Annotated in this window: 64 protein-coding genes (1 of these 64 running past the window's edge); 30 read left to right on the forward strand and 34 right to left on the reverse strand. The window is 65.7% G+C overall.

Annotation, left to right across the window (positions count from 1 at the left end; translation table 11 throughout):
- Window positions 1-1,847: catalase/peroxidase HPI (gene katG / locus ACLP4W_RS08045; protein WP_442385611.1), on the forward strand; the 1,847-nt coding region annotated here is incomplete at its 5' end.
- A 59-nt stretch (window positions 1,848-1,906) separates the two neighbouring features.
- Here the strand turns inward: katG and ACLP4W_RS08050 are convergent.
- Window positions 1,907-2,707, reverse strand: a complete 801-nt coding sequence (locus tag ACLP4W_RS08050) for a DUF1906 domain-containing protein (RefSeq protein WP_442385612.1) — start codon at window positions 2,705-2,707, stop codon at window positions 1,907-1,909.
- 231 nt (window positions 2,708-2,938) lie between these two features.
- On the opposite strand from ACLP4W_RS08050, the gene ACLP4W_RS08055 reads away from it, so the two are divergent.
- The 3 genes from ACLP4W_RS08055 to ACLP4W_RS08065 are packed head-to-tail and all read left to right on the forward strand — an operon-like array spanning window position 2,939 to window position 6,022.
- Window positions 2,939-4,195, forward strand: coding sequence for a glycosyltransferase family 4 protein (locus ACLP4W_RS08055; RefSeq protein ID WP_442385683.1), 1,257 nt, complete (start codon window positions 2,939-2,941; stop codon window positions 4,193-4,195).
- Window positions 4,189-4,959, forward strand: coding sequence for a class I SAM-dependent methyltransferase (locus ACLP4W_RS08060; RefSeq protein ID WP_442385613.1), 771 nt, complete (start codon window positions 4,189-4,191; stop codon window positions 4,957-4,959). Before ACLP4W_RS08055 ends, ACLP4W_RS08060 begins: the two co-directional genes overlap by 7 nt.
- Window positions 4,946-6,022, forward strand: a complete 1,077-nt coding sequence (locus tag ACLP4W_RS08065; protein ID WP_442385614.1) for a prenyltransferase — start codon at window positions 4,946-4,948, stop codon at window positions 6,020-6,022. The genes ACLP4W_RS08060 and ACLP4W_RS08065 overlap by 14 nt, the downstream gene beginning before the upstream one ends.
- Window position 6,023: 1 nt before the next feature.
- Here the strand turns inward: ACLP4W_RS08065 and ACLP4W_RS08070 are convergent, their stop codons facing one another.
- A complete protein-coding gene (locus ACLP4W_RS08070) occupies window positions 6,024-6,695 on the reverse strand; it encodes a class I SAM-dependent methyltransferase (protein WP_442385615.1) in 672 nt (223 codons plus the stop codon).
- A gap of 108 nt (window positions 6,696-6,803) precedes the next feature.
- Here ACLP4W_RS08070 and ACLP4W_RS08075 point away from each other — a divergent pair, with 108 nt between their 5' ends.
- Window positions 6,804-7,499: a cutinase family protein gene (locus ACLP4W_RS08075; RefSeq protein WP_442385616.1), complete on the forward strand. Its 696-nt coding sequence runs from the start codon at window positions 6,804-6,806 to the stop codon at window positions 7,497-7,499.
- A gap of 31 nt (window positions 7,500-7,530) precedes the next feature.
- Here the strand turns inward: ACLP4W_RS08075 and ACLP4W_RS08080 are convergent, their stop codons facing one another.
- Window positions 7,531-8,091 (reverse strand): carboxymuconolactone decarboxylase family protein, encoded by a 561-nt coding sequence (locus tag ACLP4W_RS08080; RefSeq protein WP_442385617.1) that lies wholly within the window; start codon window positions 8,089-8,091, stop codon window positions 7,531-7,533.
- A 38-nt stretch (window positions 8,092-8,129) separates the two neighbouring features.
- Here ACLP4W_RS08080 and ACLP4W_RS08085 point away from each other — a divergent pair, with 38 nt between their 5' ends.
- Window positions 8,130-8,453 (forward strand): winged helix-turn-helix transcriptional regulator, encoded by a 324-nt coding sequence (locus ACLP4W_RS08085; RefSeq protein WP_442385618.1) that lies wholly within the window; start codon window positions 8,130-8,132, stop codon window positions 8,451-8,453.
- A 27-nt stretch (window positions 8,454-8,480) separates the two neighbouring features.
- Here ACLP4W_RS08085 and ACLP4W_RS08090 read toward each other — a convergent pair whose 3' ends face one another.
- The 3 genes from ACLP4W_RS08090 to ACLP4W_RS08100 form a co-directional block, all read right to left on the reverse strand.
- A complete protein-coding gene (locus tag ACLP4W_RS08090) occupies window positions 8,481-8,681 on the reverse strand; it encodes a hypothetical protein (RefSeq protein WP_442385619.1) in 201 nt (66 codons plus the stop codon).
- Window positions 8,682-8,772: 91 nt separating this feature from the next.
- On the reverse strand, window positions 8,773-9,246 hold the full coding sequence (locus tag ACLP4W_RS08095) for a hypothetical protein (protein WP_442385620.1): 474 nt from the start codon (window positions 9,244-9,246) through the stop codon (window positions 8,773-8,775).
- 113 nt (window positions 9,247-9,359) lie between these two features.
- On the reverse strand, window positions 9,360-9,566 hold the full coding sequence (locus ACLP4W_RS08100; RefSeq protein WP_442385621.1) for a hypothetical protein: 207 nt from the start codon (window positions 9,564-9,566) through the stop codon (window positions 9,360-9,362).
- 517 nt (window positions 9,567-10,083) lie between these two features.
- Between ACLP4W_RS08100 and ACLP4W_RS08105 the strand changes: the two genes are divergently transcribed.
- The 3 genes from ACLP4W_RS08105 to ACLP4W_RS08115 all read left to right on the forward strand — a co-directional run bounded on the left by ACLP4W_RS08105 (window position 10,084) and on the right by ACLP4W_RS08115 (window position 12,431).
- Entirely contained in the window at window positions 10,084-10,374 is a 291-nt protein-coding gene (locus tag ACLP4W_RS08105; protein WP_442385622.1) for a hypothetical protein, read from the forward strand.
- Entirely contained in the window at window positions 10,371-11,432 is a 1,062-nt protein-coding gene (locus ACLP4W_RS08110) for a cytochrome P450 (protein ID WP_442385623.1), read from the forward strand. The genes ACLP4W_RS08105 and ACLP4W_RS08110 overlap by 4 nt, the downstream gene beginning before the upstream one ends.
- Before the next feature lie 171 nt (window positions 11,433-11,603).
- Window positions 11,604-12,431 (forward strand): glycoside hydrolase family 16 protein, encoded by an 828-nt coding sequence (locus ACLP4W_RS08115; protein WP_442385624.1) that lies wholly within the window; start codon window positions 11,604-11,606, stop codon window positions 12,429-12,431.
- Between the two features lie 11 nt (window positions 12,432-12,442).
- Here the strand turns inward: ACLP4W_RS08115 and ACLP4W_RS08120 are convergent, their stop codons facing one another.
- Both ACLP4W_RS08120 and ACLP4W_RS08125 read right to left on the reverse strand, forming a co-directional pair.
- Window positions 12,443-13,282, reverse strand: coding sequence for a class I SAM-dependent methyltransferase (locus ACLP4W_RS08120; protein ID WP_442385625.1), 840 nt, complete (start codon window positions 13,280-13,282; stop codon window positions 12,443-12,445).
- A 76-nt stretch (window positions 13,283-13,358) separates the two neighbouring features.
- Window positions 13,359-14,021 (reverse strand): hypothetical protein, encoded by a 663-nt coding sequence (locus tag ACLP4W_RS08125; protein ID WP_442385626.1) that lies wholly within the window; start codon window positions 14,019-14,021, stop codon window positions 13,359-13,361.
- 105 nt (window positions 14,022-14,126) lie between these two features.
- On the opposite strand from ACLP4W_RS08125, the gene ACLP4W_RS08130 reads away from it, so the two are divergent.
- Window positions 14,127-15,137, forward strand: coding sequence for an NADP-dependent oxidoreductase (locus ACLP4W_RS08130; RefSeq protein WP_442385627.1), 1,011 nt, complete (start codon window positions 14,127-14,129; stop codon window positions 15,135-15,137).
- Between the two features lie 20 nt (window positions 15,138-15,157).
- Here ACLP4W_RS08130 and ACLP4W_RS08135 read toward each other — a convergent pair whose 3' ends face one another.
- From ACLP4W_RS08135 to ACLP4W_RS08145, 3 genes are read right to left on the reverse strand one after another with little or no spacing between them, the layout of a single operon-like run.
- Complete coding sequence (locus ACLP4W_RS08135) at window positions 15,158-15,994, reverse strand: class I SAM-dependent methyltransferase (protein WP_442385628.1); 837 nt, start codon at window positions 15,992-15,994, stop codon at window positions 15,158-15,160.
- Window positions 15,995-16,048: 54 nt separating this feature from the next.
- Window positions 16,049-16,273, reverse strand: a complete 225-nt coding sequence (locus tag ACLP4W_RS08140) for a DUF2905 domain-containing protein (protein WP_442385629.1) — start codon at window positions 16,271-16,273, stop codon at window positions 16,049-16,051.
- A 9-nt stretch (window positions 16,274-16,282) separates the two neighbouring features.
- The gene (locus ACLP4W_RS08145) at window positions 16,283-16,927 is read right to left on the reverse strand and encodes an SOUL family heme-binding protein (RefSeq protein WP_442385630.1); all 645 of its coding nucleotides are present in this window, start codon (window positions 16,925-16,927) and stop codon (window positions 16,283-16,285) included.
- Between the two features lie 332 nt (window positions 16,928-17,259).
- On the opposite strand from ACLP4W_RS08145, the gene ACLP4W_RS08150 reads away from it, so the two are divergent.
- Both ACLP4W_RS08150 and ACLP4W_RS08155 read left to right on the forward strand, forming a co-directional pair.
- Window positions 17,260-17,514 carry a hypothetical protein gene (locus tag ACLP4W_RS08150; protein ID WP_442385631.1) on the forward strand — a complete coding sequence of 85 codons (255 nt, stop codon included), beginning with the start codon at window positions 17,260-17,262 and terminating at the stop codon, window positions 17,512-17,514.
- 184 nt (window positions 17,515-17,698) lie between these two features.
- Complete coding sequence (locus tag ACLP4W_RS08155) at window positions 17,699-18,445, forward strand: alpha/beta fold hydrolase (protein WP_442385632.1); 747 nt, start codon at window positions 17,699-17,701, stop codon at window positions 18,443-18,445.
- Between the two features lie 12 nt (window positions 18,446-18,457).
- On the opposite strand, the gene ACLP4W_RS08160 is transcribed toward ACLP4W_RS08155, so the two are convergent.
- Complete coding sequence (locus ACLP4W_RS08160) at window positions 18,458-19,360, reverse strand: NAD-dependent epimerase/dehydratase family protein (protein ID WP_442385633.1); 903 nt, start codon at window positions 19,358-19,360, stop codon at window positions 18,458-18,460.
- Window positions 19,361-19,400: 40 nt separating this feature from the next.
- Between ACLP4W_RS08160 and ACLP4W_RS08165 the strand changes: the two genes are divergently transcribed.
- Entirely contained in the window at window positions 19,401-20,186 is a 786-nt protein-coding gene (locus tag ACLP4W_RS08165; protein ID WP_442385634.1) for a class I SAM-dependent methyltransferase, read from the forward strand.
- A gap of 16 nt (window positions 20,187-20,202) precedes the next feature.
- On the opposite strand, the gene ACLP4W_RS08170 is transcribed toward ACLP4W_RS08165, so the two are convergent.
- Complete coding sequence (locus ACLP4W_RS08170) at window positions 20,203-21,387, reverse strand: acyl-CoA dehydrogenase family protein (RefSeq protein WP_442385635.1); 1,185 nt, start codon at window positions 21,385-21,387, stop codon at window positions 20,203-20,205.
- 93 nt (window positions 21,388-21,480) lie between these two features.
- Here ACLP4W_RS08170 and ACLP4W_RS08175 point away from each other — a divergent pair, with 93 nt between their 5' ends.
- Complete coding sequence (locus ACLP4W_RS08175) at window positions 21,481-21,912, forward strand: hypothetical protein (protein ID WP_442385636.1); 432 nt, start codon at window positions 21,481-21,483, stop codon at window positions 21,910-21,912.
- Window positions 21,913-21,947: 35 nt separating this feature from the next.
- Entirely contained in the window at window positions 21,948-22,328 is a 381-nt protein-coding gene (locus ACLP4W_RS08180) for an NYN domain-containing protein (protein WP_442385637.1), read from the forward strand.
- A gap of 99 nt (window positions 22,329-22,427) precedes the next feature.
- Here the strand turns inward: ACLP4W_RS08180 and tpx are convergent, their stop codons facing one another.
- The gene (gene tpx / locus ACLP4W_RS08185; protein WP_442385638.1) at window positions 22,428-22,922 is read right to left on the reverse strand and encodes a thiol peroxidase; all 495 of its coding nucleotides are present in this window, start codon (window positions 22,920-22,922) and stop codon (window positions 22,428-22,430) included.
- A gap of 110 nt (window positions 22,923-23,032) precedes the next feature.
- Here tpx and ACLP4W_RS08190 point away from each other — a divergent pair, with 110 nt between their 5' ends.
- Together ACLP4W_RS08190 and ACLP4W_RS08195 are read left to right on the forward strand one after the other, a co-directional pair.
- Window positions 23,033-23,992: a GlxA family transcriptional regulator gene (locus ACLP4W_RS08190; RefSeq protein WP_442385639.1), complete on the forward strand. Its 960-nt coding sequence runs from the start codon at window positions 23,033-23,035 to the stop codon at window positions 23,990-23,992.
- A gap of 17 nt (window positions 23,993-24,009) precedes the next feature.
- Complete coding sequence (locus tag ACLP4W_RS08195) at window positions 24,010-24,777, forward strand: DJ-1/PfpI family protein (protein WP_442385640.1); 768 nt, start codon at window positions 24,010-24,012, stop codon at window positions 24,775-24,777.
- Window positions 24,778-24,798: 21 nt separating this feature from the next.
- Here the strand turns inward: ACLP4W_RS08195 and ACLP4W_RS08200 are convergent, their stop codons facing one another.
- Window positions 24,799-25,275 carry a nuclear transport factor 2 family protein gene (locus ACLP4W_RS08200; protein ID WP_442385641.1) on the reverse strand — a complete coding sequence of 159 codons (477 nt, stop codon included), beginning with the start codon at window positions 25,273-25,275 and terminating at the stop codon, window positions 24,799-24,801.
- A gap of 59 nt (window positions 25,276-25,334) precedes the next feature.
- Between ACLP4W_RS08200 and ACLP4W_RS08205 the strand changes: the two genes are divergently transcribed.
- Complete coding sequence (locus tag ACLP4W_RS08205; protein WP_442385642.1) at window positions 25,335-26,102, forward strand: SDR family oxidoreductase; 768 nt, start codon at window positions 25,335-25,337, stop codon at window positions 26,100-26,102.
- Between the two features lie 237 nt (window positions 26,103-26,339).
- Window positions 26,340-26,819: an MPT63 family protein gene (locus tag ACLP4W_RS08210; RefSeq protein WP_442385643.1), complete on the forward strand. Its 480-nt coding sequence runs from the start codon at window positions 26,340-26,342 to the stop codon at window positions 26,817-26,819.
- Between the two features lie 55 nt (window positions 26,820-26,874).
- Here ACLP4W_RS08210 and ACLP4W_RS08215 read toward each other — a convergent pair whose 3' ends face one another.
- The 9 genes from ACLP4W_RS08215 to ACLP4W_RS08255 form a co-directional block, all read right to left on the reverse strand.
- Complete coding sequence (locus ACLP4W_RS08215; protein WP_442385644.1) at window positions 26,875-27,243, reverse strand: STAS/SEC14 domain-containing protein; 369 nt, start codon at window positions 27,241-27,243, stop codon at window positions 26,875-26,877.
- A gap of 117 nt (window positions 27,244-27,360) precedes the next feature.
- Window positions 27,361-28,035 (reverse strand): hypothetical protein, encoded by a 675-nt coding sequence (locus ACLP4W_RS08220; protein ID WP_442385645.1) that lies wholly within the window; start codon window positions 28,033-28,035, stop codon window positions 27,361-27,363.
- Complete coding sequence (locus ACLP4W_RS08225) at window positions 28,002-29,303, reverse strand: serine hydrolase domain-containing protein (protein WP_442385684.1); 1,302 nt, start codon at window positions 29,301-29,303, stop codon at window positions 28,002-28,004. The genes ACLP4W_RS08220 and ACLP4W_RS08225 overlap by 34 nt, the downstream gene beginning before the upstream one ends.
- Before the next feature lie 74 nt (window positions 29,304-29,377).
- Window positions 29,378-31,243 (reverse strand): fatty acyl-AMP ligase, encoded by a 1,866-nt coding sequence (locus ACLP4W_RS08230; RefSeq protein ID WP_442385646.1) that lies wholly within the window; start codon window positions 31,241-31,243, stop codon window positions 29,378-29,380.
- 9 nt (window positions 31,244-31,252) lie between these two features.
- Window positions 31,253-31,837 (reverse strand): TIGR03086 family metal-binding protein, encoded by a 585-nt coding sequence (locus ACLP4W_RS08235; protein WP_442385647.1) that lies wholly within the window; start codon window positions 31,835-31,837, stop codon window positions 31,253-31,255.
- A 10-nt stretch (window positions 31,838-31,847) separates the two neighbouring features.
- A complete protein-coding gene (locus ACLP4W_RS08240) occupies window positions 31,848-32,864 on the reverse strand; it encodes a sigma-70 family RNA polymerase sigma factor (RefSeq protein ID WP_442385648.1) in 1,017 nt (338 codons plus the stop codon).
- Window positions 32,865-32,872: 8 nt separating this feature from the next.
- Window positions 32,873-33,622 carry a DUF899 domain-containing protein gene (locus tag ACLP4W_RS08245; protein ID WP_442385685.1) on the reverse strand — a complete coding sequence of 250 codons (750 nt, stop codon included), beginning with the start codon at window positions 33,620-33,622 and terminating at the stop codon, window positions 32,873-32,875.
- A gap of 37 nt (window positions 33,623-33,659) precedes the next feature.
- Window positions 33,660-34,400 carry an SDR family NAD(P)-dependent oxidoreductase gene (locus tag ACLP4W_RS08250; RefSeq protein ID WP_442385649.1) on the reverse strand — a complete coding sequence of 247 codons (741 nt, stop codon included), beginning with the start codon at window positions 34,398-34,400 and terminating at the stop codon, window positions 33,660-33,662.
- Window positions 34,401-34,426: 26 nt separating this feature from the next.
- On the reverse strand, window positions 34,427-35,164 hold the full coding sequence (locus ACLP4W_RS08255; protein WP_442385650.1) for an SDR family NAD(P)-dependent oxidoreductase: 738 nt from the start codon (window positions 35,162-35,164) through the stop codon (window positions 34,427-34,429).
- 268 nt (window positions 35,165-35,432) lie between these two features.
- On the opposite strand from ACLP4W_RS08255, the gene ACLP4W_RS08260 reads away from it, so the two are divergent.
- Window positions 35,433-35,900, forward strand: coding sequence for an SRPBCC family protein (locus ACLP4W_RS08260; RefSeq protein WP_442385651.1), 468 nt, complete (start codon window positions 35,433-35,435; stop codon window positions 35,898-35,900).
- Between the two features lie 70 nt (window positions 35,901-35,970).
- On the opposite strand, the gene ACLP4W_RS08265 is transcribed toward ACLP4W_RS08260, so the two are convergent.
- Window positions 35,971-36,423 (reverse strand): hypothetical protein, encoded by a 453-nt coding sequence (locus ACLP4W_RS08265; protein WP_442385652.1) that lies wholly within the window; start codon window positions 36,421-36,423, stop codon window positions 35,971-35,973.
- 117 nt (window positions 36,424-36,540) lie between these two features.
- Between ACLP4W_RS08265 and ACLP4W_RS08270 the strand changes: the two genes are divergently transcribed.
- Window positions 36,541-38,106, forward strand: coding sequence for an FAD-dependent monooxygenase (locus ACLP4W_RS08270; RefSeq protein ID WP_442385653.1), 1,566 nt, complete (start codon window positions 36,541-36,543; stop codon window positions 38,104-38,106).
- Window positions 38,107-38,110: 4 nt separating this feature from the next.
- Here ACLP4W_RS08270 and ACLP4W_RS08275 read toward each other — a convergent pair whose 3' ends face one another.
- The 3 genes from ACLP4W_RS08275 to aceA form a co-directional block, all read right to left on the reverse strand.
- A complete protein-coding gene (locus ACLP4W_RS08275) occupies window positions 38,111-39,274 on the reverse strand; it encodes an LLM class flavin-dependent oxidoreductase (protein ID WP_442385654.1) in 1,164 nt (387 codons plus the stop codon).
- A 795-nt stretch (window positions 39,275-40,069) separates the two neighbouring features.
- A complete protein-coding gene (locus ACLP4W_RS08280) occupies window positions 40,070-40,297 on the reverse strand; it encodes a hypothetical protein (RefSeq protein ID WP_442385655.1) in 228 nt (75 codons plus the stop codon).
- 267 nt (window positions 40,298-40,564) lie between these two features.
- Window positions 40,565-42,853 (reverse strand): isocitrate lyase ICL2, encoded by a 2,289-nt coding sequence (aceA, locus tag ACLP4W_RS08285; protein ID WP_442385656.1) that lies wholly within the window; start codon window positions 42,851-42,853, stop codon window positions 40,565-40,567.
- A 153-nt stretch (window positions 42,854-43,006) separates the two neighbouring features.
- Between aceA and ACLP4W_RS08290 the strand changes: the two genes are divergently transcribed.
- On the forward strand, window positions 43,007-43,399 hold the full coding sequence (locus ACLP4W_RS08290; protein WP_442385657.1) for a hypothetical protein: 393 nt from the start codon (window positions 43,007-43,009) through the stop codon (window positions 43,397-43,399).
- Here the strand turns inward: ACLP4W_RS08290 and ACLP4W_RS08295 are convergent.
- Window positions 43,396-44,118: an MBL fold metallo-hydrolase gene (locus tag ACLP4W_RS08295; RefSeq protein WP_442385658.1), complete on the reverse strand. Its 723-nt coding sequence runs from the start codon at window positions 44,116-44,118 to the stop codon at window positions 43,396-43,398. The two genes, ACLP4W_RS08290 and ACLP4W_RS08295, sit on opposite strands and share 4 nt — an antisense overlap.
- Window positions 44,119-44,196: 78 nt before the next feature.
- Between ACLP4W_RS08295 and ACLP4W_RS08300 the strand changes: the two genes are divergently transcribed.
- From ACLP4W_RS08300 to ACLP4W_RS08320, 5 genes are all read left to right on the forward strand, one after another.
- Window positions 44,197-45,201: a zinc-binding dehydrogenase gene (locus tag ACLP4W_RS08300; protein ID WP_442385659.1), complete on the forward strand. Its 1,005-nt coding sequence runs from the start codon at window positions 44,197-44,199 to the stop codon at window positions 45,199-45,201.
- 45 nt (window positions 45,202-45,246) lie between these two features.
- Complete coding sequence (locus ACLP4W_RS08305) at window positions 45,247-45,693, forward strand: SRPBCC family protein (protein ID WP_442385660.1); 447 nt, start codon at window positions 45,247-45,249, stop codon at window positions 45,691-45,693.
- A gap of 6 nt (window positions 45,694-45,699) precedes the next feature.
- Window positions 45,700-46,227 (forward strand): hypothetical protein, encoded by a 528-nt coding sequence (locus ACLP4W_RS08310; RefSeq protein WP_442385661.1) that lies wholly within the window; start codon window positions 45,700-45,702, stop codon window positions 46,225-46,227.
- A 62-nt stretch (window positions 46,228-46,289) separates the two neighbouring features.
- Window positions 46,290-46,898 (forward strand): YbhB/YbcL family Raf kinase inhibitor-like protein, encoded by a 609-nt coding sequence (locus ACLP4W_RS08315; protein WP_442385662.1) that lies wholly within the window; start codon window positions 46,290-46,292, stop codon window positions 46,896-46,898.
- Between the two features lie 69 nt (window positions 46,899-46,967).
- Window positions 46,968-47,822 carry a lipase family protein gene (locus ACLP4W_RS08320; RefSeq protein WP_442385663.1) on the forward strand — a complete coding sequence of 285 codons (855 nt, stop codon included), beginning with the start codon at window positions 46,968-46,970 and terminating at the stop codon, window positions 47,820-47,822.
- 15 nt (window positions 47,823-47,837) lie between these two features.
- Here ACLP4W_RS08320 and ACLP4W_RS08325 read toward each other — a convergent pair whose 3' ends face one another.
- Complete coding sequence (locus ACLP4W_RS08325; RefSeq protein WP_442385664.1) at window positions 47,838-49,409, reverse strand: phytoene desaturase family protein; 1,572 nt, start codon at window positions 49,407-49,409, stop codon at window positions 47,838-47,840.
- 115 nt (window positions 49,410-49,524) lie between these two features.
- On the opposite strand from ACLP4W_RS08325, the gene ACLP4W_RS08330 reads away from it, so the two are divergent.
- Window positions 49,525-50,124, forward strand: a complete 600-nt coding sequence (locus tag ACLP4W_RS08330; RefSeq protein ID WP_442385665.1) for a TetR/AcrR family transcriptional regulator — start codon at window positions 49,525-49,527, stop codon at window positions 50,122-50,124.
- Here ACLP4W_RS08330 and ACLP4W_RS08335 read toward each other — a convergent pair.
- Both ACLP4W_RS08335 and ACLP4W_RS08340 read right to left on the reverse strand, forming a co-directional pair.
- Window positions 50,121-50,669 (reverse strand): TetR/AcrR family transcriptional regulator, encoded by a 549-nt coding sequence (locus ACLP4W_RS08335; RefSeq protein WP_442385666.1) that lies wholly within the window; start codon window positions 50,667-50,669, stop codon window positions 50,121-50,123. The genes ACLP4W_RS08330 and ACLP4W_RS08335 overlap by 4 nt on opposite strands.
- The gene (locus ACLP4W_RS08340; RefSeq protein WP_442385667.1) at window positions 50,666-51,001 is read right to left on the reverse strand and encodes a DUF962 domain-containing protein; all 336 of its coding nucleotides are present in this window, start codon (window positions 50,999-51,001) and stop codon (window positions 50,666-50,668) included. Before ACLP4W_RS08340 ends, ACLP4W_RS08335 begins: the two co-directional genes overlap by 4 nt.
- 86 nt (window positions 51,002-51,087) lie before the next feature.
- Between ACLP4W_RS08340 and ACLP4W_RS08345 the strand changes: the two genes are divergently transcribed.
- Both ACLP4W_RS08345 and ACLP4W_RS08350 read left to right on the forward strand, forming a co-directional pair.
- A complete protein-coding gene (locus ACLP4W_RS08345) occupies window positions 51,088-51,891 on the forward strand; it encodes an alpha/beta fold hydrolase (RefSeq protein WP_442385668.1) in 804 nt (267 codons plus the stop codon).
- 235 nt (window positions 51,892-52,126) lie between these two features.
- The gene (locus ACLP4W_RS08350; RefSeq protein WP_442385669.1) at window positions 52,127-52,600 is read left to right on the forward strand and encodes a DUF1003 domain-containing protein; all 474 of its coding nucleotides are present in this window, start codon (window positions 52,127-52,129) and stop codon (window positions 52,598-52,600) included.
- Between the two features lie 75 nt (window positions 52,601-52,675).
- Here ACLP4W_RS08350 and ACLP4W_RS08355 read toward each other — a convergent pair whose 3' ends face one another.
- Both ACLP4W_RS08355 and ACLP4W_RS08360 read right to left on the reverse strand, forming a co-directional pair.
- Entirely contained in the window at window positions 52,676-53,389 is a 714-nt protein-coding gene (locus ACLP4W_RS08355) for a hypothetical protein (RefSeq protein WP_442385670.1), read from the reverse strand.
- Window positions 53,390-53,405: 16 nt separating this feature from the next.
- Window positions 53,406-53,657, reverse strand: partial view of a class I adenylate-forming enzyme family protein gene (locus ACLP4W_RS08360; RefSeq protein ID WP_442385671.1) — the 3' end only. 1,203 nt of this gene lie beyond the right edge of the window; only the last 252 of its 1,455 coding nucleotides appear in the window; its start codon lies off the right edge, out of view; its stop codon occupies window positions 53,406-53,408.

Genomic DNA, 53,657 nt, shown 5'->3' on the forward strand with positions numbered 1-53,657 from the left:
CCCAGCGCTTCGCCCCGATCAACAGCTGGCCGGACAACGTGAGCCTGGACAAGGCCCGCCGGCTGCTGTGGCCGGTCAAGCAGAAGTACGGCAACAAGATCTCCTGGGCGGACCTGATCATCTTCGCGGGCAACTGCGCGTTGGAGTCGATGGGTTTCAAGACCTTCGGCTTCGCGTTCGGCCGCGAAGACATCTGGGAGCCAGAGGAGATTCTCTTCGGCGAAGAGGGCGAATGGTTGGGCACCAACAAGCGCTACTCCGGTAAGCGCGACCTCGCGGAGCCGTACGGCGCCACCACCATGGGTTTGATCTATGTGAATCCGGAAGGCCCCGAGGGCAAGCCGGATCCGATCGCCGCGGCGGTGGACATCCGTGAGACGTTCGGCCGGATGGCGATGAACGACGAGGAGACCGCCGCACTCATCGTCGGTGGCCACAGCTTCGGCAAGACCCACGGTGCCGGCGACGGGGACCTGGTCGGTCCCGAGCCGGAGGCAGCCCCGATCGAACAACAAGGTCTGGGCTGGAAGAGCTCCTACGGCAGCGGTTCGGGCAAGGACGCCATCACCAGCGGCCTGGAGGTGGTCTGGACCGCGACCCCGACCACGTGGGGCAACGGTTTCCTGCAGAACCTGTACGGCTACGAGTGGGAGCTGACCAAGAGTCCCGCCGGAGCCTGGCAGTTCGTGGCGAAGGACGGCGCCGGTGCCGGCACCATTCCGGATCCCTTCGGCGGGCCGGGACGCGCCCCGACGATGCTGGTCACCGACATCTCGATGCGGGAGGACCCGATCTACCGCGAGATCACCCGGCGCTGGCTGGATCACCCCGAGGAGCTGGCCGAGGCATTCGCCAAGGCCTGGTACAAGCTGCTGCACCGCGACATGGGCCCGATCAGCCGCTACCTCGGGCCCTGGATTCCCGAGCCGCAGCTGTGGCAGGACCCGGTTCCGGCGGTCGACCACGCGCGCGTCGACGATCAGGACGTCGCGGCCCTGAAGAGCAAGGTGCTCGCGTCCGGCCTGTCAGTTCCTCAGCTGGTCAAGGCGGCCTGGTCGGCGGCCGCGAGCTACCGCAACACCGACAAGCGCGGTGGCGCGAACGGGGGGCGGCTGCGCCTCGAACCGCAGCGCAGCTGGGAGGTCAACGAGCCCTCCGAGCTGCAAAAGGTGCTGCCGGTGCTGGAGAAGATCCAGCAGGACTTCAACGGCTCGGCGTCCGGCGGCAAGAAGATCTCGCTGGCCGACCTGATCGTGCTGGCCGGGTCCGCGGCGGTGGAGAAGGCGGCCAAGGACGCCGGCTACGAGATCTCGGTGCACTTTGCTCCGGGGCGTACCGACGCCTCGCAGGAAAACACCGACGTGGAGTCGTTCGCGGTGCTCGAACCGCGGACCGACGGGTTCCGCAACTACGCGCGGCCGGGCGAAAAAGCTCAGCTGGAGCAGCTGCTGGTGGAGCGGGCGTACTTGCTGGGTCTGACCGCGCCGGAGCTGACGGTGCTCATCGGCGGGCTGCGTGCCCTCGGTGCCAACCACGGCGGCAGCAAGTACGGCGTGTTCACCGACAAGCCGGGCGCGTTGACCAACGACTTCTTCGTCAACCTGCTCGACATGGGAACCGAATGGAAGGCGTCGCAGAGCGCGGAGAACGTTTACGAAGGCCACGACCGGGCGTCGGGCGCTCTGAAGTGGACGGCGACCGCGAATGACCTTGTGTTCGGCTCGAACTCGGTGCTGCGTGCGGTGGCCGAGGTCTACGCCCAGGACGACAACAAGGGGAAGTTCGTCGAGGACTTCGTCGCGGCATGGGCCAAGGTCATGAACAACGACCGGTTCGACCTGAATTAACCCGGCACCGGATCGACACTAAAGCGACACCCCGCGAGCCATCGGCTCGCGGGGTGTCGTCAACGAGGGAAGTCCCATTGGCCGAAATCGGGCGCCAGGACGTCGTCCACGTCCACGTTTATCCCGCCGAGAAGGGGACCCGGGTTCGACGGGCTGTTGACCACCGACTGGTAGAGCACCGCCGCGGGTTCGCGCTCCCCGTGCGACCACGACCTCGTCTGCCACGCCCACCGGTGCCCCGCGGTGCTCGAGTTTCCTATTACGCCGTCCCTGATCGCCCAGCCACACGCCTGGGCATGCCCATAGATGCCGGTGCGGCCCACGCCCATGACCGAGTTGATTCCTCGAAACCAATCGACGGCAACGCCATTCCAGGTGTTGAGGTCGATATCGTCATCGACGCTGAAGAAGATCGGGGCCGAACCACTCCCCCCGGCGGCGGCATGTAGTCGCAGGGCTGTCTGAGCATCGGCCGCGCCGCCGTTGTACCCGCGGGTGAAGTCCGACGGGTCGGGCCAACCGGGTTTGCCGTACTGGAAATTGCTGACGATTTGCAGGCCCGCTGCGCGCAACGCGTCCGCGTACTCCCGGGTGATGGGTTTTGCCTCGAAGTTCGCGCCCGGCCGCGACTCGGACACGTAATTCACCACCCCGCCATAGCCCGCCGACTTGATCTCATCCGGCGCGATCCGCCGCTCGGCGAAATCGATCAGCTGCAGGTCGGCGGCCCACGCCCTGCCCGCGTCGAGCGGTGCAGCCGCAAGACTCAGGAGAGCCGGTGCGAAGGCATATTTGAAGACGTCGCGTCGTGAGACCGATCGCTGTCCGCCGCGTCCGGTCGGCGCAGCCGAATCCTGCACCGCGCGATGGTAACAAAATCGTCCACCGGGTTTTTTGCGAGAGACCCGTGTGGCGGGCGTGACCGCTGCGTTTGATGTTGAGTTGGGCCGGGGCGCGTTGCGGCGTTTAGGTGACCGAACTATAGTCTGGACACATGTCCAGTTTGCTGTCACGGGGTTCGGGAGCCCGTTGATCGCGATGGATTGGGGGGTGGCCGTCCGCGGCCTTTCATCAGCGGATAAGAGTTGAGTATGCGAATTGCCCTGCTGTCCTACCGCAGCAAGGACCATTGCGGCGGACAGGGCGTCTACGTGCGCCATCTCAGCCGCGGCCTGGTCGAACTCGGCCATGAAGTCGAAGTGTTTTCCGGCCAGCCCTATCCGGAACTGCTGGATCCGCGGGTGCGGTTGACCAAGGTGCCCAGCCTGGATCTATACCGCGAGCCCGACCCGTTCCGGGTGCCGCGTCCGAGCGAGATCCGCGACTCGATCGACCTGTTGGAACTGCTGACGGTGTGGACGGCGGGCTTTCCCGAGCCGCGAACCTTCACGCTTCGCGTTGCCCGGCTATTGGCCGACCGGCCGAACGATTTCGACCTCGTGCACGACAACCAGAGCCTGGGGGCCGGCCTGCTCGCGATCGCTGACATGGGGCTGCCGGTGGTGGCCACCGTGCACCACCCCATCACGCGCGATCGGGTGCTCGACATCGCCGCGGCACGATGGTGGCGAAAGCCCTTGGTGCACCGCTGGTATGGGTTTTCCAAAATGCAGAAACAGGTGTCGCGCCAGATTCCGGACCTGTTGACCGTCTCGTCGTCGTCGGCCGCCGACATTGTCGCCGACTTCGATGCCTCGCCGGACCAACTGCATGTGGTGCCGCTGGGGGTGGACACCGAACTGTTCAAGCCGGGATCGCAACCACGGCAACCCGGTCGCGTCATCGCCATCGCCAGCGCCGACACCCCGCTGAAGGGGGTCAGCACGCTGCTTCAGGCCGTCGCCAGGGCCCGCATGAACCGCGACCTCGAGTTGCGGCTCGTCGCCAAGGTGGAACCCAACGGTCCCACCCACAAACTCATCGCCGAACTGGGGATCTCCGACATCGTCCACATCACCAGCGGGCTTTCCGACGCCGAGCTGGCCGCCCTGTTCGCATCCGCCGAGGTGGCCTGCATTCCGTCTCTCTACGAAGGGTTTTCGCTGCCTGCGGTGGAAGCCATGGCGAGCGGAACCCCGATCGTCGCCAGTCGGGTGGGCGCGCTACCCGAGGTCCTGGGGACCGATGGCGCCTGCGGTGAGCTGGTGCCGGCCGCCCACGTCGAAGCGCTCACCCGCGCGCTCGGCGAGCTTCTCGACTCGCCGGAAAAGCGTCGCAGCATGGGGCAGGCTGGCCGAAATCGCGCAATCAACGTGTTCAGTTGGGAAGCCGTGGCCGCTCAAACGGTGCGGGTCTATGAACGGGCGATCGCGCGCCGCGCCGGCAGCGAGGGCGAAGCGCGATGCTGACAGTCGATTTCGACCGGCTCGGTGTCGGGCCGTCCGTCAAGGTCATCGACGTGGGTTGCGGAGCCGGCCGGCACGCCTTCGAGGCGTATCGGCGCGGCGCCGACGTCATCGCCTTCGATCGCGATACTTCCGAACTGCGTTCCGTGGACACCATCCTGCGCGCGATGGCCGAGACCGGCGAGGCGCCCGGAGCGGCGTCGGCGAAAGTGGTTCTCGGTGACGCGCTGCGCCTGCCGTACGCCGACGAGACGTTCGACTGCGTCATCGCCTCTGAAATCCTGGAACACGTCCCACAAGACGACGCCGCCATCGCAGAGCTGGTCAGGGTGCTCAAAGTCGGTGGCACACTGGCGGTCAGCGTGCCGCGGTGGCTTCCCGAGCGGGTGTGCTGGCTGCTTTCCGACGAATACCACAGCAACGAAGGCGGCCACGTGCGCATCTACCGAGCCAGCGAATTGCGAGACAAGATCACCAGCGGCGGAATGGAATTGACGCACGCCCATCACGCGCACGCGCTGCACTCGCCGTTCTGGTGGCTGAAATGCGCTGTGGGCGTCTCCAATGCCGGGCATCCCGCGGTGGCCGCCTACCACAAGCTGCTGGTATGGGATCTGATGCGGCGCCCGAAGGCGACGCGACTGGCGGAGTCACTGCTCAACCCGTTCGTCGGCAAGAGCGTGGTCATGTATTTTGCCAAGTACTTTATCGCGCAGCATGCGGCGCAAAGCGAAGCGGCCCCGGGGTACTCAGTTGCATCGGTTTAGCCCACCGGCGGTTCCGGGTGTCCTTACTCCCGACCAATGCCGGCAGACCGCGATGTCGATAGCCGCTGCGCAGGAATCTTCAGGCGCCATCCCATGGTTCGAGGGGGGTCACACCGATCCGTGGGACCACGTGGAATGCGCCATGGCGCTCACCGCGGCCGGACTGCTGGAACCGGCGCGCGCCGCATTCGAGTGGAGCCGTCAGACGCAGCGGCCCGACGGCTCTTGGCCCATCCAGACTCGCGCGGGGACCGTTGAGGACGCCAACAGCGACAGCAACTTCTGCGCATATATCGCCACCGGTGTGTGGCACCACGTGCTGGTCACCGGCGACGCGTCGTTTGCTGCCGAAATGTGGCCGGTGGTGCAGAGGGCGATCGATTTCGTCATCGACCTACAGGTTGGCTATGGCGAGATCTATTGGGCCCGAAGCGAAACCGGACCCGTTCCCGAAGCCCTGCTGACCGGGTGCGCCAGCGTGTTCCACAGCATCCGATGCGCGCTGGCCCTGGCCGGTCTTATCGGGGAACCGCAGCCGGAGTGGGAACTGGCGCTGGGCCGACTCGGCCACGCGATCGGCGCGCATCCGGAGGCGTTCACCGAGAAGGAGCGCTACTCGATGGACTGGTACTACCCCGTCCTGGGTAGTGCACTGCGGGGCCCGGCGGCCACCGCCCGGATCAAAGAGCGCTGGGACGACTTTGTGGTCAGCGGTCTCGGCATCCGCTGCGTCGACGACCGGCCCTGGGTGACCGGCGCCGAAACATGCGAACTGGTGATGGCCCTCGACGCGATCGGCCACCGCTCTGCGGCACACCGGCAATTCGCCGCGATGCAGCACCTGCGCGAAGACGACGGCTCGTACTGGACGGGCTTGGTATTCGCTGACGGGAAGCGGTGGCCCGAGGAGCGCACCACCTGGACCGGGGCGGCGATGATCCTGGCGGCCGACGCGCTGTCGAACACCACGGGTGGCAGTCGGGTGTTCCGCGGCGACGGGCTGCCGATGGGCCTGCAAACCGACTTCGATTGCGAATGCGTGGTCAGCGGCCCCGGCCGGTGACTTAAATCCTGACGATCTGCTCCCCCGGCGCGCCGCCGGTGCGTTCGAGCACCCGTAGCGACCCGGTCACCGAAACCTCCCGAAACTGACCGGAATCGATGGCGCGGCAATAGATCTGGTACGGCGCCCGCCCGCCGTCGCGCGGGTCCGGGAACACATCGTGGATGACGAGCGCCCCGCCGACGCTCACCCATTTCGCCCAGCCGTCGAAGTCCTGACGGGCCGCGGCTTCGGTGTGGCCGCCGTCGATGAACAAGAACTGCAACGGTGCCCGCCACCCCCGGGCCACAATCGGCGACTTGCCCACGATCGCGACGACGTGGTCGTCCAGCCCGGCGGCGTCCAGCGTGCGACGAAACGTCGGCAGCGTGTCGAACAGTCCGGTGACATCATCGACCAGCGAGGCATCGTGGTATTCCCAGCCGGCTTGGTGTTCCTCCGAACCATGGTGATGGTCGATGGTGTAGAGCACGCTGTCGGTCTGTTGCGCCGCCGCGCCCAGCAACAGGGTGGATTTGCCGCAATACGTACCGACCTCGACACCGACACCGCCGTCGAGGTACTGCACCGCGGCGTCGTAAAGCGCACGTCCCTCGTCGGCCGGCATGAAACCCCGCACCTGCTCGGCCAGCGCGAACAGGCGCTCGGTTGAACTGACATCGGCGCGGCTCATCCGTTGAACCTATCGGTCGGCGTGGTCGCACCGACAGGCCGGGCAACCGGCGCGGTGTTCTTTCCGGCCGGCCAGCGGCTCGGGCCAGATCGCTTTACTATTCATGCTGTGCGCGTCTTGCCAGCTCGCAAATGGGTTGAGGTCAGCCTGGCGGCGGTTGTTACCGCGGCCGCGCTGACGTTGACGGCTGCGGTGCTGCCGTCCGGGGTGCCGGGTGCCGCGCGGTCTGCCGCCGCGGCGAACTGTCCGGCGGTGCAGGTCGTTTTCGCTCGGGGCCGGCAGGAATCACCGGGCACGGGCGTGCTGGGTAACGCGTTCGTCAACGCGCTGCAATCCAAGGTTCCGAACAAGAACGTCGGCGTTTACGCCGTGAAGTACCCAGCCGACACGGAGGTTGACGTCGGCGCGAACGACATGAGCCAGCACGTCCAGTACATGGTCAACAACTGCCCGGACACCCGGCTGGTGCTCGGCGGCTACTCGCTGGGCGCCGCCGTCACCGACGTGGTGCTCGCGGTGCCGTTCTCCGCGTTCGGTTTCGACAACCCCCTGCCGGAGGGCACCGATCAGCATGTCGCGGCCGTCGCGCTGTTCGGCAACGGAATCCAGTGGGTGGGCCCGATCACCAACTTCAGCCCGATCTACAACGACAGGACGATCGAGTTGTGCCACGGCGACGATCCCGTCTGCAACCCGGCCGACCCACACACCTGGCAGGACAACTGGCCACAACATCTCGCCAGCGCCTACATCCAGGCGGGCATGGCCAACCAGGCCGCCGACTTCGTCGCGAGCAAGCTCTAGTCGATCTTCGCTCGGTCAGCGATCGGGTTTGCTAGGTCGAGAACGTGCGCGCGCCGTCTTCGAGGGGCAGACGCAGGGAATTCACGAGATAGCTGACGGTCCGGTAGGCACCGGCCAGCATGAGTAGCTCCAGGATGGCCTCGTCGCTGTGGTATGTGCTCAGCCGTGCCCACAGGTCGTCGTCGACCGTGCAACTGCGGTGCAAGCCGTCGCACAGTTGAATCAGGACACGATCCGCGTCGTCCCAGCAAGGATCCTCTGGCCCTCCGGTTGTCAGCGATGCGATCTGTTCCTCGCTCAGGCCCGCCCTGGTCGCGAAGGTGCTCACGTGCACTCCCCACTCGTACTCGGCGTCGCAGGCCGCGGTGACCCTGTCGATGACTATCTCGCGCTGACGGATTGTCAGGTGTCCCCGGTCGAGCAGGCCGGAGCTGAAGAATTTGAAGAACAGCCGGCGATCGCGGGCCAATGTGGTGAACAGCAGCAACGGCGGGTTGCCACGCATGACGGCGTCGATGGCCTGCTGGATGTCGGCGGGTAAGGGCGAAGGAGCGGGCGCGATGCGTCCGCTACGGTTTTTGTAGCGGTCCATGCTGGCACTCTACGCTGCGATGCTTCAAAATATGTAGCGTGACAGCTCCGCGGATCGGGTCGCCGGTACGGGGATCGACTTCGGGTCGGCCGATCATGGTCGTCCTCGATGCCCTGGGCCGGCGCGGAGCACTGCGGGTGCTGTGGGAATTGCGCAGCGATACGTTGACTTTTCGCGCCCTGCAGTCGGCATCCGGCATGAATCCCGGGTCGCTCAACACCCGCCTGAAAGAGCTGCGAGCGCTGCACATCGTCGACCACTCCGGCGGCGGCTATCACCTAACCGACCAAGGGCAATTACTGGTGGCGGCGCTGGGACCGCTACAGGCCTGGGCCGACAACTGGGCGCAACCGGCGCCGTAGCGGCCGGTTAGCAGCCAGTTGGCAATCTCACGCTTCGTAGGTGACCTGGTACCAGTGCCGCACGGGCTTGTGGGTGGTGTCAGCCTGACCCGTGTCGGTCGCGCTCACCACGTTGACGTCGCTCACGTCGGGATTGTGGGCCTCGATGTAGCGCTCCAACTCGTGGATGAGCGCGCTATGTGGCTGAGCTGGGTTTGCGAGCGCCTTCGCTCTGTGTGTTTGCGGCACAAATAGGATTATGCCGACGTCTCCGTCGTTGCGCAGCCTTCGTAATTACGTTGTCCCGCAATATGGCTCGTTGCAAGCGCAGCTAATTCGGCTAATGGGTCTTCCGGCCGCCTAGAGCCGATGGATAGACGGCACGCCGTTGTGCGTGCAGACCGACCTGCAGACCGACATAGCCCAGTATCAGCCCGGTCCCGATCTCGGCGACGGCCGTGAGCCACGAGAACCAGGTGACGTTGATCCGCGGTCCCGAGGTGAAGCTGTCCTGATAGCCCGGCAGAAATGTGGGCAGCACGTGCGCATAGGTAAACAGCGCCGCGCTGCCGAGACCCACGAGGATTGCGGCCTGGGAAGCACGCGGGTGTTGACGCAAGACCAGCACGAGCGCGACCAGCACGAACAACCCCTGGATCATCCCGCCAATCATGATTGATGGCGGCGATGCCGCCATCCCCCGCCGAAGGTGATCGATCCCGTGGACGGTGAACGCCGCCACGAACGCGATCATCGCCAGGGTTAAAGAACGGTGCGCCGTCAATGAGTGGCTGGGCATCGGCTTCTCCCGCATCGAACTACTACCTAGCGTAGTAGCACTCTCGGCCGATGTAAACGCCCCAAGCGTGAATCCGCCTAAGGGCCCTTAGGAAACGTTCGGAAACGTTCGGAAACGTTCGGAAACGTTCAGGCCGGGGTGTCGGTGCTGGTGTACAGCTTGAAGGCGCGGGTGACGGGGGCGACGTCGCCACCCGACGCGGCGGCGTGGCGCCGGGCGACAAAAGACGGATGGCGGCGTATCGCTTCGCTGCGCTCCCGCGCGACGCGCTGAGCCGCGACCCATGCCGGATGTGATTCCAGGAAAATAACCGTCGCCCCCGGTGCGTTCGCCACGATTTCAACTCCTCCCAGAGCAACCCGCAAACCCTACCAACACTGGTTATCGGCTCGTATTCCAGAATGCCCAGCCAATCCTGAGACCAAACCATCCGCCAGGTTGAGAATTAGCCATGAATTTTTTCTGGGGCTGCAGCTTCGTTAGCTGCAAAAGCGGCGCCGGAAAACCCTTGTCGCAGCCTTAAAGCTGTGCGAGCTGTTCGAGCTGGCTCAGCAGTTTTGCGGACGGACTGCGGACGCAACACCACCACCACCACCCTTCGGAAACGACCCACAACGGAACCGAACAGTCGTGACCGTAGCCGAGACCACCGACAACCCTCGGGGAGTCGGGTCGGAAGCCGGCAGCCGTGAACGCCGCGATTCGAAAACGAGATCGCCACTTAGCCCACCGGGTGTCGAAGGGTTCGCGGACGCCTGACGCGCCCAGGCGACAGCCCTGGTCGACACCATTGCGCCCACGGGCGCCTGTGAGGCAACTGCGGCCGTCGGGGCGGATACTTGCTGCGAGGCAATGCTGACCGTGTTAGGTTTGCCGCCAGATAACCAGGCGCAGGGCTTGGTATACGCCGCCTCGGCGGGGGATGAGCTTCCGTTGATCACGCATCTGCTCAAGTCCGCACACGATCTGGCTGAAGACCGGTCCTCGGCGCCCCACGGCATTCTGTGGGGCCTGTTCGCGGGCTCCGACTGCGGTGATGCTTCTCCGCCGCTCAGCGAGGAGGACGTGCTGGGGTGGTTGCCCTCGATCTTCGCGACCGGGATGGAAACCCTCAGCGCCGCCAACTGGAAGGGGGCATCGTGACCGGAACCAAAAATATCCCGATCTTGGCCGACGATGCGCCCGAGGTTGTCGTTGCCGACCGCGCGTATTGGGAGCAGGCGGAAAGGCGCCAGTGGTTCGATCTTCTGCGCGAGCGCGCCCCGGTGCTGATGCATCGGGGCGAATTTTGGATCACCGGCCGCGAAGAGGTGATTGCGGCGCTGCGGAATCCGGCGTTTGTGAAACCTCCGCCGGGGCCGGCTCCGTATCGCCGGGCCATCAACCAGGCGCTAACGCCGCGCGCCGTGGCCGCGATGGAGGGGCCCCTGCGGGAGCAGGCAAGGGTGACCGTCGCTGGTGTCGCCGCGCGAGGGCGCTGCGAGGCGATGTCAGAGATCGCCTACCCTTTCCATGCACGCGCGCTGCTGGCATTCCTGGGCCTGCCGGTATACGCCTGGGTATGGCTGATCGAAAGAATGTCGGCGATCGACGAGAGCCCCCCTGGATCAGCGCCGCGTGCTGAGCTTTACTACTTCCTGAACGCGCACTACCGGCACGGCCGCCTGGCGCAGTTACTCGGCGGCGACGGTGGGCTCAGCGGCCACGAAGTGCTGGGGTGCCACGTCCCGTTTCTGTTCGCGGGCTTTAAAAGCACACCCGCCGCGATCGGCTGGTGTCTCTACGGGCTTGCCCGAAGCCAACACTTACAGGCCGAACTGCGCGACGACCCGGCGCTGATCCCCCCCTTCATCGACGAGACGCTGCGGACCCAGCCACCGATCCCGTCTATCGAGCGTGACACTTCGAAGGCCCTCACCGTTGACGGCTACAGCCTCCCGGCTGCCGCTCCGGTCCGTCTGCACTTGGGGGCGGCCAACGTCGAAGACGATCAGGGGACCACGGCGCCGAAGCATCTGACGTTCGGCGCTGGCCCGCAACGCTGCCCCGCCTCGCACCTTGCGCTCGCCGAGCTGAAGATTCTGGTAGGTGAACTTCTCAGACAGCTCCCCGACTTCGGGTTAGCACCCGACTTCTCGCCGCGATTTTGCGGTGGGCCCATAGACCTGCTGGCCGAGCTGCCGCTGCGGTGGGACGTCTAGACGTCCAGCGTCACTCGTGGCCCCCTTGGCCACGGCCGATCCGCGCATAAACCCGCACCACCGTTCCGCCGTCGTTCGTTTCGTGCCGACCGCATCCACACGCTAGCGACGGCCACCGACAGAATCGCCGTTTCGACCCCGTACAGCGTTGGCTGCTATCGTGCCTTGCTTATGCCGGAGATAGAGCGCCGTCGGATGATGCTGACGACCGGGATCGGCCTGCTGGCAGCTGCGCTGCCCGTCCCCGAGGCCCGGGCCCAACCGCCCCGGGGGCCGCTTCCGGCGGCGCCCAGCGGCCAGGCCGGAACGTACATCTTCCAGGACGAATTCGATGGCCCGGCCGGCTCGGCCCCCGATCCGTCGAAGTGGACCGTGGCGCAAGCCCGCGAGCAAATCAAGGATCCGACGTATTGGGAGCGACCCGAGAACATCGGGCAGTACCGCGACAATCGCCAGAACGTGTTCGTCGACGGCAAGTCCAACCTCATCCTGCGTGCAGCCAAAGACGGACCCACGTACTACAGCGGCAAGGTGCAAAGCCTCTGGCGCGGCGGTGTCGGCCACACCTGGGAAGCCAGGATCAAGCTCGCCTGCCTAACCGCCGGTGCCTGGCCCGCCTACTGGCTGGGTAACGAGGATCAGGGCGAAATAGACGTCATGGAGTGGTACGGCAACGGCAACTGGCCCTCGGCCACCACCGTCCACGCGAGAGCAAACGGCGGCGAATGGAAGACGCACAACATCGCGGTGGACAGCGGCTGGCACACGTGGCGAACCCAGTGGGACGAGGCCGGCATCCGCTTCTGGAAAGACTACGTTGACGGCGCGCAACCCTACTTCGACGTGCCGGCCAGTTCCCTACCGGACTGGCCGTTCAACGGCCCCGGCTACACCGTTTTTCCGGTGTTCAACCTTGCGGTTGCCGGTTCCGGTGGTGGCGATCCCGGGCCGGGTACCTATCCCGCCGACATGCTCATCGACTGGATACGCGTCTGGTAATCGACCGCGGCTCAGCGGGTGAGGAGGGCCGCCGCGCTCCAGGCCCTGCCGCCCGGGTGACGCGGGTCCGGCTGGGGCAGCCAGGTGATCGGGCGCATCCACAGCGGCAGGCGATGGAACCGGTGGGCGGCGATGTAGAGCGCTTCCACTTCGACGGTGCGCCAGCCGAGGTCTTCGAAGTAGGCCAGCCCGTTCTCGGGTGCGAACTTGAACGGCGCGTTCTCGAACATGCCGGCCATCTTCTTGTTCATCATCTTCTTCAGGCCCGGACCGGCGAAGTCGAGCATCCACCAGCCGACCTCGGGCCGCGTGAACGCGTCCGAGAGGGCGACGACGTCACGGTCTTCCAGGTACATCAACAGACCCTCGGTCAGTATCAGCGCCCTCGTGGCGCCGTCCAGCGCGTCGTCTAAGAAGGCGCTTCCGGCCTGCGGGTCGGCCAGGTCGACGGCGGCCCGGGTCAACCGGCACCGCGGTGCCTGGTCGGCGAGCAGCTGCGTCTTTTCCTCGAGCAGCTTCGGCAGATCCGCCTCCACCCACGTGAAGTCAGCCGGAAGCTGCAAACGGTACGGCCGGGTGTCCAAACCGGCAGCCAAGTTCAGCACCCGGTCGCAGCCGTCGGCGATCGCTTCGGCGATGGCATCGTCGATGATTTTGGTGCGCGCGACGAGCCACCAACCGTTGCGAGTCGACCGTGGGACGCGGGCGACGATGGCGCGGCCGTGTTCGCCGGCGAGGCGTTCCGCGAGCGGGTCGCTGAACAGCGCATCGGGACGGGCTGATTCGGTCGCCCGGTGCAATGCGGTCCACCGGGCCGTATCGGAAACATGAGTGATCGAGCCCCCTGACATACGTTGCGTTATAGCATCCGCGGGTTGCGCCGTGGCACGGTCGGTCGCCGACCGACCCCGTTGGGGTGGCCGGTTCTCAATTCCCGGCAAACCAGGCGGCGGTCACCGCGTGGGTCTGGGGCGGCGGGAAGTGGGTGGTCGGTGTGCCCAGTTGACCGATCTTGACCGTCCACACCGGTGTTGAGCGGTCGATGCAGGTCCCGGGGCCCTGGCTGGGGAGCCACAGGACGGCCGGGTTTTCGCCGGGGTTGCCGCATGCGTAGGTGCCGACGTATCCGTCATCGCGCCCACCCCAGGAGCCGCCGTTGCGCATCAGGCAATGCGTGCCGTCGTCGAGGAGCATTGCGAACGGCTCCGGTATGGCGATGGGATGCACGGGCGCAAGCGGCCTGCCATAAGTCACCCGATACAAGCGCTTGTCCCAGGGATTGACCACGCACAACAGCGACCCAGATGTCGACGGCCAGCAGGTGCCGGCGCTGGCCGCGCTCGGCGAGCAGGAGTAGATGTTGTCGGCCACCGCCGACTGCGACGGCGTCGTGCAGTCGTCGACGGCCGCGACGTTGCCCTCCGGTGGCGCCTCTTGGTAACCGTTGATCGGTTGGCCGTTGGACCCGACGGCCACCACGGTGGTCACCTGGGTGGGCGGCGGATCGGCGGCCGCCGGTGCGGCCACGACGAAAGCGGCCATCGTGATCACTGCTATGGGCGCCAGGACAACTCGCGACACCACGTTCACCAAGCCCACCTCCTCGTCGAGCGGCCCCCTTTTGCAGGTTAGAGCGCACACCGTCTCGCGTGCCCGTAATTGATTGGCCAAATCGACCTTGGGTACGGTGCGCTGATGGCCCAACAAAACCGTCGCTTCCTACTCCGCGAACGACCCTCCGGACGCATCGGGCCGCACACCTTCGAGCTGAGCGAGCAGGCGGTTCCCGAGCTCGGCGATGGGGAGGCGCTCGTTCGTGTCGACTGGATCTCACTCGACCCGACGAACCGCACGTGGATCAACGACACTCCGACGTACCTGCCTCCGGTCGGTATCGGCGAGGTCATGCGCGCGGGCGGCCTGGGCGAGGTCATCGCGTCGAAGAATCCGACTTATCCGGTCGGGCAGACCGTGCAAGGTCTCCTCGGCTGGCAGGAGTACGCGGTGGTGTCGAACGCGTCGTTTTTGACGCCGGTCGACCTCGCCGAGGGCGTCTCACCCAGCGCGTACCTCGGCGCGCTGGGGACGACCGGACTCACCGCGTGGATCGGGATCCGCGACATCGGCAAACCGCAGCCGGGCGAGACGGTCGTCGTCTCGGCCGCCGCGGGCGCGGTCGGCTCGGTGGCCGGTCAGCTCGCCAAGGCCGACGGCGCGCGTGTCGTCGGGATCGCCGGCGGACCCGAGAAGTGCGCGCTGCTCACCGACCAGCTGGGCTTCGACGCGGCTGTCGACCACCGCGCCAACGATTGGGCCGCGCAGCTCGCGGCGGCGACGCCCAACGGCATCGACGTCGACTTCGAGAACGTCGGCGGTGAGATCATGGACGCGGTCTTCGTGCGGCTGAACATCCATGCCCGCGTCGCGCTCTGCGGACTGATCTCCGGCTACAACGCGGCCGACCCCCCGCCGGGACCGCGCGCGTTTGCAAACCTGCTCCTTCAGCGCGCCACCCTGCAGGGCTTCATTGTCCTCGACCACTTCGGGCGTTCGCCGGAGGCGATCAGCGAGATCGCCGGCCTGATCGCCGAAGGCAGGCTCACGCCACTAGAGACCGTCGTCGAGGGTTTTGAGCAGCTGCCGACGGCGATCAACATGCTGTTCGACGGCAAAAACGTCGGCAAGCTCGTGGTCAAAATCGCCTAACCGCTGTTTTCGCTTGACGGTCAGCCGAATTCGAGCAGGGCGTAGGCACCGCGGAATGGCTTCGTTGGTGGGAACTGCCAGAACGCGGGGTACAACGTGCCGAAAAACAATCCCCGCCCTTTGGGCATCGGCACGTCGTGTACCGCCCGGACTCCGGGCATGGTGTGCGCCAGATTCGCCAATTGACGCACTGAGAGGCTGAACGGCATCGGCGGCACCCGGTAGCGCTTGGACGAACGCAGCCCCTTCCGTGCGACCCTTTTGACGATGGTCGGCGGGAGGTCAAAAAACATCTGCCCGCCGGGAAACCGCTTGGCGCACTCCCCGATCAGTCCCATCGCCTCTTGCGGTTGCAGATACATCATCAGGCCTTCTGCGGTGACGAACACGCCGTTGCTGCCGTCGACCTTGTCGATCCAGGTGTAGTCGAGAGCAGACTGAGCCAGATAAGTGATCCGCGCCGAATGCGGCAGCAGGCGCTGTCGAAGTTCGATGACCGGAGGCAGATCTACTGAAACCCAGTCGAATTGCGCGTCGGGCAGTACGCGGTCCAGGCGCCAGAACGAAGTTTGGAAGCCTTCGGCAAGCGCGACGACGGTCGCCTTGGGATGCATGGTCAGGTACCTGATTGCGCACCGGTCGACCGCTAGTGAGCGCAACGCCATCTCCTGGCCTTTGCGTCCGAACTTCTCAAAGTCGAAGTCGATGGACTCGACGAGGCTGACGGCCATCGGGTCATCGATGATCGGGTCAGGGTGCCCGGCCTGATGGGCCCTGCCATAGAGCGTCACCAGGGCTGTTTCCGAGACGCCGGTCAGCAGGCCGGCGTCCACTTTGTGGTTGGCTCCATGACTCATGAAGTCAAACCGTACCGGCACGAGCGACATTGGACGCCGTCGTGCCAGCCTGCTTCACCGCCGAAACAGGTACCGCACGACCGAAAGCAATACCGTGCCCACGACCGAGACCAGCAGCATCGATACCAACGGAATGTAGACGCGCACATTTCCGCGCTCGATCCGGATATCGCCCGGGAGGCGACCGAACCAAGAGAGTCCACCGGCCCAAACCAGGATGCCCAGCAGCACCAGGAGAATCCCCGCCACCACGACGAATGGGCCTAGGTTGCGTTCCACGGTGGCAGCCTAGGCGGGCGCGGATTCCGGGTCGACCGGAATCGCGATCTCATTGCGACGCCACGCCGGCAGCGTCCAGGGCGGGTCGTAGAACCAGGCCTCAGCCTCTCCCGTGGGGTCGACCCCCTTGTCCTGCAATACCTTGAACAGCTCGTCGGTGCGGGCGGCGACCGCCTTGGGACTGCGGTCACCGCTGAATCTCAGCACCGCCACCGTTTCGGGCGGCACGGTGACCAGGCGGACCTGATCGTCGCTGGGCGTGGGAAGGGTCTCCATCGTCCAGTTCGCGGGCATGAAAAACCGGATGACCCAGCCGCTATCACCGCCGGTTGCCTGAACAACGGGTGCGGTCATCGCTATCTGCTGGCCGCCCCGCGTCGAATGCTGGCTGACCGGCGCTGTCATCGAGATCGTCTGATCGCGGCGGTTGCCGCCGAAGATGTAACCGGCCAACCGCCGAAAGCCGACATTGCGAGCGCGGTTTTCGTCGCCGACGACCGTCGTCTCGGCGGCGATCCGCGGACCGTAGCGGCGTATTTCCACGGTGTCAGTGAGTTGGCGGCGCGTGTAGTTCGGCTCCTCGGTTCCAACCCGGATGCCGACCACCGCTAAAAGCGATTCAATGATCTGCTCGGCGAGCTTGATCGGGGTCATCATTGGGATCATTCCTTTCTGGGGACGGCGGTGGCCGTCACCGCTATGGCGGCAGGAATCAGAGTTCGTGTCTGCGTATCGCTCCCGGTGAAAAATTCGGTAACTGAAGTCGACCTAGCTGGGTGGTGGGTGCCACAAGAGAGGTCATTACCCAAACGCAGTGTCACCCGACCCTGTCTTACGTCAGAAATGCGGGTAATGCCGCCCAGACGACCCACTTCCGAGGCTGCGTCGTGCGGACGTAGTTGGGATCGGTAGCCCACCCGACGATCTGTACTTAACGCAAGGCCGACGCCAACGGGGCGGCACCTCATGAAAGGAAGGCAGATCAAATGAAGATTGTACCCACCAGCATCGAAGAACAGATCAACCGCGTCGATCGGCAGCGCAGCCTGTACATCGGGATCAGCGCCGGCCTGATCGCCCTGTGGAGCGTGTTCCGCCTGATCTGGGTGCTGTACATCGGCATGACGTTTGGTTGGTTCTTGGGGTCGATGGTTTTCCCACTGGTGTTGTGGGGCGTGATCGGCGCCGTCGCGGCGGTCGCGGCAGTCGGGTTCCTCACCCGCTACAGCAAGGGATCTTGAACCCGGGAATCAACCAGGACATCACCCCAAAAGTTCCGAACCCGCAAAGGGTTCGGAACTTTCCCTTTTGGGGCGGTACTCCCGGGCGGACGCGTAATGTCCCCATGTGATGGACGATGAGATCCATTTTGTCGCGGCGAACGGGCTGAGATTCGCCTATCTCGAGGACGGCTCTGGGCCGCTCGTGCTCCTGCTGCACGGGTTCCCGGACACGGCGCACACCTGGGACGATCTTCGCCCGCGCATCGCCGCCAAGGGATACCGCACGGTCAGCCCGTATATGCGCGGGTACGACCCCACCGAGATCCCAACCCGGGATGCCGATCAAGAAACCCTGGCGCGCGACCCGCTCGCACTGATTGAAGCGCTCGGCGCCCGCGACGCCATCGTTATCGGGCACGATTGGGGGGCCTCGGCCGCGTACGGTGCGGCCGCGCTCGGACCGGATCGAGTGAAGAGGCTTTTTGTTATCGGCATTCCGCACCCGGCGGCGCTCAAGCCGTCGCTGAAGAAGCTTTGGGGCGTCCGCCACTTTGCGGCATACAAATTGCCGGGGGCGGCGGACCGCTTCGCGCGCAACGACTTCGCGGCGCTGCCCGCCATCTATCGGCGATGGTCCCCAACGTGGAAGCCGGAGCCGCAAGAGTTCGACGCGGTTCGCGCGAGCTTCTCCAACCGGGCAAGCTTGAACGCGGCGTTCGGCTACTACCGAAAGCTCTCCCCCATACCCAGCGCATCGCTGAAGGCGCGGATCACGGTGCCGGTCGTTGCCTTTGCGGGACTGGATGATCCGGTCGCTGAGCCATCGGACTATCGAGGCGCCGCGCGGATGTTCGAGAACGAGTACATCGTTGAGGAGGTTCGGGGTGGGCATTTCATGCACCGGGAGCATCCCGAGACGTTCGCCGAGCGGCTCCTGGCTCATCTGTGATCGACGCTGTCCCTAGGCGCCGACCAGCTCCGGATGGAACGTGGCCGCCATCCGGCGAACCCCGTCGCGCCAGTCGACCGTCGTGCCGCCGACGAGCTCGTGCATCCGGGTGGCGTCGGTGGGGTTACCGCGCAGCGCCTGCGCGCTCTCCTCGAATACGGGTTCCTTGCCGATGAGCGAGCCGAGGTAGCCACACCATTCCTGGAGGCTGACGGTCTGGTCGCCGCACCAATTGACCGTGGTCGCCGGGACCGACGCCACCTTGAGCAACTTCGGGATGGTCGCGATGATGTCGTCCTCGTGGATCGGGTTGTAGCGGGCCGGCCCGCCGGGCGGGACCGGGATCGGGATGCCGGCCAGCATCATCTCCATGTGGTAGTAGGGCCACCCGCCGTTGTTGCCGTACGGGACGTTGAGGCGGGCGATTGTGGTGGGCACTTCGAGAACGCGCGCCATCGACCGGGCGACGACCTCTCCGGCGATCTTGGAGATCGAATAGGTGGGGAACAAGGACTTGTGGTTGTCGCCCAGGGCCGCGCGCTCGGTGCGGGGTTCGTCGTCGGGAGGGTCGTAAACGGCCGCCGAGGAGCAGTGCAAAAAGGCCTTGGCGCCGCGGCAGTGGGCCATCAGCAGGCCGACGGACTCCGCGTTCGCCCCAAGGTCCTTGTCCCAGCTCCCGCTCTTGGCCACCGCCAGGTTGAGCACGTAGTCGAAGTCATTTGGGAGACCGGTGAGGTCACCGGCGGCCAGGTTGACCGTCTGGCACCGAATGCCGGCCTTCTCGAGGCCTTCTCGCGCGGCGGGATTGGTGAAACGGGCGATGCCCCACACCTCGTTATCGGCCGCGAGGGCCCGGGCGATGGGAGTCGCAATTTGACCGGTCGGGCCGGTGATCAGGATCTTTGAGCCGCGCATGCGCTGATGCTAACGCCACGGTCGGCGTAGCGTGCCAACGGTGAGCCCTTCCGCATCAGAAGCCTTCCGTCACAACAGCGAATCGTATGAAAGCCTCTACCGCGGCGAACCCGCATTCCCGGGAGCGCCTTCTCCCGACGGCATCCCGTGGGACGTCCGGCAGGCCCAGCCGCGGCTGATGGAACTCGAAGCGCTCGGCGCGATCAGCGGAGAGGTGCTCGACGCCGGTTGCGGTCTCGGCGATAACGCGATCTACCTGGCGCGCAAGGGCTACTCGGTGACGGGGCTGGACAGCTCGCCGACCGGGATCGCACAGGCCCGCGCCCGCGCCGCCGAAGCCGGCGCCCGGGTCCGATTCGACGTCGCCGACGCCACCGAATTGACCGGCTACGACCGACACTTCGACACCGTGATCGACAGCGCCCTTTACCACTGCCTGGACCACGACGGCAGACAGGCTTACGCCGCCGCGCTGCACCGTGCGACGAGGCCGCGCGCGCGTTGGTTCCTCTATTGCTTCTCCGGCGACAACGTCAACGGCGTGATCGCCCCCATGGAGGCGGTGCCGGAAGCCGACGTCCGCGGCACCTTCGGAAACGCCGGCTGGCGCATCGACTTCCTCGGGCCCGCAACCTTTCTCGGCAACACCGCGGGTTTCAGCGGCAGCTTCGGGAAGCTGCCCGAGGCGATCTTGCACCAGATGCCGCCCGGGCAAGCCGAACAGATGCGTCACATGGCCGAACGGATGGCCACCATCCTGCCGCTGATCGACGACGGATGCATCCACTTGCCCTGCAACGTGGTCCACGCGACCAGGGTCGACTGACCTGGCGGCTCGTACGTCACAGTCCCGGCTGGTCGTCGATGATGCCCAGCCATATCTGTGCCACATCGATGGCCACCTTCTCGCTGATGAAGGCGTGCTGGGTTCCCGTGTAGATGTCGCGGAAGGCGCGCTCCAGCCGGGTGCCCTCGCGGATCGAGCTGGTCCCCGCAACCAGATGGGCCCACTCGGCACAGCCTCGGGCGATGTCTGTGGCGTAGACGGCGGCCACCCGCATGTCCGCGCGCAAGGCCGGTGTCAGATCTTCGCCGGCGGCGACGGCGGCCTCGGCCGAGGTGAACGCGTCGAGCACCAGGAGACGGGCGGCGCGCCAGGCCGCGCGGTGGTGTGCAAGCCCTTTCTGGAACGTGGGGCGACTGGCCAGCGATGCCATGTCACTCATCCGGAACTTCGTCGCGGCCAGTTCCTGGACGTCGTCGAGCATGCTCTTGGCGACACCCAGCGCCCACGACGCGTGACCCGCGGCGGTCACCGGCATCAGTCCCATGCGCGTGGCCGGGGACGTGCCGCGGTATGGCTGGCGGACGAACAGCTCAAACGTCCGGCTTTCGGGCACGAACACGTCCTGGACGCTGTAGTCGTAGGAGCCGGTTCCCTTCAGCCCCTGCACGAACCAGCCGTCGTTGAAGCTGATCTGCTCCCGCGGAACCAGGGCGACGCGCATCTCGGGGAAGCCCTCGCTGATCCAGCGCATCTCGCCGTTATCCATCGGAAAAAACCCGGCCGCGATGTACTGCGAGTGGCCGATGCCCGAGCCGAAGTTCCACGCCCCGTTCAACGAATAACCGCCCTCTACCGCGCTCCCCTGTCCGTTGGGAAAGAACTGGCCGCCCATGGTGACGCGGTTGTCGTGGGCCGTGAACACCTCCGCGAATCCCTCGTCGGGCAGGTATGCCGCGGCGGCGAAGGACGATGGCAGATTGGCGATGCCGATCCATCCGAATGAGCCGTCCTGCCAGGCCATTTCGATCCAGGTTTCGATCATCTCGGTGAACGACGGTTCCACGCCGCCGGCCGCGGCGGGATTGAACGCGGACATCAGCCCGGTGTCCCACATTTCGTCGACGATCGCCGGGGTGAGGGTGCGTATCCGCTCGGATTCGGCGGCTTCGGCCCGCACGAGATCCCGCATACCACGGGCCAGCGCAACGACCCGGTCATCCGTGTCGGCTATCGACGTCATCGCGCTTCTCCCTTACCGAACCCGGTCCCATCATCGATTACGTTTGCGATACCGGTGACCGTACCAACCACTCGAGGGCGCCAGGGAGGCTTCATGCTCAACACCGTTGCCACCGTGGTCGTCGTCGTACTTGGCCTGCACGTCATCACCAAGTTCGCCTTTTTCGCACTGCCGTATCGCCGCCGGCGCGCTTTGTTGGACAAGCAGTACGGCGACAAGCCCTCGGCCACCACCACGTCCGACGTCGTGTTGATGGTTTTCACCGTGGCGATCGCCGTGTTGCTGCTGTGGCGCGGCATCGACCCCGTCAGCTTCCTGGGCGCCCTGTGGATCGGCGCGACGCTCATCCAGTTGTACTTCCACCAGTTCCACCGCCCGGTGCCACCGCAGCGTGCCGCCCCGCCGCAGACATCGCCGCTCAAGGAAATGTCGTACGCCATCCAGGATTCGCCGTGGCGACCGTGGCCCCAATTGCTGATGCTGACCGTGCTGGTCGTTTTCAGCCTTGCGCTGTTATGGAAATGACTTCTCCGAGTGGGGGTCGCCCTACCGTGGAGTTCGTGCGGTGGATAGTCGACGGCATGAATGTGATCGGGAGTCGCCCCGACGGTTGGTGGAAGGACCGTGGTGGCGCCATGGTCGCGCTGGTGGACAGGCTCGACCGATGGGCGGCAATTCAAGGAGACGAGGTGACGGTGGTGTTTGAGCGGCCGCCGGCAACCCCGATCAGTTCATCCGTGATCGAGGTCGCGTATGCGCCCAAGGCGGCCGCTAATTCGGCCGACGACCAGATCGTCCGGCTGGTTCAGGCCGACGCCCGGCGAAACGAAATCCGGGTCGTGACATCCGACAAGGGGCTGACCAATCGCGTCGCAAGCCTGGGCGCGTCCGTCTACCCCGCGGCAGCCTTCCGTGACCTGATCGACCCGCGTGGCTCGTGAACGCCGGCAGCGGTGGCGATTGCTGCCGCGACACTGCATCTACGTACCCAACACGCCGGAAAAGGCCGCCCCAGTTTCAGCCTGGGTGCAGGCGGAGGGTCAGCCGGCCGCGGCGAGCGCCGCGTCGTAGTCGGGCTCCTGCGCGATTTCCGGCACCAACTCGGTATACGCGACGTTGCCGTCGGCGCCGATCACCACGATGGCGCGCGCCAGCAGCCCGGCCATCGGACCATCGGTGATGCTGACGCCGTAGTCCTCGCCGAAGCTGTCACGGAACGCCGATGCCGTCTTTACGTTCTCGATGCCCTCCGCGCCGCAGAATCGCGAAAACGCGAACGGCAGATCTTTTGACACGCACACCACGGATACACCGCCGGCCGAAGCGCGCTCGTTGAACTTCCGTACGCTCGTCGCGCAAACCGGTGTGTCCACCGACGGGAAGATGTTCAGCACCACGGGCTTACCGCTGAACTGCTCGCTGTTGACCGGGCCCAGATCCCCTCCGGTCAGGTTGAAGGCCGGGGCCGGGGATCCGACGGCAGGAAGCTCGCCGACAGTGTTGATCGGGTTTCCACGCAAGGTTATCTGTGCCATGGGCACAGTCTGCCAAGGCCGACGGACCCGCCTTGGGTCAGGTCCCTATGTCCTAATTAGTGGGATACATGTCATAGACGACATGCCCTGGTCTGGCCAACACTAGGTGCATGACTCGCAAGGTGGTGATCGTCGGCTTCCCCGGCGTGCAGGCGCTCGACGTGGTCGGGCCTCACGACGTATTCACCGGTGCATCGCTATTGACCGGCGGCGGTTACGACGTCGTCATGTCCTCGCTCGACGGGCAACCGGTCACCAGCGCGACCGGCCTGGCCTTCGTGGCAAGCCCGCTGCCGGACCCGGGCGACCCCACGGACGCCATCGACACCGTCGTGCTGCCCGGCGGCGGGGGTGTCGACAACGCACGATCCGATGCCGGGCTGGTGGACTGGATCAAAGCGGTCGCCGCAACCGCGCGCCGCGTTGTCAGCGTCTGCACGGGCGCGTTTCTGGCCGCCGAAGCGGGACTGCTGGACGGCCGCCGAGCGACCACGCATTGGGCCTTCGCCGGGCGCTTGGCGCGCGAGTTCCCCACGATCGACGTCGATCCCGACCCGATCTTCGTGCGGAGCTCGGACACGATATGGACGGCCGCGGGTGTCACCTCGGGCATCGACCTCGCGCTGTCGCTGGTCGAGGACGACCACGGCAGCGAGGTCGCGCAGACGGTCGCCCGCTGGCTGGTGCTGTACCTGCGGCGCCCCGGCGGGCAGACGCAGTTCGCGGCGCCGGTGTGGATGCCGCGCGCCAAGCGGACTTCGGTCCGACGTGTGCAGGAGGCCATCGAGGCCGAGCCGGGCGGCCTGCACAGCGTTGACGACCTGGCCCGCCGCGCGGCGATGAGCCCGCGACATTTCACCCGGGTGTTCACCGACGAGGTCGGTGAGGCGCCCGGCCACTACGTCGAACGTATCCGCACCGAAGCCGCGCGCCGTCAGTTGGAGGAGACCGACGACACCGTCGTCGCGATCGCCGCCCGGTGCGGCTTCGGCACCGCGGAAACCATGCGCCGCAATTTCATTCGCCGGGTCGGCATTTCGCCAGACCAGTACCGCAAGGCCTTCGCTTAATCAGAGAGGACAACGCGATGACCCAGATCGCATTCGTGGCCTACCCCGGATTCACCGCGCTGGACATGATCGGCCCCTACGAGGTGCTGCGGAACCTGCCCGGCGCCGAGGTGCGGTTCGTGTGGCACGACACCGGACCAATCACCGCCGACTCCGGTGTGCTGGTCATCGGTGCCACCCACTCGCTCGCCGAAACCCCTTCGCCAGACGTGATTCTCGTGCCGGGCGGCCCGTCGACACCGGTGCACGCACGCGATGAGGCGCTGCTCGAGTGGCTGCGTCATGCGCACCAGACGGCCAATTGGACGACGTCGGTGTGTTCGGGATCGGTGATTCTGGCGGCCGCGGGCCTGCTCGAGGGCCGGCGCGCGACGTCGCACTGGCTGACCGTTCCCGCGCTGAAGGCGTTCGGCGCGATCCCGGTCGCCGACGAACGGATCGTGCGCGCTGATGGCATCGTCACGAGTGCGGGCGTGTCCGCCGGACTGGACCTCGCGCTATGGCTGGCCGGCGAGATCGGCGGGGAAGCTCGCGCGAAGGCGATCCAGCTCGCGATCGAATACGACCCGCAGCCACCGTTCGACTGCGGCCACATGTCGAAGGCGTCGGCGACCACGAAAGCCGCCGCGACCGCGCTGCTATCCAGGGACAGCGTCAAGCCGGCCAATCTGGCGGCCACGACGATGCTCGCGTGGGAGCAGGCCTTGGGTGCGGTCCGGTCGCGCCGGCGGAAGCGAGCCATGAGGCGAAGCCGAAAAGCGATAGCGCATGCGATATCGCCCTAGCCGCAAGCATTGACGCGCGCGCTACGCCTTGGGCTGCAGGATCTCGGTGGAGGCTAGCTGCCCGCCGGCCTGCATCCACGCGGTGATGACGCCGGGCGCATCCCGGTTCGGGTTGTAGATGTCTTCCTCGCTGGAAAACAGGCCGTTACCGGCGTAGACGAGCCGGGTCCAGTTCGGGAACCAGAACGGCTCACCGTTCGGGTCGGTGGGGTGGTCGAGCAGATTCTTGATCATGACGACGACCGCGTCGTTGTCCTCGTCGTAGGCGATCCAGTCGTTGGGAAAGCGCATGTGCGGGAACGGAGCCATGACGGCGACGATCCAGTCCCGCACCGCCTCGCGCCCGTGGAACACCCCGTAGTGATGCTCGGTGTAGACCACATCGTCGGTGAACAGATCTGCAAAAGGTTGCCAGTCCCCCGAAGCGGAACAGCCCTCGACGACAGTTGTGTAGTGCCCGACGGCTTCCTCGATTTCGGCCCTGGTGAATTTGCCCATAGCGGACACACTAGAACGTGTTTGGAGTTGAAGGTGACGCGTCTGGATGGGGATATCGAATGAGCGTGTTGGACTTGTTTGACTTGCACGGCAAGAGGGCCTTGATCACCGGGGCCTCCAGCGGCATCGGCAAAGAGGTGGCGCTGGCATACGTTCAGGCCGGCGCCGAAGTGGCCATAGCGGCACGGCATTCCGAGGCTTTGGATGAGGTTGCCGAAGAGCTCATTGCGGCCGGTGGCCGGGTTGTGCCCATCCGCTGTGACGTGACCCAACCCGACCAGGTCACCGGAATGCTGGAGAAGGTGACCGCGGAGTTCGGTGGCATCGACATAGCGGTGTGCAATGCCGGGATCATCACCGTCACGCCGATGCTGGAGATGTCGCCCGAAGAGTTTCAGCGCATCCAGAACACCAACGTCAACGGCGTCTACCTGACCGGCCAGGCGGCGGCCAGGGCAATGGTCCGGCAGGGCAAAGGCGGGGTCATCATCAACACCGCCTCGATGTCTGGCCACATCATCAACATCCCGCAGCAGGTAGGCCATTACTGCGCCTCCAAGGCGGCGGTCATTCACCTGACCAAGGCGATGGCCGTGGAGTTCGCGCCGCACGGGATCCGGGTCAACAGCGTCAGCCCGGGCTACATCCTCACCGAACTCGTCGAGCCCTACGCGGAGTACCACGCCTTATGGGAGCCGAAAATACCGATGGGCCGGTTGGGCCGTCCCGAAGAGCTCACCGGCTTGTACTTGTATCTGGCCAGCGAGGCTTCCAGCTATATGACCGGCTCCGACGTCGTGATCGACGGCGGATACACCTGCCCCTGAAGGGGCGGCCGAAGCGGGTTCATCGTGGCACACGGATTGGCCGACGTATTGCACCCCGCCCGCGGCACAAAGGTCGAAATCGTGATTACCCGCTGCGCGAAGTCATTGGTGGCAGCCTGCGCAATTGCAGCAGAGTTTGACGACAAATTTGTAGAAATATTGTTGATTTGCGGCTTAAGGTGTGTATTACGGCGGGCGACTTTTCGCGCAGTCGCCCAAACGAGTAATGGAGCACAAATGAAGATCACCACGATGATAATGACCGCGGTAGCGATCGTGGGCATGGCAACGATCGCTGTCACCGGCGCACCGATTGCGAAGTCGGCCAATCCCATGACCGGCAAGCTTGGCAGTGAGTTAACGATGACCGACTCGGTCGGCCAAGTGGTCCTCAGCTGGACGGTCAGCGATCTGAAATCCAGTTCCGACCCGATCCCGGGCTACCCGGTGGCCGGTCAGCTCTGGGAGGCCACAGCCACCGTCAAATCGATCAGCGGCCCCGTCACGCCCGCCATCTCGCAATTCAATGCCCGTACCGCGGGTGGCACGGATTACCGGGTCTTGTGGCAGGCCGCAGGTCCGAACACGATTAGCGGTGCCACGATCCCCCAGGGCGCGCAATCGACCGGCAAAATCTACTTCGATGTCACCGGTCCAGCGCCGACCATAGTTGCAATGAACAATGGCATGGAAGACCTTCTGGTCTGGGGGCCGTAGGACGATAGGCAAGCGGCTCTAATGCACGCCGCGATTTAGCCTGCGGCTCAATGAATTAGGCGCCGTCGATAATCCACTGTCGCGCTTGCTCGATCTGCGCGGCTGGAAAATGCTGGATCTTGGCCGACAAGAAGTGTGAGCCCAGGTGCTCGGCCACATCCCCGATGTGGGAGTCGGTGACCACCGCCACTTTCTTGACATGCTTCTGATGATCGCGAACGAAGCGGAAGTGGGTGACCATCGCCCCGAAACTGTCCCATCCCGGGAATGACGGTGCGTTGACAATCACGCCGGCGAGGTCGCCATCGGCCTCGATGTGGGGGTCCACGGCCTTTGCCAGTTCGACGAAGTCGTTTTTGTCGAGCGAGGACTTCGGCCGCACCTCCAGAATGGAATGCTCACTATCCAGGTCGTATTCGATCATGGCGCGCTCCTTGAGGATCGATGTGTCCGGTCGCCGCAGGTGGCGATGCCGCCATGATGCCGACAGCCGGCAATCGCGGATAAGAGGCCAAAGTCATCGGGTGGGAAGCAAGGTGCCCTAACCCTCGATCTCGCCGGAGATCCCGCGCTCGATGCTGACCTGTGTCGTGGCCGGCAGTACCACAAGGCCGTCGAGTTCTCTACGGGCCAAGTCGTAGGCATGCTGGCGTTCGTGCGGTGCTGCAGCAGAGTCCGACGCCACCCGCAACAGGCTCTGAGCGCGCGTAATCCGCTGCTGATCCGCGCGGGAAAAGTCGTTGCGACGTCTGCGCATCGCTTCGGCCTCGGCGACCTTGAATGCGGTCACGTAGTCCTCAACGGCGGCCATATATTCCGCGGCGGCTTCTTTGTCGTCGAGGAGATCTTCGGCTTTGGCGGGCCGCAGGAAGTCGGCTCGGAGCTTGGCTTTGTGAAAGCCGATCGTCAGAGGATCGCGCATGTCGGTCATGAGCGGGAAGTCGAGAAGCTTGGCCACGTCGAGTTCATACTCGAGCCAACGTGCGTCGGTACGGCTGTGCTCCTCCAGCACGCGCCGCAGCGACCGCCATTGGACGAGATGATTGTTGCCGGTGCCGGCCGTGGTGGCAGCGTCTGGCAACCGTGTGCGATCGAAATCCTGTGGTTCCTCGGATCGCCGCCTGTTGGCGGCGAATGCCTTCACCGCGGCCAGAGTCACACCCGCCAGCGGCAGGATCACGATCAAAAGCTCGACCAACCGGATGAGCAAACCCACACGGCCAGGATGCCACTAGTGCGGCGGTGGCCACCCCAATTCTGCGGGCGTACCCCGAGGACATCGCGAAACGGCGCCTGCCGCAGCACCAGTTCGCGCGGGTCGCTCCACAGGTGAAAGCCCAGCCGGTTCATGACGTAGGAGTAGCCGATACCGGTATCCGGGTCGGCGCAGCCGAAGGACCCGCCGAAACCGGGTGTCCCGAAGGCTTTGTCCGAGGAACCGAACGCGAAATGTGGGACGGGCTTACAGAAGCCCAGTGAATAGGCCACGTCCACATGCATGACCTTGTCGCGAGCACCCTGACTTGGCGAGGTCGCCGGTGCCGTCAGAGCCTTGAGGGTGGTGGCGCTCAGACCCAGCTCCGCACCGCCCGAGGCTGCGCTGCCGTACATGTGCGCCACCGACCTGGCCGTTCCGATGCCGTTGGCCGACGGAATCTCGACCGCCCGAACATCGTCGCGGTTGTAGTCCCCGTTGAACGGGTTGACCCCGCGCGGGACCGCGACTGTGCGCGCTGTCAGGCCGACCGGGTTGAGCGAGGCCCCCAGGAACCCCGGCGGCATCACGTTGAGATGCATTAGCGTTTCCGCGCGCACCCAATTGTGGACATGGGCGACGCGCGCACGGTCGACCGAGTTCGGCAGGCCGACGTGGAGATCGAGTCCTAGCGGCCGGACGATCTCGTCGGCCATAAACCGGCCCAGTGTGCGACCCGCCGGGTCGGTCCGGCGGATCAACTCGGATCCGTACCAGCCGAGCGTGATCGCGTGGTAACCGTGCCGCGCCCCCGGCCGCCACGCCGGTGCTTGGGCCGCCAGGATCGGCGAGAGCCTCGCCGGGTCGGCCACGTCGGCCAGTGTCGGCTTCGGTTTCAGCGCACACAGTCCAGCCTGATGTCCAAGGAGTTGCCGCACCGTGACATCGCCCTTGCCCGCTTGCGCGAATTCCGGCCAGTAATCGGCGACCCTGGCCGCATAGGAGATGAGTCCACGGGAAACCGCCACCGCCACGACCAGGGCGGCGACCCCCTTGGTCGTGGAGAACATGTTGACCATCGTGTCGGGCTGCCACGGATCCCTCGTCAACCCGTTTCGGTAGCCGCCCCACAGGTCGACGACCTTGACGCCGTCGCGGTAGACGGCGACAGCCGCGCCGACTTCGGCGCCGTCACGAAAAGTCGCGCGGAACGCGTCGGCAACCTTTCCGTACCCGGTGTCGACATCGCCACCGATCAGGCCCGGTGACACTGCAACCTTGAGAACCATCGTCATGCCTCCGAATGGAGACTAAGTGAGCCGCCTCCGCACTCAGGGCGGATTAGGCGTTCCGGTCGGCTTGGTTAGCGGACGCCCAGCGTGCCGCCAAGGTATTGGGCGCGGCAGGCCCTACGGGCCAGCTTGCCGCTGGTGGTGCGCGGGATGGCACCAGCCGGTAGGAAACGAACGTCGGAGACGGTCAGCTCATGCCGGCGCGACACCGCCTCCCGGATCGCCGTGATCGCCGGCTCCGGATCGTCGCGGCTGGTGCCCGCGGCGCGTTCGGCGACGATCACCAGGCGTTGGTCGGCGTTCGAGGCATCTGAGCGCGGCGATTCGGCAGCCGGAACGGTGAACGCCGTCACGTATCCACGGCGCGCCATCGGCGAGGCTTCCGCAACGGTGGCCTCGATGTCTTGCGGATAGTGGTTTCGGCCGTCGATGGTCACCAGATCCGCGATCCGGCCCGTGACGTAGAGCTCACCGTCGAGGTACATGCCCAAATCGCCGGTCCGCAGCCAGGTGCCTCCGACGGTCGAGCCCTCAGCGTGGCTGCCTTCGGCCAGCCGCGATTGCAGCTTGACGCCGAACGCCAGCTGGGTTTCTTCGGGCAGTCCCCAGTAGCCCCGACCAATGTTGGTGCCCTGCAACCAGATTTCACCGACATGACGGTCGGGCAGTTCGGATTCGGTATCAGGGTCGACGATGACCGCCCACAGGCTGCGAGCTACCCGTCCGCAGGACACCTGCGCCACGGCGTTGGGGGCATCCGCCGCGACACGCACCGCGTGGCCGGCGCCCAGTTGTTCGCGGTCCAGATACACCACCGACGCCTCGGCGGGGGGGTCGATGGTCGCGACGAACAGCGTCGCCTCCGCGATGCCGTACGAGGGTTTGAACGCCGTGCGCGGTAACCCGTACGGCGCGAACGCCTTATTGAATGTCCGGATCGCATCGATGCTGACCGGTTCGGACCCGATGATCATCACCACATTGCTGAGGTCGACATCCTCGCCTGGCGTGGGCAGGCCGCGCTGCGCGGTCCACTCGTAGGCGAAGTTTGGCGCGGCGGTGACCACGCGGCCCTGCCGCGACCCATCGGACAAGGCGCGAATCCATCGCTGCGGCCTGCGGACAAACGCAGTGGGCGACATCAAGGTGGAGTGTCCGCCGTACACCGCGGGAAAGCCGATCATCGACAGGCCCATGTCGTGGTAGAGCGGTAACCAGCTGACGCCGTGGGTGTTTCGGTCCAGCAGGTCGATCGACAGGATCATCTGCACCAGGTTGGTGCCGACCGCCCGGTGGGTGATCTCCACTCCGACCGGGGCCCGCGTCGCACCCCCGGTGTACTGCAGGTGCGAGATATCGTCCATGCCGAGTTCGGTGGGCATGAACAGCTCCCCCTCCGAGTCGGGTATCTGGTCGACGATGATGACCTGTGGCCTTGCCTGCCGTGGGAGGTGGAGGAGAAAGCTCTCGACCGCGTCTCTTGCCGCCGTCGTCGTCAGTACGGTGGTGGGCTCCGAATCGCGCAGCGCCGTGTCGAGACGTTCGGCGTGACCGGGCAGTTCAGGAGCGAACAGCGGCACCGCTATGGTCCCGGCCTTGATCGCCGCGTAGAAACCCGCAACGTAGCCGATGCCCTGCGGCGCGAGGACCGCGACCCGCTCACCGCGGGCTGCGACTTGTTGCACGCGCGCGCCGATGGCTTGCAACCGGACACCGAGCTGGGTCCAGGTCACCTCGATGGTCTGCCCGTCAACCGCGCGGCTGAAGTCGAGGTAGCGAAACGCGATGGCGTCACCGACGGTTGCGATGTTGCGGTCGATCAGAGATATCAGCGTGGTGCCCGGCGGCAACGCGACGCCGCCGTTGGCATCGAGACAGTCCTCGATCTGCAGCAAGCCAGGGACACCCACGGCGTTCTGTGCCGAACCGCGATCCATAACCGCAGTCTAGGTGCGCGACTGGCCCTGACGGCCGAACAGCGCGAGAAGCTGGTCACCGGGCGTGGCCGTTGTCGGCGCCGCCAGCGGTTGGGCGAAGACATGCCCGGCCAGTCCGGCTTCGGCCAGCGGGGACGCAACCCCTAGCAGCGCCGACGCGAGATCGGGGGGAATGGGGCGCTCGACCCGGCACGCCTGGGCGATGTCCCACGCGTGCAGCACCATCTCGATCGCTGCAACGTACACAACGATTTTGGCGGGAAGGGACCGGCCACGGATCTCACACCACCTCCCCGCCGTCGGCAGCGAGGTCGACGCGAGCAGAAGGTCGACGATCCCGGCGCGCAGCGCGGCCACCGGATCGGCGCCGGCCGCCGGGCTGCGTCCGGGACCCGGTACTGCGTCGAAATCTCGCACCGCCAGCACGTCAGCGACGTCTGCCAAAGACACGCGGACATGCCGCAGCAGGTGGCGCAAATCCCAGTCTGGGCAAGGTGTCGGCGCCGAGAGGTTGGCCTCGCGAACCAGAAGGATGCTCCCAAACAGGTACCGGGTCGCCTCGGCCAGCACGGACAGTTCATCGGTGTAAGGCACGGTGCATGCCTCACGTCCTCGCGACCTCTGGATGAGCGGGCGGTTCCGTGAACGTCTCGGGCAGGCCGAACTTTGCGACCAGCGTTGGATCGTTGAAGGCAACGATGCGCGCGATGCGACCGCCGATCAGCGACAGCACGTCGAGTCCGTGGGCTTGAAAAGAACCGGAAGAACCGTCCGGCGCACGCTTGTACATCGCGAACGCCGGAGCGCCGTTGGCCCGCGTGTGGACCAGCCGCCATTGATCAGGCGTATGCAACACCACCCGGGCCAAGAAGCCACACACCGCATCTCTCCCGATGAACCACGTTGGAATCGGCGGCATTTCGAGTTCGACATCGGTTCGAAGCAGCTCGGCCAGTTCGTCGACGTCGGCGTGTTCAAAGGCCGCCATATAGCGGTCGAGCACGTCGCGCGCCTCCGGTTCAGTGGGTTCGCTGAGCTCGTCCAGTATCGGGCGGCCCTCGGCCAGTTGCGCACGGGCGCGCTGTAGGGCGCTGTTCACCGCCGCTGTTGACGTTTCCAACATCTCAGCGACTTCCTTTGCCTGCCAACCCAGTACGTCGCGCAGCACCAGAACCGCCCGTTGCAAGGGCGACAAATGCTGCAGGGCGGCGACAAACGCCAAACGGACGCCGCTGCGGTGCGATACGACCACAGCGGGATCATCGGTGGCACCGTAAAGCAGACGGTCCGGGGCGGGTTGCAACCACGGGATGTCGGACTGCGCCGCTGCCAGCGTGGCTGCCGCACTGTCGGCCGGGGCGCTCAGCCCCGACGGAAGCGGGCGCCGCTTCCGCGTCTGCAACGCAGTCAGGTAGGTGTTCGTCGCGATCTTGTACAGCCACAATCGCAGTGAGGAACGCCCCTCAAACCTCTCGTAGGACTGCCACGCACGCAAGTACGTGTCCTGCACGAGATCCTCACACTCGTCGACGGATCCCAGCATCCGATAGCAGTACGCCTGCAATTCGGGTCGGTACCGTTCGGCAAGCTGCGCGAAATCATCGGCGCCGGTGGTCGGCATTGGTCACCTCATCCATCCTTTGCGCGACGCTGTGGCCGGGGGTCGTTGGGGTCGCGGTCGCCCGCATCGGGGTCCTCCCACCATTGCGCGGACTGGTCGGCGTACGCGTCGTGCCAGTTCCACCACGCATACGCCGGGGTCTGCGGGTAACCGTCCGGGGAGTCTTCCCAATCCTCCTGGCGCCCAAGCGCGGTCATGTCCAGATAACTCCAGGTGGTTCCCAGCGCCTCATCGCCGCGGTTATTGATGAAGTACGTGCGGAACACCCGTTCGCCGTCGCGGATGAACGCGTTGGTGCCGTGCCACTCGTCAACCCCGAAGTCGGTGTCGAAGTCGTCGGTGATCGTGTACCACGGCATGTGCCAGTCCATCCGGGCCCTTAGGCGCGCGATGTCAGGCTGGCCGGCGCGGGAGGCGAACACCAGTGTGGTGTCGCGGGCGTTCAGATGGGCCAGGTTACCGACGTGGTCGGCGATCATCGAGCAGCCGCGGCAGGCATGTTCGGGCCAGCCGTCCACCCCGGGCTCAAAGAATGCCCGGTAGACGATCAGCTGACGCCGGCCGTGGAACAGGTCCAGCAGGCTCACCCGGCCTCTCGGCCCCTCGAATTCGTACGGCTTGTCCACTGCCAGCCACGGCATTCGCCGGCGCTCAGCCGTCAGCGCGTCCCGCGCCCGGAATACCTCTTTTTCCTTCACCAGCAGCTGCTGACGCGCAGCGTCCCAGTCCTGCGCCGAGACGATCGGCGGTGTCTGCATGTTCATGTCCAGCCTTTCTGTTGTGGTTTAAGGGTATTCAGGCCAGCCGCTGCAGCCCGGCGCCGGTCAGCAGGTAACCCGGGGCGACGGTGGCGCTGTCCGCCTGCACCAGTTCCACGACAGCCGCGCCGGCCGTCTGGGGGCTGAGCGGTTCGCCGAGTTGCTCGACGTATTCCTGCTCGGATTGGCCGGCGCGCGCCGCGTAAGCCTGGACGGCGGGACGGCCGAGCTCGGTCAGCGGGGTGATCCGGGGCATCAGGGCGGTGAACGTGATGCCCAGATCGGCGCGGTTCGCCTCCTCTTGTGCATAACCGCTGATAAAGCGTTGGGTGGCTTTGGCGCCGGCGTACCCGCCGCTAAGCGGTGATCCGGCCAGGGCGGCACCGCTGCTGATCACCACCACCCTGCTTCCGGGCCGCAACGGCTTGAGCAGGGCCTCGCGCAGCCAATGAAACGCGATACGCACGTCGGTGTTCCAATTGGCCGAGAACGTCTCCCAGGTGTGGTGCTGCAGCGGACGCATCAGCGGGCTCGCCCCGGCCACCAGGACGAGAACCTGAGGATCGTATCGGTCCAGGAGGCTGCCGGGCACCGATGCGTCAGCCGCATCGGCGAGCACCGCTTGAATGCTGCCGCTGGTCGGCTCGGGAAACGTCGTTGCGCTGCGCGCCACGGCGATCACCGAGGCGCCGGCTTCGGCGGCGGCCATCGCGATGCCCCGGCCCAGGCCGCGGCTTGCACCCACGACCAGTGTGGTCTTGCCCGATAGCTCGTTCATCTCGTCCTCCTCGTGATTGGGCATGCTCAGTTTTGGGCAGATATGGGCTGTGCGGCCGCCAGCAGCTCGGCGTACTGACGCTCCAGTGCCTTGGCCGGGCTGCCGCGCCAGCTGTGGGCGACGGATAGCGACATCGGATCCGGGAAGATGTCCTGTTCGTCGCGTTCCAGCCCGTCGAAAACGGCTGCCGCGACGGACTCCGGAGTTGCTTTCGGTATGTCGAGGCCTCGGGTCAGGTCGGTGTCGACGGGGCCGGTCAGGACCGCGTAAACCCGTACACCCTGGGAAGCCAGCAAGGCGCGCAGCGACTGGGTGAGGTTGAACGCGGCCGCCTTCGAGATCGAGTACGCGGGAATCAGCGGCAATGGCGCCAATGCGTTCACGGACAGGTTGTTGACCACCGCTCCGCTGGAACCAATCAGCATGGGCAGGAAGGCCTGCGTCACCGCGTACGTGCCGAACAGATTGACGGCAAGGTGGCGTTCGAGCACCGCGGGATCGCTCAGATCGTCGTAGAGGGCAATGCCCGCATTGTTGATCAGCACGTCGAGCGACCCGACTTTCGCGACAGCCTCTTGGATCTGCGCCGCATCGGTCACGTCGAGCACCACCGGCACGACGCGCTCATCGGAGGGCCAGAAGCGATCCCGGGTGCCGGCATACACGCGCCTCGCGCCTCTGCGCAGGGCTTCCTCCACGAAGGCCCGGCCAATGCCGCGGTTGGCACCCGTGACGAAGATTGCTTTGCCTGCGACTCCGCCCATGACAAGCTCCTCTCAACAGAAAGGCCCCCGCACGGTGGCGCGGGGCTGCGACGATTTGCCGATTGAGCCGATCGAGTCCGATCGAACTACATATATAGACAAGTTCCGGAACCAAAACTCATCGCGACGGCGAGCCCCATTTTCAGCTGGCGCTGGAGTCCGCGGCGGGGCGACGAAACCCCAGCGGGCTAAGCCGCACGAGTCGACCGGTAGGGTACGCGACAGTGCCATTCGGGTTCATCCAGTGGTCTTCACCAGGGAGTCGGGCATGTCGGGTCGAAAGTTTTCGTTCGAGATCAACCGGACCAGTAGCGCGCCCGCCGCGACGTTGTTTCGGCTCGTAGCCGACGGTGCAAACTGGTCGAAGTGGGCCAAGCCGATCGTCCTTCAGTCCAGTTGGGCGCGGCAGGGAGATCCCGCACCGGGCGGCGTCGGGGCCGTCCGCAAGGTGGGGATGTGGCCCCTGCTGATCCAAGAGGAAACCGTCGCCTACGAGCAGGATCGCCGCCACGCCTACAAGCTGGTTGGACCCCCCAGCCCGGCCAAGGATTACTTCGGCGAGGTGGTCTTTGCGCCGAATGCGGCAGGCGGTACCGACATTCACTGGACCGGCTCGTTTACCGAAGGGGTCCGCGGGACGGGTCCGGTGATGCGGGCCGCGATGGGTGGGGCCGTCCGATTCTTTGCGGGTCGGCTGGTGCAGGCGGCCGAGCGCGAGTCGCGTGGTGGACGTTAGTTAGCCTGGGGCTCAAGGCTTTTAGACGCGTAACGGCCGCATCCAGCGGCCGCCACGCTTCGACACAGGGCTAGGGGTTGTTGGCCTGCTGCTCGTCCATTTGAGCCTGCTGCATGCCTTGCTCGAATTGCTGCTCGGCCTGTTCGTTTTGTTCTTCGGCCTGTTGTTGGGCCTGCTGAATCTCCTGCTGGTTGAGCTGTTCCTGCTCGTCCAGTTGCTGCTGAAGTTGGTCGTTGTCGTTGTCATTGTCGTCGGCGGCGAGGCTACCGCCGCTGACGTTCGGCGGGGTCTGCGGCAACTGCGGGCCGACGGGGCCGCTGGCCGGTGCGGGGACGGCCACGTCGGCCAGGCGCACCGATGCCGAATCCAGCACCGATTGCGTCGAATCGGGGCGTGCGGCGTCGAACAGCGCGAGCATGCCGACGGCCGCGGCCCCGGCCAGAGCCAGCTGTATGAGACGTAGTTGTCGGCGGCGCGCAACGGTGTTGCTCTGATGGACCTGCGAGGGGGTGGTGGTGGTCATGTGTCATGTATGCGCCCCATTGCTAGCTGGCGGCTGAGAAGCGGCTATCGCCCGAATATGAGATCCGCGCCGGGACGGCGGTTGTCGGGATCTCGCCGAACTTCTAAGCTGGGCTAAGTGTTCGACGTGGTGATCGCCGGTGCCGGACCGAATGGGTTGATGCTGGCCGGCGAACTGGGATTGGCCGGGATCCGACCGGTGGTGTTGGATCCGATGCCGGGCCCTAACCCGGGACGCCGGGCCAACGGCATTATCGGCCAAGGGGTTCGGATGCTGGACCATCGCGGCCTGTACGGCATCCTGGCGGGTACGGAGGAGCCGCCTCGACTCAACCCGCGTGCAATGTTTGCGGCCTTCCCGCTGGATCTCGCGCTGGCGCCGGATTCACAGGTGTTTCTGCTTCCCGTTCAGCAGCCCAGACTTGTTCAGGTGCTCGCGGAGCGGGCCCGCGAATACGACGTAGATATTCGCTATGGCCACAAGCTAATTGGCTTCGAACAGCACCCTGACAGCGTCACGGTGCACGTCGTCGGCCCCGACGGCCGCTACGATCTGAGCGCCAGGTATCTCGTCGGCGCCGACGGCGGCACCAGCATGTCCCGCAAGTTGGCCGGTATCGATTTTCCCGGAATGTCGTCGTATGACTTGGTCGCCAGGATGGGGTTCGACGTCTTGCCACCCGACGAATGGATCGATCCGGTCAGCGGCGGTCTGGACGTACCCGGGTTTGGTCGCGTGCCACCCCTGCAATTCCATCGGGCCGACGGGGGCGTCTTCGCATACGGCGCGCTCGGGGGCCGGGCGGTGGTGATCATTTTCGAGCTGGACAGCTCGGCTCGGGAAGAACCCCGCGACGACAACGTCGACGAGTCGCCCATGAGCCTGGCCGAACTGGAGGCCAGCGCCAAGCGGGTGCTCGGTGCCGACGTGCCGTTGCGGCCGGCATCCCCCGACGCGCCGCTCGATCTGCGGCGGTTTTGCGGCATCAATTCACGGATCGCATCCCGGTACCAGGTGGGCCGGGTGATTCTGGTCGGTGACGCCGCGCACGTCCACTCCCCCATGGGTGGACCGGGACTCAACCTGGGCTTGCAGGACGCGGTCAACCTCGGCTGGAAGCTGGCGGTCGTTCTGCACGGGCGCGTCGACCCCGTCCTGCTCGAGACTTACGAGACCGAACGTCGGCCCGCCGCCGAGCGGGTAATCATGCACAGCCGCGCCCAGCTGGCTCTCGTCCGGCCCGGACCCGAAGTCACGGCGCTGCGCGAACTCTTCTCCGAACTGGTCACGGATCCCGACGCAGTGCGCCGCCTCAGCGACCTGCTATCCGGGGCCGAAAACCGTTACGCCACAGGCACCGACGCGCATCCGCTGGTTGGGCGCTGGGTGCCCGAGTTCAGTCTGGCCAACGCCGGCGGAACAAGACGTATCGCGGAGCTCGCCCGGGATGGACGGCCACTACTCGTTGACCTCACCAAGGGCGGCGTGGTGGCGGCCGCCGTGGGCGACATAGCTGATCAAATCACGGTTGCCGCGGGACGCCCCGTTGGCGATGTGCCGGCCACCGCCGTGCTCGTGCGCCCGGATGGTTATGTGGCATGGGCAACCTCAGACTCCGGGTCCGCCGACACACCGGATATCGAGGAACTACGTGGCGCGCTCAAGCGGTGGTTTGGTATTTGAGCCGCTATTTCGAGCCGAGTTCGTCCTGGTATTTCTTGGTCATGTGCTCGACGGCCTGATTTTGCGACCGCGCGAGCCCTTCCCGCGCCTCGCTGGCGCGCGTGGCGGCATCCAGCGTCGGCTGCGCTTGACCCTGAAAATGCGGCATCACTTCGGCGGCGAACAGTTCGGCGGACCGCTTGGTCGCGGCGGGATTGGCCCACTCGTGGCCCATCTGCAGCATGCAGCCGAACCCGCCGGATTGATCCCACATCCGCTGCACCTGGGCTCGCGCCCGCTCCGGCGTGCCGATCACACCGGCGCCGTTGTCGTTGATGACGTCGATCATCTCGTCGATCTGCTCGCCCGGCATGGTCATCTGCGGGAACGCGGCCACCTTTTGGAAGTACCGGAACCATGACTCGAGGCCGAATTTCACGTCCTCGCGGGCTTGCTTGTCGGTTTCGGCGATATGGAACGGCCCGACCAGGCTCCAGTTCTTGCGATCGACTTTGGTGCCGAACACCGCCGCGCGCTCTTCGACGATGTCCCAGTGATATTGCAGCGCGTTGAAACCCTCGATGGTCAGGGTCGCCCCGATGGACAGCAATCCGATGCCGTGCTTGCCGGCCAGCCGCGCACCCGTCGGCGAGGCGACCGCGGCCACCGCCAGCGGGACACCTCCGTCGGAGTATGGGGCGAGCTGCAGCTTGGCGTTGTGCAGCTCGTGCGTGGGGGTCTTGGCGGTCACCGTCTCCCCCGCCAACAGCCGGACCACGATGTCGAGGTTGGTTTCCAGCAGCTCACGGGTGTCGGTCGGGGTCAGCCCGATCATCGACGAGTCACTGGGCAGCGAGCCGGGTCCCACCCCGCCGATCACGCGACCGTGGGTGAGGTGATCCAGCATCATCAACCGGTCGGCGACCCAGAGCGGGTTGTGGTAAGCGAGCGAGATGACCCCGGTGCACAGCTTGATCCACTTGGTCCGCTCCGCGGCGGCGGCGATGAAGATCTCGGGCGAGGCGATGAGTTCGCTGCCGGCCGAGTGATGCTCGCCGATCCACGCTTCGTCGAAGCCGAGGGCGTCCAGGTGCTGGACGTACTCCAGGTCACGCTGTAAGGCAAGCGTCGGGTTGGTGCCTGCGCGGTGGAATGGGGCGATGAAATATCCAAACCTGAGCCTGGCCATTGGGGTCCCTTTGCAGTCGCGTTGCGGAGAACCATAACCCAGCGCGCCTTCCGCGAGGCAGACCCTGAATATTGCTCAGCCGGCGGGGCCAGGTCCACATGGCCCCACCGGCTAGGGAGCAAATCTCTCTCGAGTCGGTCCGCTACAGACCGCCGCCGCCGCAAACGTTGCCGACGCAGCCGCCGCCGCCGCCCGGTCCTCCGCCGCCACCACCGACGCCGGGGATGCTGCCGCCCCCGCCGCCAGGGCCGCCTCCTCCGGTTGGGCCGTCGGGTGCGGTGGACGGTGCGGGCGCCACGCTGGACGTAGGAGTAGTTGGCGTCGTGCTGCTGCTTGGCCCTTTATCGCCGCCGCCGCATCCGACCGCTAACACGAGCATGGCTGTAGCGCCAAAAAGCGCAGCCGCAGTTCTGGCTTCGTATCGCATCGCCAATCCCCACCCTCCACTCGCACCACTCTTGTCGAGTCCAGTTATCCGTACCCCGGCGGGCGCCGGCACAAACGGGTCGGGGCGCAGGGAGTGGGTCAGTTTGAATCAGCCGGGTCTGAGGCCACCGGTTAACGTGCTGTGGCAAGTTGACTGACGCGCTGTGGTGACACGTGCAGCAAGTCAGCTGTGTCGCGTACTGAATGCCGGCCTTGGCGAGCGCACGCGTATTCGGCGGCGTCGCGCTGTGCGGCTTCTGCTGCGTGCGCGGCGGCGTTACGCGCATCCCTCAATCGCGGTGGTGCGAGCCGCAAGCGCGCGGACGGTGGGAACCTGGCTGGCGGGCGCGACGGCCGAGCGGTCGAGGCTCAGCAGTCGAGGCCGGCAATGCAGCCGGCAAGGGTGGCGTTGTGAATGCCGGTGCTGGCTGCGGGGGCGGGCGCGTTCGGGTGCGCCGACGCCACGCTGGACGACGGGTGCGCCGTCGTTGTCGACGCGCTGCTGGGGCTGACGCCGACGCCGCCAAGCCCGACCCCTATGGCGAGGGCGGCCGCACCACCGAACATCGCGATTCCCGTCCTGGTTTGTGCCTTCATCAACCTCTCCTCTCGTCTTGGGGTGCTGTTAAGCCCAATGTGCATTTGCTATAGGCAACTATACATCTATGCAACTATTGCTACAAGGGAGAGTTCGCCCACGTTTAACCCACCACTCGGCCGGCGTTGCGCAGGCCGGAGGCCGGATTGTTATGCAGAAACGGTGACGCGCGCGTCGAAGTCGTGGGGCGAGGGCCCAGCGTCGAGTTGTTGAGCGCTGTCTGCGGGAAACGGCGCGACGAGTCGACGTTCGGCGGCGAAGGGGACCTAGTCTTCCTTGGTGATCAACTTCCGCAGTGCGACGCGGTCGGGTTTCAGCAGCTCGGCGATGCGCGGCTGGTTCACCTCGGCGACGATGATCTCGCCCACGTCCTGGTTGACCTCGCTGAAGATCCCGTGGGACTTCATCTTCGAGGTCTGATACAGGTTGTCCTCGGTGGGCGTCACATAGTACACCGCGTCGGCCTTGAAGCGGTGCACCAGCCAGAGGTGGATCAGGGTCATCAGCCGCTTCTGGCGCAGCTTCTCGGCGAAGGTGTTCTGATCGCGCACCTGCAGGATGCTGCGGCCGTGGCGATCCTTGATCGGATCGACGACGACGTTGGCCAGCTGCTCGCCGCCGTCACCGTAGATCCCGAGTTCGAGCACGTCCGAGCCCGCGCGGCGGGGCCGCAGTTGCACGCGGAGCTTCTCGCCCAGGTGATAGTGCTCGCTCCACAGCGCGAGCCACTCCTCGAGCAGCTTCTTCGGCACCTCGGTCTGCACGAGGTGCTGGTGCTGCGTGGAGCCCTTGCCCATCGCCTTGGTGGTCGCCGTGCGGCCCGAGGAGGCGGCCAGCGCGGCGTCGCTGCGCGGACCACCGACCAGGGTCTGCGGCGTGCGGTAGGGAGACTCGACCAGGCGCATCTTGCGCTGCAGGCGAGCCAGCGCCAGCATGCCGTCCTGCTGCAGCGAGGTGGCGAACTCCTCGGCGGCGACGCCGTCGATCTGGTGCCCGCCGTAGGTGATGAAGTTGAAGACGAAGCCCATCTTGCCGAGCTCCTCGGGGAAGCGCTTCATCTCCTCGTCGGTCATGCCGGTGGTGTCCCAGTTGAACGACGGCGACAGGTTGTAGGCCAGCATCTGGTCGGGAAACTCGGCGTGGATCGCCTCGGCGAACTCGCGGGCTTCGGCGAGGTCGGCGGTCTTCGTCTCCATCCAGAGGATGTCGGCGAACGGGGCGGCCGCCAGCGACTTGGCGATCGCGTAGGGAATGCCGCCGCGGATCTGGTAGTAGCCCTCCGGGGTCCTCGCCAGCGCGGGGCTCCACGGCGGGTGGACGCCCAGCTCCCTCGCCTTCTCCCGGGCTGCGTAATGCGACGTCCGGGCCGCGAACCGGCGCCACTCCTCGGGGCTCATGCTCGCCGGCTCGTCCTCGCGCTCGCCGAACGTGAGGACCTGCGCCACGGCGTCGCTGTAGGTCATCAGCCCGGCGTCGTCCTCCCAGGCGGCCACGAACCGCGACTCGACCTGGTCGAAGGCATCGTCGATCGATTGCTGCCCGTCCTCCCGCCACGCGTTGACGGCGTCGGAGACCAGGCCCAAGATCCCTTGGCGCTCTAGCCACGCGTTGGCGATGCCGTACTCGCCGTCGGCAAGCGCATACAGGAGGTGGCCGTTCAACTCCTTGACGCCCAGCTCGTGGAAGCGCCGCATCAGCGCCAGGAAGCATCCCTTGTAGGAAGGAATGTCCAGGTTGGTGGCGCCGAGGAGGAAGGCCTGGTCGCGCTCGTCGGAGTTGCTGTCGATCAGGTTGGCCGCCTCGGCGTCGGTGCGCGCGACGATGATGCCCGGCACCCGCATGACGTCGAGCTGGAAGCGGGCGGCGTTGAGGCGCTTGATCTGTTCGTCCGAGGGCACCAGAACCTTGCCGCCCTGGTGGCCACACTTCTTGGTGCCGGGGCGCTGGTCCTCGATGTGGTATCCCGGGACCCCGACCTCGACGAAGCGGCGGATCAGGTTGCGCACGTGCGGGTCACCGCCGTGGCCGGTGTCGGCGTCGGCGATGATGAACGGCCGGTAGTCGTACTCCTTGGCCGCGGCGCGCTGCCGGTTGCTCATCTGCAGGCGCTGGTACTGCTGATTGCGGTCGGCGGTGAGCAGGGCCCGCACCAGCACGGCGGCATCGTCGGGCACCTGGCTCAGCGGATAGCTGGCGAGGTCGGGCCCGGGGTCTTCGGTGGTGGAGCCCTTGGCCGAGGTCGCCCAGCCGCCGAGGTAGATCCCCTCGATGCCCATTCGCTTCATGCTGACCGCCTGCCCGGGCGAGTACGGGCCGAATGTCGTGATGCTTTTCTTCGCGGCGAACAGCTCGCGCAGGCGGTCGTAGAAGGCCGCTGCCGCGTTCCGGGCCACGGTGTAGTCGGTGGGAATCGTGCCGCGCTGCTCTACGACTTGGCGGGCCGTGTACAGGCGGATGATCCCGGCGAAGCGCGAACCCTTGAAGTATCGCTGCGTAGCCTCGACGTCCTGCTCGAATGGCGTGCGGAGCTCGGTGTCCGTTTCAATGATGGCCATGGGGTTACGCTCCTCTTCAGCACGATTCCGCTGAACGAGAGTCTATCCCCGGGGGGGACGGTCCAATCAGGGTCATTAGACCCGAGCCGGCGGAACACGTCGTGCTGCCAGGCCGTTGGCGCTTTTGCCAACCGCCTCAAGTCAACCGCATCGATGAGTAAGTTCATTGCCGTGCAGACGAAATTGCGCTACGAGCGTTGGTTTCTCCCCTTGTCGGTCCCTCTGGGACTGGGCCCCGGGCGCAGCGAGGTACGGGTAGACGCCGGGACGCTGCACGTGAAGATGGGCTGGGCCTTTGACGCCCACATTCCGTTAACGTCGATCACCAGTGCCAAGGCGACGGACGCACCCGTGTTCGCTTGGGGCGTGCACTACGCGGGCGGGCGCTGGCTGGTCAATGGGTCGGGGAAGGGTCTGGTGGCATTGACGATAGAGCCACCGGCAGAGGCGAACTTCTGGATCAAGTCGGTGCCGCTGCGCTCGTTATGGGTGAGTGTCACCGAACCGGATGCCCTCGTCGCCGCCTGCACCGGGTCTGGCGCCTAGCGAGCCTCGAAGTCCGCGCGTCCGCTCAACCAATCCCGTTGGCGACGGACAAACCCAGCGTCGACGATCTTGCCGTGCCCCGGAACGTAGCTGGCTTGTCGGCCACCGACTGCGAGTACGCGATCAAGCGTCGCCGGCCAGGCCGCGACATCGGAATCGGCATCGATTGCGGGGTCGGCGGACTCCTCGACAAGATCACCGGTGAACACCACCACCCGGTCGTCCTTATAGTCCGTCACGGGGACCACCACCACTAAATCCGAAGTGGTGTGGCCCCGGCCGAGGTGGGCGATCGTTACGGTGCGGTCGCCGAGGTCGACGACGGCGTCGTAGATGCCGTGTCGTGGGGGGCGGAGCGCCGCGATCGCGCGGTCGATCTCCGCGGGGTTCGCGCCGTAGCTCAGTGCGTCGTCGCGCAGCCGGTCGGTCGCCGACGCCAGGTGTTCGACAACCTCGGGCGCGCAGTACACGTCGGCTTCGCCGAACACCGACGAACCCAGGACATGGTCGAAGTGCTTGTGCGTCAACACAACATGCGTAATCGGGCGTCCCGCAATCCGGCGAACGTCGGCGTCGATCGCGGCAGCTTCGACGAGCGTGGTGCCGGTGTCGACGAGCAGCGCTCCCGAACGGCCTTGCACCAACCCGATGGTGACGTCGCAGAACGGCAACCGGCAGCGATGCACCTGGGCGGTCAGCTGCTCCCAGGCGAAGTGCACAAGGAGGAAGGTAGCCGCCACATTGCCGAGGTGTGCAACGATCGACTGGTCCCGCTCGCGACCCGAGGAGGGAACACGATGCGCGCAGTCGTCATCACCAAGCATGGCGACCCATCCGTCTTGCAGGTCCAGCAGCGGCCCGACCCGCCGCCGCCGGGCCCGGGCCAGCTGCGGATTGCGGTACGCGCCGCGGGGGTGAACTTCGCCGATCACCTCGCCCGTGTCGGCATGTACCCGGACGCGCCGAAACTTCCGGCGGTGGTCGGCTACGAAGTCGCCGGCACGGTCGAGGCTGTCGGGGACGGCGTCGATCCCACCCGCGTCGGCGAACGGGTCCTGGCCGGCACGCGATTCGGTGGTTACGCCGAAATCGTCAACGTGGCGGCCAACGACTCCGTGGCACTGCCCGATGCGTTGACCTTCGAACAGGGCGCCGCCGTCCCCGTCAACTATTCGACGGCCTGGGCGGCGCTGCACGGCTACGGGTCGTTACGCGCCGGCGAGAGGGTGCTGGTGCACGCGGCGGCCGGCGGTGTCGGCATCGCGGCCATCCAATTCGCCAAGGCCGCCGGGGCCGAAGTGCACGGTACGGCGTCACCCGGAAAGCACCGGAAGCTGGCGGAATTGGGCGCGGACCGGGCGATCGACTATCGCCGCGACGACTGGTGGAAGGGCCTCGGCCCGTACGATCTGGTCCTCGACGCACTGGGCGGAACGTCGGTGCGGCGGTCCTACGCGCTGCTCCGCCCCGGCGGAAGACTGGTCTGCTATGGGGTTTCGGCGATGCAGCAGGGCGAGAAGCGCTCGCTGCGCGGGGCGGCCCCACACGCATTGGCGATGCTGCGCGGCTTCAACCTGCTCGACCAACTTCAGGAGTCCAAAGCCGTGATCGGTCTGAACATGTTGCGGCTCTGGGACGATCGCGGCACGCTCGAGACCTGGATCACCCCGCTGAGCAAGGCACTCGACGACGGAACGATCTCCCCCGTCGTGCATGCGGCGGTGCCGTTCGGCGAAGCGCCCGAGGCGCACCGCATCCTGGCGGCCCGCGAGAACATCGGCAAGGTCGTGCTGGTGCCCTAGGTTCCCTAAGTTTTTCCGAGTCGCCACACTGGCTATGTTTCCGTTATGGCTGTCACCGAGTCCCGCGAAGTTGTCATCGAGGCGACGCCCGACGAGATCATGGACGTACTGTTCGACCTCGAGTCGTTGCCCGAGTGGTCCTCGGTGCACCGACAGGTCGAAATCCTCGAGCGCGACGACCAGGGCCACCCGAGTAAATCCCGGCAAGTGGTCAAGATCGTGGGCGTCAGCGATGAACAAGTGCTGGCCTACTCGGTTCATGACGACGGCGTGAGCTGGACGCTGTTGAGCGCCCATCAACAACGCGCGCAGGAGGGTCGCTATACGCTGACCCCCGAGGGGGATTCGACCCGGGTCCGCTTCGACCTCACCGTAGATCTCTCCGTACCGGTCCCGGGATTTTTGATCAAGAGAGGGTCCAAGGGTTTGCTGGAGACGGCCACCCAGGGCCTGCGCGACCGCGTGCTCGAAGTCAGGAAGCGCGGCGGGTAGCCGACCATGTCAACGCAGACCAGCGGGCCGAACCTGAGACGCGCCGCGGGGGCCGTGCTGGCCGGGGTACTCGTCGCGTTGGTTGTGCGGCGAGTCCGCATCGCCGCCGGCATGCGCCGCGGTGACCAAGCGGTGATCGATGCCAAGCGGCACCGCAACAAGCGGTTCGCCAACAAGATGGTGACCAGCGTGGGCCGCGCCGGCCGACCGCACAGCATCTTCGCGGTGATCGAACACTCCGGACGTCGCACGGGCAGGCGCTACAGCACACCCATCCGCGTGGTGGAGCAGCCGGGTGGCTTCGTCGTCCCGCTCACCTACGGGCCGCGAACCAGCTGGTACGTCAACCTGCAGGCCGGACCCGGCAAACTGCACTGGCAGGGACGCGCCATCCCCGTCGGCAACCCGACTCTCGTCCCGATCGGGCTCGCCGCCCACCACTTTCCACCGCCCTCGCGATTCCTGCTCTGGCTCGACGGCACCGATCAGTGCGTGCGGATCGAGGACCTGACCTCCCCCGCCGAGGGCACCTAAACCCGGCCACTCGCGATGTGCGGGCCTTCCGGACCCACGGTTCGCGAGCGACACTGTCCTCTATGGAATCGACACTGGCGAGCACATTTCACCGAATCGCATCGGTCATCGGCGGGCTGGCACTGCTGGTGACGGTGGCCGCCTGCGGTGGCCACGGCGGCAGTCAAACGACGGCTCCACTGACGCCGAAAGTGACGCCCCTCGGTCGGACTATCGCAGAAGCCCCCGCCGGGGGCCCGTTGACAATCAGCAGTCCCGCGTTCTCGGACGGGGCATCGATCCCGGCGCAGTACACCTGCAAGGGGGCCAACATAGCGCCGCCGCTGACGTGGTCGGCGCCGTTGGGGGCGGCGTTCGTGGTCGACGACCCGGACGCCCCCCGCGGACCCTACGTTCACTGGATCGTGGTTGGCATCCCTCCCGGTTCCGGGAGCACCGCCGACGGTCAGACTCCCGCCGGAGGAACAAGCCTGCCGAACTCGGCCGGCCAGGCCGGCTACAGCGGGCCCTGTCCGCCCGCGGGCTCCGGGGTACACCACTACCGGTTCACCCTTTACCAGCTTCCCGCCACGTTCCAGCTCCCGCCGGGACTCGTTGGGCCGCAAGCGGCGCAGGCGATAACACAGGCCACAGCGGGACAGGCACAGTTCACCGGAACGTTCCAAGGCTGAGCCACACCGACAAATGAGCTCGCGACGAGCCGGTCACGGCCTCGCCACAGGCCTTCAGGGGGATGCGCTATGCCGACGCAGCCGGCATTCGACGTAACCAAGGCAATAGAACTCGGCCAGCTCGTCAACGCAACATATAAGACATCGCCCAGCGATTTGACGAACGCGGCCGGTCAACCGTTGAGTGCCGGCGGCGTCGACTACACGGTGGTCACCACGATCTATGCCAACGACCTGGCGACCGACATGAACCCGAACCGGGGCGACGACGAGGTTTCCATCGGACTGATCTGCCAAGTGGACCAAGCCGGCGATGTGGTGATCGCGATCCGGGGTACCGAAGGGGTCCTGGAGTGGCTCCATGACGTCGAGTTCCTCCAGGTTCCGTGCCCCTTTCTGGCCGGCGCCGGCCACACGGAAGACGGCTTCACCGCCATGTACGAGTCGTTGCGGACCGAAACCGGGCCGGGTTCGCCGACCGTGGTCAACGCGCTCGCAAAGCTCGCGTTCCCGCGGCCCGTTAGCTCCGTGGCGATTTGCGGGTACAGCCTGGGAGGTGCCCTTGCGACGCTGCTCGCCCTCGACGTGGCGGCGAACACGGCGTTTGCCGACCCGGCCGTTTACTCATACGGCAGTCCTCGCGTCGGGGATTCGCTATTTGCAGGCACCTACGACCAGGTGGTCAAGAACTCGTCCCGGATCGCGAACCGCCTCGACATCGTCCCCACATTGCCTCCCCCGGTCGACTATGAGCACGTGCTCAATCCGCACGAGCTGAACCCGGTTCGATTTGTGCCGCTTCCGCCGAAAACCCTGGTCAAATCGACTGTGGCGTGCGAACATTCGCTGGCCACCTATCTCTACCTGCTGTCGCTGCAATCCGGCGGCACGGTCATCCCCCTCGACCGCACCTGTCGGCCCTGAACAACAGGAGGCCATTCACGCCGACACGTCGTCGAGCGCCTGATAGGCGGCGTTGTAACCGGGAATGAAGGTGATGCCCGGGCCGCCATGGCATCCTGCGCCGCCGAGGTAGAGGCCGTCGATCGGAATCGGAAGGTCGAGGAAACCTTTCGGCCCCGGGCGATTGGGTCCCATTAGGTCCGGGTGCAGCAGGCCATGGCAGAAGTCGCCGGCCGGCGCGCCGAACATCGTGTTCATGTGGTAAGGCGCAAACGTGATGTGGCGGATGACGATGTCCTTGAAGTTCGGGGCGAACCTGGTGATCTTGTCGATAACACGTTCTGCCATCTCGTTTTTGAGGTGCCCGTGCTGGTCGCGGCCGACTTCGACCGGGAAGGCGTAGGCGTATGCGCTGGCCGCGTGCTTGCCGGGCGGCGCCAGGCTCGGATCGTGCACCGACGGGATCTGCATTCCCATCGATGGGTTGTCCGGAACGATGCCCCGGCGGCAGGTTTCCCATTGCAGCTGTTGCTCTTCCGGCGAGCCGAAGATGCCGACCGACTGCTGCATGCCGGCCTCGTTCAACAGTTCATAGGGTGGAGCGAACTCGGGCAGCCCGTCGAGCGCGAAGTGGAGTTGCACGAAGGAGGCGCGGTGGTCACGACCGGACATGCGCGAGAGCAATTGTGCGGGCACCTGATCGGGCGCTATCAGCTCCGTGAGAGTGACGTCCGGCGACAGGTTGGACACCACGATCGGCGCGGTGATCGTCGACCCGTCACGTAGTCGCACACCGGTCACCGCTTGGTGGTCGACGAGAATCTGTTCAACCTTCGCGCGGAAACGGATCTCCCCGCCGTGGGAGACGAAGAGCTCACGCAGATGCTCGGTCAGTGCTCCGATGCCGCCCATGAGCTTGGTCATCATCGCGGTGCTGTCGTCAGGCACAGCCAGCGCGAAGGCCAGGCAGGTGGCGCTGCCCGGCGTGTAGGGCCCGCGGTAGGTGGAGTTGACGGCCAGAAACGCGAGCATTCCGCGCATGACCGCGTGCTTGTCCTTGTCGGGCAGGTACCGGTCGATCACGTCCATCGCGGAACCGAACAGCATTTCGTGGATCGCGCGGTGCTCGGCCTCGTTGGCGGCGCAGGCATACATCTCGTCGAGGGTCTTGGGAGGTTTGCGGACGTCGAAGCGACCCAGAGCCTTGGCGGGTCCCTGACTCCAGCCGATCAGTTCGGCCATGCCGGTGACCGCCTCGAAGCCGTGCTTTTCGCCGAGGTGCGTCATCAGCTGGATCGGGTCGCGGTAGAAGACCATCGGCTCTTCTCCGTTTTCGCCGATGTTGGTCGACATCACGTCGGGCTCCACCGTGGGCAGGGTGTCGAGCCCGAGGTCCTTGGTGATCTGGCTGGCGGTGGGGAACTGCACCGAACCCGCGATCTCGTATCGGAAGCCGTCGATCAATTCGACCGTTGCCGCCATGCCGCCCGCGTAGGTGTTGGCTTCCAGGCACAGCGTGCGCAGACCGGCGCGTTGCAGAATCGCGGCTGCGGTGAGCCCGTTATGTCCGGCACCCACCACGATCGCGTCATAGTCAGTCTTGCTCATCGTCACCGCTTCTGTCCTCCCTCGGCTTGGCGTGACAAGAATATGTCAGTACTGACACAATGGGAAGATGTCTGTCCTGACGAATTCCGGGCGCCTGGGATACCATCCCAATGCCATGAGCGCCCCAACGAACCGCCATCAATTGCGCCGCCGGTCGACGCATGAGGCGCTTCGCCAAGCGGCATTGAAGAGCTTCGCCCGCAAGGGATTTACCAACGTAACGGTGACCGAGTTGGCCCGGGAGGCTGGCGTCACCGAACGCACCTTCTTCCGGCATTTCCCGACCAAGGAAGCGGTGCTGTTCCAGGATTACGAGACGCGTTTGGAATGGCTGGCCGAGGCGCTTGCGGAGCACCCGGCCTCGGAGTCACTCTTCGACGCGGTGCTGGCGAGCGTGGCGGCCTTCCCGTACGACCTCGAGGTGGTGCGCCAGGCCGCGACCGCCCGCGCCGAGCTGATCAGTGCGGACCGCGTCGCGAGCCATCTGCGGGTGGTGCAATCGTCGTTTGGTCATGTGCTGACCGACTTCATCAGGAACCGCAACCCGGACGTGGCGAACATCGATCTTCGCGCCGAGGTCGCGGGCTCCGCACTGGCCGCCGCTCTCGTTGTGGCAGTGGAGAATTGGGGCCGCAACGGGTGTACCGGTGACCTCGGTGCACTCGTGGCCGCGAGCCTGGATCTGGTTCGCTCGGGTTTGGCGCCGCTTCTCTAACCTGTAGGTGTTCGCGTGGCGAGCCGAAGCAACCCGCGGCGCAACTGTTTATCGCGTTTACCGGTGGCAAGCTCGATCAGGGCGATCTCGGCGACCGCCGCGACGAGGAGCACCGCGACCGGTTCCGGTGGCGCCCACCCCAGCGCCACCAGATCGGGCAGGATCAGGGTCGCCGAGCTCTGATTACGGGCGGCGACCAAATCGCTGAGCCCGGCCTCGGTGCGCGACTGGACGAGCAATGCTTTGGTAGACGGCTCGGCCAAGCAGCCGTCGAGGTAGGCGTTTGCGCCCGCCTCGAGCCGCTCGCGTCCGGGCGGTAGGTCGGCCATGACAGCAGCGATCGATTCGCCCAGCTGGTCATGGAATCGAGCATGCAATGCCCGCACGTATCCGGCGCGGCTGGGCCAATGCTGATAGAAGCTACCTTTCGCCATGCCGGCCTCGGCGACGATCGCGTTGACGGAGAGTCGGGCCAGGTCTTCCGATCCCAACAGCCGCTGTCCCGCGTCCAGCAGCGCATTACGTCCGGGCTCGGGCGATCTCACCGCGTCCTCACCCTGCGTTGGCTGCGCCTGGCGAGCATCTCGCCATATTGCTCACAGACGTGGATCACGCCGGTCAGTTGATATGTGATCCATCCCTTGTGGGTCGACGGGAGGTTCTTCTCGAACAACCGGTGGCCAACGATTTGCAGGGCCCATCCTCCGATGAACATCGGGGCTCCCAGCTTTGGCTTGGCGAACATCAGCGGCAGGCCGGCCGCGATGATCGGCGTGCCGACGAGATGGGCTGCCCTTACGCCCTTAGACGTGTGTTGCGTGCGGTAGTAGGCCATCTTGTCCGCGAATGGCGCCTCGGGCGGCGGGGCTTCTTTCATCCCAGATCCCTTCTTGTCAGCGCGTCCCTATCGTTGTACCGTACGCAATGACCGACCAGTCGGTCAAGCTCTGGAGGGAATTCTCAATGACGACCATTCAGACTCGGGCGGGCCGAATTGCCTACCGCGAATCCGGTAGTGGCCCAACGGTGTTATTGCTGCATGCGACGCTGCACGACCGGCACGACTTCGACCCGATCGTCGAGGTGCTGGCCGAGCGCTACCGCACCATCGCCGTGGACTGGCCCGGGCACGGCGATTCGGATCCGGTTGACGCCACCATCGAGCCCGGCGCACCGCTTTTCGCGGACGTGCTCGAAGACGTTGTCGACGGGCTGGGCCTGTCGCGGGCCGTGCTGATCGGGAACTCGGTCGGCGGATTCGCCGCTGCGCGCCTGGCGATGAACCGTCCCGACTCCGTCGCGGGCCTGGTCCTCGTCAACGCGGGTGGGTTCGTTACATGGAATCCGCTGTCTCGCATGTCTTGCCGGGTGTTGGGCACGCCGGCGGTATTCCGCCGGGCCGCTCCCCTGTTCGTCCGCGGCTACATGAAGGCCAAGACCGACAGCGATCGGCAGATCATCCGGCGTGCGACCGCGGCGGCGAAAACGTCCGAGGGCATCCGCGTCGCAACGGGGCTGTGGCGAAGTTTCGCCTCACCCGAGCACGATCTGCGCAGCCGTGCCGGTGAGCTGTCCGTGCCCACTCTCATCGTCTGGGGCAAGAAAGACATCGCCATACCGCTGAGCGCCGGACGCGCGACCCACAATGCCATTCGCGGTTCCCGGCTCGAGATCCTCGATACCGGGCATGTGGTTTTCTCGTCGGATCCGGACGGCTTTCTCGCGGTCGCCGAGCCGTTCCTGCAATCGGTCAGTTTGCGGCGTTAATCGCCCTGATCACAAGCGCGTCCAGGGGCATTCTTGTTCCGTGACTGCGAGTGTTGGCGCCTGCGCTACTGCGTGGAGCGATCACTGGCGGGAAGGTCTGACCGACACCAGGCCGTGGGCGTGGAAAATCGCCTACGTCCGTGCTTGGCTTGGCGAACGGTCCCATCCACCCGCCGAAGTCTGTCAGATCGCGCGAAAGCGCGTATCGCCATGGCGCCGAAAGGAACGGTTCAGCATGACCACACAAGCCGAAAGCCATCGGCACAGCCCACAATTGATTCCAGGCCGACTACTGCGAAGTGGGCAGCCGCACCATCCGGCCGTCCTGGACGAGGCCAGGAGACGGCGCGACAAGCTCCAGTTGCGCCTGGCGGACCGGATAACGGCGTTTGCCGGGTCGATGAACTTCGTCTGGATACACGCGGCACTGTTTGCCGTGTGGATGTTGGTCTTGGAACGGAACCCCTGGCCGACGTTGACCCTGGTGGTGTCGCTTGAGGCAATTTTTCTGTCGACCTTCGTGATGATCGGGCAGAACCGTCAGGCATCTTTCCAGCAAGCGAAGGCCGACCACGACTTCGAGGCCCAGGAATTGGAGCTGAAGACCAATACCGAGCTCACTCGCCAGATCCATGTGCTCACAGAGGAATTGCACACGCAGTTCATCCCGCGAACATCTGGGCACCACGACTCAGCGTCGCCCAGTTAGAAGCGGGCAGTGAAAAGCCATGCCAAATCTGATGTCACGTCGCTCGCATCGCTGCCGCGGGTCGGCGCAACAGGCTCAGTACAAGGGTGACCACTCCGACGTCCGCAGCAGCCGGCTCTCCCACTGATCGCGGTATTTCAGGGCGTCGAACATATAGCTGCCTGGCGCACGGTGCTCCGGCGGGGTCTCGGTGGTCAGCAGGCGTACGAGCGCCGCGTGGTTGTTGGAATCGTCGATTTTCTGCCACAGCATCGCTTCTCGTCGGCGATAGCTACCGTGCGCGACCTGAAAGCACGCCTGGATATCGAGGATCCGCATCCCCGGCGGGGCTTTGGAAAGCACGCGGTAGTAGATCTCGTCCCACGAACGGATGTAGTCATCGAGCGGAGCGTAGGGCCAGCCGGTGTCTTCCATGAACAGGCTCGGCGGATGGACCGCACCATCGGTGGGCACGGTCGCCAGGTCTACCGTCTGCAGCGGCGACCAGTAGACCGGGAGCAGGATCTTGCCGGTCACGTCGTGGCGCAGGTGGTCGAGTTCGCGCATCCACGGGTTCAGATCCCCGTTCTGCGTGCGGCGGGCGAGCCGCTCCCACGCGGCGCCGTCGGTGATTCCGGTGATGGTGACGACGGTGTAGGAAGCCCCCGAGCCGTGAGCGTGATTGGCGTACCAGAGCAGCCGGGCGGTGTCCTCTTTCGCCAGCGTGGGCATCCAGCCCTCCCGGTAGGCGGCCTCGAATTCGTCCTGCCGCGCGCCGACCACCTTGTGCGTCTCGTGAAGGAAAAGCATTAATAATTCCTATGTTTCAGGCGCCGTTGGCGATCAGCGTGGCGATCTGGGGCCGGCTGACTTTGCCGGTCGCGCTGTACGGGATCTGGTCGACGATGGCCAACCGCTCGGGCAGCTTGAAGTAGGCGATCAACTCGCGACAGTGCGACCGCAGCTCCTCGAGCGTCACCGGGGCGTGAGACACCACCGCGGCCCCCACCCGCTGGCCGAGTTCGTCGTCGGCGATCCCGGCGACCGCGACGTCGCTTACCGCCGGGTGGGAACGCAG

Origin of the sequence: Mycobacterium sp. (assembly GCF_052145595.1) — a bacterium.
In the GTDB taxonomy this organism is placed as follows: domain Bacteria; phylum Actinomycetota; class Actinomycetes; order Mycobacteriales; family Mycobacteriaceae; genus Mycobacterium.

Coding starts and splice junctions, on each gene's coding strand:
- ACLP4W_RS08095 (WP_442385620.1), bottom strand. CDS start 9,246: ATGCGGGAGAAGCCGATGCCCAGCCACTCATTGACGGCGCACCGTTCT.
- ACLP4W_RS08080 (WP_442385617.1), bottom strand. CDS start 8,091: ATGGACCGCTACAAAAACCGTAGCGGACGCATCGCGCCCGCTCCTTCG.
- tpx (WP_442385638.1), bottom strand. CDS start 22,922: ATGGCACAGATAACCTTGCGTGGAAACCCGATCAACACTGTCGGCGAG.
- ACLP4W_RS08300 (WP_442385659.1), top strand. CDS start 44,197: ATGCGCGCAGTCGTCATCACCAAGCATGGCGACCCATCCGTCTTGCAG.
- ACLP4W_RS08260 (WP_442385651.1), top strand. CDS start 35,433: ATGTCGGGTCGAAAGTTTTCGTTCGAGATCAACCGGACCAGTAGCGCG.
- ACLP4W_RS08170 (WP_442385635.1), bottom strand. CDS start 21,387: ATGACGTCGATAGCCGACACGGATGACCGGGTCGTTGCGCTGGCCCGT.
- ACLP4W_RS08275 (WP_442385654.1), bottom strand. CDS start 39,274: ATGGCCAGGCTCAGGTTTGGATATTTCATCGCCCCATTCCACCGCGCA.
- ACLP4W_RS08145 (WP_442385630.1), bottom strand. CDS start 16,927: ATGACCCCGATCAAGCTCGCCGAGCAGATCATTGAATCGCTTTTAGCG.
- ACLP4W_RS08150 (WP_442385631.1), top strand. CDS start 17,260: ATGAAGATTGTACCCACCAGCATCGAAGAACAGATCAACCGCGTCGAT.
- ACLP4W_RS08215 (WP_442385644.1), bottom strand. CDS start 27,243: ATGATCGAATACGACCTGGATAGTGAGCATTCCATTCTGGAGGTGCGG.
- ACLP4W_RS08205 (WP_442385642.1), top strand. CDS start 25,335: ATGAGCGTGTTGGACTTGTTTGACTTGCACGGCAAGAGGGCCTTGATC.
- ACLP4W_RS08340 (WP_442385667.1), bottom strand. CDS start 51,001: ATGAAAGAAGCCCCGCCGCCCGAGGCGCCATTCGCGGACAAGATGGCC.
- ACLP4W_RS08255 (WP_442385650.1), bottom strand. CDS start 35,164: ATGGGCGGAGTCGCAGGCAAAGCAATCTTCGTCACGGGTGCCAACCGC.
- ACLP4W_RS08060 (WP_442385613.1), top strand. CDS start 4,189: ATGCTGACAGTCGATTTCGACCGGCTCGGTGTCGGGCCGTCCGTCAAG.
- ACLP4W_RS08135 (WP_442385628.1), bottom strand. CDS start 15,994: ATGAGTCATGGAGCCAACCACAAAGTGGACGCCGGCCTGCTGACCGGC.
- ACLP4W_RS08250 (WP_442385649.1), bottom strand. CDS start 34,400: ATGAACGAGCTATCGGGCAAGACCACACTGGTCGTGGGTGCAAGCCGC.
- ACLP4W_RS08245 (WP_442385685.1), bottom strand. CDS start 33,622: ATGCAGACACCGCCGATCGTCTCGGCGCAGGACTGGGACGCTGCGCGT.
- ACLP4W_RS08325 (WP_442385664.1), bottom strand. CDS start 49,409: ATGAGCAAGACTGACTATGACGCGATCGTGGTGGGTGCCGGACATAAC.
- ACLP4W_RS08355 (WP_442385670.1), bottom strand. CDS start 53,389: ATGCTTTTCCTTCACGAGACGCACAAGGTGGTCGGCGCGCGGCAGGAC.
- ACLP4W_RS08115 (WP_442385624.1), top strand. CDS start 11,604: ATGCCGGAGATAGAGCGCCGTCGGATGATGCTGACGACCGGGATCGGC.
- aceA (WP_442385656.1), bottom strand. CDS start 42,853: ATGGCCATCATTGAAACGGACACCGAGCTCCGCACGCCATTCGAGCAG.
- ACLP4W_RS08200 (WP_442385641.1), bottom strand. CDS start 25,275: ATGGGCAAATTCACCAGGGCCGAAATCGAGGAAGCCGTCGGGCACTAC.
- ACLP4W_RS08160 (WP_442385633.1), bottom strand. CDS start 19,360: ATGCGCGGCTCAAAGATCCTGATCACCGGCCCGACCGGTCAAATTGCG.
- ACLP4W_RS08230 (WP_442385646.1), bottom strand. CDS start 31,243: ATGGATCGCGGTTCGGCACAGAACGCCGTGGGTGTCCCTGGCTTGCTG.
- ACLP4W_RS08130 (WP_442385627.1), top strand. CDS start 14,127: ATGGCCCAACAAAACCGTCGCTTCCTACTCCGCGAACGACCCTCCGGA.
- ACLP4W_RS08315 (WP_442385662.1), top strand. CDS start 46,290: ATGGAATCGACACTGGCGAGCACATTTCACCGAATCGCATCGGTCATC.
- ACLP4W_RS08320 (WP_442385663.1), top strand. CDS start 46,968: ATGCCGACGCAGCCGGCATTCGACGTAACCAAGGCAATAGAACTCGGC.
- ACLP4W_RS08265 (WP_442385652.1), bottom strand. CDS start 36,423: ATGACCACCACCACCCCCTCGCAGGTCCATCAGAGCAACACCGTTGCG.
- ACLP4W_RS08195 (WP_442385640.1), top strand. CDS start 24,010: ATGACCCAGATCGCATTCGTGGCCTACCCCGGATTCACCGCGCTGGAC.
- ACLP4W_RS08070 (WP_442385615.1), bottom strand. CDS start 6,695: ATGAGCCGCGCCGATGTCAGTTCAACCGAGCGCCTGTTCGCGCTGGCC.
- ACLP4W_RS08240 (WP_442385648.1), bottom strand. CDS start 32,864: ATGCCGACCACCGGCGCCGATGATTTCGCGCAGCTTGCCGAACGGTAC.
- ACLP4W_RS08105 (WP_442385622.1), top strand. CDS start 10,084: ATGCTGACCGTGTTAGGTTTGCCGCCAGATAACCAGGCGCAGGGCTTG.
- ACLP4W_RS08120 (WP_442385625.1), bottom strand. CDS start 13,282: ATGTCAGGGGGCTCGATCACTCATGTTTCCGATACGGCCCGGTGGACC.
- ACLP4W_RS08175 (WP_442385636.1), top strand. CDS start 21,481: ATGCTCAACACCGTTGCCACCGTGGTCGTCGTCGTACTTGGCCTGCAC.
- ACLP4W_RS08190 (WP_442385639.1), top strand. CDS start 23,033: ATGACTCGCAAGGTGGTGATCGTCGGCTTCCCCGGCGTGCAGGCGCTC.
- ACLP4W_RS08345 (WP_442385668.1), top strand. CDS start 51,088: ATGACGACCATTCAGACTCGGGCGGGCCGAATTGCCTACCGCGAATCC.
- ACLP4W_RS08305 (WP_442385660.1), top strand. CDS start 45,247: ATGGCTGTCACCGAGTCCCGCGAAGTTGTCATCGAGGCGACGCCCGAC.
- ACLP4W_RS08055 (WP_442385683.1), top strand. CDS start 2,939: ATGCGAATTGCCCTGCTGTCCTACCGCAGCAAGGACCATTGCGGCGGA.
- ACLP4W_RS08350 (WP_442385669.1), top strand. CDS start 52,127: ATGACCACACAAGCCGAAAGCCATCGGCACAGCCCACAATTGATTCCA.
- ACLP4W_RS08280 (WP_442385655.1), bottom strand. CDS start 40,297: ATGAAGGCACAAACCAGGACGGGAATCGCGATGTTCGGTGGTGCGGCC.
- ACLP4W_RS08330 (WP_442385665.1), top strand. CDS start 49,525: ATGAGCGCCCCAACGAACCGCCATCAATTGCGCCGCCGGTCGACGCAT.
- ACLP4W_RS08290 (WP_442385657.1), top strand. CDS start 43,007: ATGAGTAAGTTCATTGCCGTGCAGACGAAATTGCGCTACGAGCGTTGG.
- ACLP4W_RS08210 (WP_442385643.1), top strand. CDS start 26,340: ATGAAGATCACCACGATGATAATGACCGCGGTAGCGATCGTGGGCATG.
- ACLP4W_RS08310 (WP_442385661.1), top strand. CDS start 45,700: ATGTCAACGCAGACCAGCGGGCCGAACCTGAGACGCGCCGCGGGGGCC.
- ACLP4W_RS08225 (WP_442385684.1), bottom strand. CDS start 29,303: ATGGTTCTCAAGGTTGCAGTGTCACCGGGCCTGATCGGTGGCGATGTC.